Genomic DNA, 57,671 nt, shown 5'->3' on the forward strand with positions numbered 1-57,671 from the left:
GAACACCAAGACGCTCACGGCCCTGCCTCGTTCGCGGTGGTCGCCATTGCCTTTGGCTCGGCTCCCCTCTACACGACTTCCAAATGCTTTCCTATAAACCTTTTAACCAATTTCAACATTTCTATCAGTATAGACCTGATTCCAGGTTTTCAACATGACTAATTATCGGTCATTCCTTGCCGGTTCTTTACTCAACAAGAGAACGGCCAACTGGCCGTTCTCTTGTTGCATATCTATTTATCAATTTACTCCGCACGCAGCTCCAGCAACGCATCGCGAAGCTCGGCTGCACGCTCAAACTGCAGATTCTTCGCAGCATCCTTCATTTCTGCCTCAAGACGCTGAATAAGCGACTGACGCTCCTTCTTCGACATCTTCTCGGCAGCACCTGTAAGATACTCGTTCTTGGATTCAGCAACCTTGGTTGCCTCGATCACATCGCGCACTTTTTTGCGGATCGTTTGTGGAGTAATTCCATGCTTCTCGTTATATGCTATTTGAATTTCACGACGGCGTTCGGTCTCTTTTATTGCTTTATCCATCGAATCGGTCACTTTATCACCGTACAAAATAACCTTACCGTCGCTGTTCCGTGCCGCCCGGCCGATCGTTTGAATCAGGGAGCGTTCGGAACGAAGGAAACCTTCCTTGTCGGCATCCAGGATGGCAACAAGTGAAACTTCCGGCAAATCGAGTCCTTCTCTTAGCAGGTTGATCCCGATCAGCACATGGAATGTTCCCAGCCTCAGATCACGCAAGATTGCCATACGTTCCAATGTCTTGATCTCGGAGTGCAGATAGCGGACCTTGATACCAATTTCCTTCAGGTAATCCGTTAGATCCTCGGACATTTTCTTCGTCAGGGTTGTAATAAGCACACGTTCGTCCTTGGCAATCCGGTCATTAATCTCGCCAATCAAGTCATCGATCTGTCCCTTCGTTGGACGAAGTTCAATGACTGGATCAAGCAGACCGGTCGGACGAATGATCTGCTGCACCATTGTATCTGTATGCTCAATCTCGTACGGTCCTGGCGTTGCCGATACATAGATGATCTGGTTCATCTTCTCTTCGAACTCTTCGAATTTCAGCGGACGGTTATCCAGTGCTGACGGCAGGCGGAATCCATGATCGACCAGAACAGTCTTCCGTGCCTGGTCACCGTTGTACATGGCACGGATCTGCGGCAGGGTCACGTGGGACTCATCGACCACGATCAGCATGTCGTCCGGGAAGTAATCCAGCAGCGTGTAAGGCGTATCACCGCGTTCACGGAATGTCAGCGGGCCTGAATAGTTCTCGATCCCCGAACAGAATCCAACTTCCTTCATCATCTCAATATCATAACGTGTACGCTGCTCCAGTCGCTGCGCCTCCAGCAGTTTGCCTTGTTCGCGCAGTACTTCAAGCCGCTCTTCCAGTTCACGCTCAATGTTGACAAGTGCGACCCGCATCGTTTCTTCCTGGGTTACGAAGTGAGATGCCGGGAAGATGGCAATATGATCGCGCTCACCGATCAGTTCTCCGGTTAACACGTCAATTTCCGTAATTTTCTCAATCTCGTCTCCGAAGAGCTCTACCCGAATCGCATGTTCACCCTTGGATGCCGGGAAAATCTCTACGACGTCGCCACGCACACGGAATGTTCCCCGTACGAAGTTGATGTCATTCCGCTGATATTGAATCTCGACCAATCGGGACAAGATCTGGTTACGCGGCTTCTCCATCCCTACGCGCAGTGACAGCAGCATGCTAGAGTAGTCATGCGGCGATCCCAAACCGTAGATACAGGACACACTCGCTACAATAATGACATCACGGCGTTCAAACAGCGAACTGGTCGCCGCGTGACGCAGCTTGTCAATTTCCTCGTTGATGCTGGAGTCCTTCTCGATATACGTATCGGAAGACGGAATATATGCTTCTGGCTGATAGTAATCGTAGTAACTGACAAAATACTCAACCATGTTGTTTGGAAAGAATTCTTTGAATTCACTCGCAAGCTGTGCTGCCAGCGTTTTATTGTGGGCAATAATCAGCGTGGGACGTTGCAGCTTGGCAATCGTCTGCGCAATGGTGAAGGTTTTACCCGTTCCAGTTGCACCCAGCAGCGTCTGATATCTTTTCCCTTCCTGAACACCCTGCACCAGTTCTTCAATGGCAGCAGGCTGGTCACCTTGGGGAGAAAACTCGGACTCGATCTCGAACGTTTTGTCGCTCATTATAATATCGCTCATTGCCGTATCTCACCCTATCGTCTAAAATAATAGTCACTATATATTGTCGAAGTTCCCCGAATTTTCATATGGGAAAACTTATAGTAATAGGAATATTTGTTCCCGTATAATTATACCTCGTTCGTACATGTGATGCAAACGTGAAGTAAAGACAGGAGTGGGTTAATTTATGGATATTGCGACACTTATCGGCATTATAGCCGGGATTGCCGCAGTGATCAGCGGTTTTTTGTGGGAAGGCGGCCAATTGTCCGGCCTCGTGCAAAAAACGGCTGCTCTGATTGTATTCGGTGGAACAATTGCTGCAGTGGTTGCCAGCTTCCCGTCTCATCGGCTGCGTACCATTCCGGCAGCACTGCGCATGGCGTTTGGACGTAATGACAATGATCCGCGCAAGTGGATGGAAGAATTGGTGGACATGTCCTCAATCGCCCGCCGTTCAGGTGTGCTTGCACTGGAACGCCAGGTGATGGATCATCCGCATCCATTTCTGAAAGACGGTATCCAGATGGTTGTAGATGGCACCGATCAGGATGTGATCCGTCAGATCATGGAGCTGGAGATCGATTCGGTAGAACAGAAGCATGAGGGCTATGCCAAAATCTTCGAGTCCGCCGGAGGATACGCTCCAACCATGGGTATTATCGGTACGGTCATGGGACTGATTCAGGTTCTAGGCAGCCTGACGGATCCTACCGGACTGGGCCCGGCCATCGCTGTTGCCTTTACGGCAACCTTATACGGGGTAGCCAGTGCCAATCTTATCTTTTTGCCCATTGCCTCCAAAATTAAGTCCAGAGGTGCTGAAGATATCCAGATGATGGAGATGCTGCTTGAAGGTGTGCTCGCCATTCAGAATGGGGAGAATCCTCATCTTGTACGGAAACGGCTTGAGTCCTTCACACTCACACATCGTCAAATCTCACGTTCTGTAGTGAAGGAGGGATTGGATGAGTCGGCGCAGTAGAAGGCGCGGAAAACGTGAACCTGGTGACCATCGGGATCGATGGATGATTACCTATGCCGATCTCATTACGCTTCTGCTGATCTTTTTTGTCATCATGTACGCCATGAGCAATCTGGACTCCGGCAAATACGACGTGGTAACCCAATCACTGCAAAATACATTTAATCAATCCGATTCCATTCTTGACCTTGGCAATGGAGTCGATGAAACTGCAGGTCATACCATCACTGAAGTTCCTCCAACCGAGGTCCAAGGTGAAGATACAACATCTCCCGAAGAAGGTCAGCCACTGACCGAGCGGGAAGAACAGTTTCGATCCCAGGAAGAGGAGCTGCAGAATCTGTTCAATGTGATTACCCAGTATATCGAAGATAATAAACTGGAAAATCAGATTTTTGTGGCAGATAATCCGCAGGGGATCTCCATCACCCTGAGTGACCGCTTTCTGTTCGATCAGGGACAGGCTGCCCTCAAAAGTGACGCTGCACCTACACTCAGCAAGCTCGCAAGCCTGTTTCGTGACCTGAGCACTGTCGTCAGCATCGAGGGACACACCGACAACGTGCCTGTCGGCGCGAATTCCACATACAAAGACAACTGGGAACTTTCCGGTGAACGCGCACTATCTGTGCTACGGTTTTTCCTGGACAAAGAAAATCTGGACCCTGACGGATTTCAGTACGCAGGCTATGCAGACACACGTCCCACAGGTGATAATTCCACCGCAGCCGGTAGGCAAAAGAACCGCCGGGTCGAAATCACCGTACTGCGTCAGCTGCAACCCCAAACCTAAGTTCCAATTGGACGAGGCATCCCGTCACTTCACCAAAAAAGCACGTTCCTGCTGAACCGAATTCAGTAGAACGTGCTTTTGTGTTTCTATTTTACTATAGGGACATTTTACTATAGGGACATTTTACTGTAGGGACAAATTCAAATTCCAGTCCACTTTGTTATAAATGCTGTTCGATTGCACGAACAAATTCCGCACATAATTCACCTGACGCTGAACGAGCGGCTCGGCCGTTTGCTCCAACCAGTACAATCTGCCTGCCAGGAAAGCAACCGCGTACTCTTTCCACGAAGAATAAGCCGATTGCGCTTCAAGGGCCGCCTCCAAAATCAATTGTTCTGCCTCCACTTCAGTGATAAACCCGACATATGCACTCTTACGGCACAGGTTGGCGTATCTTCCCCAATCCCAAGCTGCAATGCCGGCAGGGGGCAGTTTGTACATATACGTTTTGACCACCAGGTATTCATGATATCGGCCCGTTTCCGGATTAAGGGAGTGAATGCACTTCCATTGATCGGCTTCCGATAATGCATTCATAAAAGTCCTCATTTGTTCAAACGCAACCCGATGCCCGCCTTCCCGGATCCATTCCAGACCCGACAGAAGCTCTTCCCTGTTATGAATACGCCACTCTTCTTCCAGAGAGGTACGGAATCGATCTTTTTCCTCTTCATTCTCATCATGTTCGTAATCGTTGCGTATATCCAGTCCATTCATCTCATCCATGATGGCGCTCATGCCCCGAAACCACAGCTGTTTATCCGTAACACCCTGCACAGCCTGAGCCGCTCCTCTGTCCTGTCCCATGATCCTTGTCCTCCTTCCTATGTAAAATGCAAGTCCATGACTTCATCTGGCTCCAGATGCTGAAGGGGTACAGCCGAAGGCCACAGTTCATACGCCGGCTTGGATTTGCGAAGCTTTTTCAAAAAGGAAAATCCCCGTTCTGCCGCACGAGCAGAAATAGCGTCACGACGCGTAACATAATCCGGGTGGTCTGGCTGACTGTGAATAGCCTCTTCGGCATAGGCGAGCGCCTGATCCCAATCATGTTTATCGTAATACACCATGCTCAGAACACTGCACACATCGCCCCGCAGACCTGCGCCGTAGGCTTTGCCCAGTTCAAGAATGGCTTGGTCCATATCCCCCGCATGATAGGCTGCAATCCCGGAATACAACCAGATATGAGGATCAATATCCTCCGGTTCTTCTCCGTCTATATAAGCTTCCACATAAGCGCGGACACTTGCCCAGTCTTGGACCTCTACCAGATATCGTGTAATGAACAGCAATCCCCACGTTTCGACGGTCTCCATGTTGGACATCATTTCCGCAAGTTTGTTCAAATGTGGATCCTTGTCCTGCATATCAGACTCCATCACGCAAACGACCGCCATTTTAGCAAGCTCATATACGTTCGGATGTTCATTTAACCCGTTGACGTATGTATCGTGTGCCGGCATAAGCTGCCCCTGTAAACGCAGGATATCTCCTTCAATCAGAGGGCCGTCCTGGTCCTCCGGATTCTCGCTCCGGAATTGCCGGATATCGTGCAGTGCCTGTTCCATCTCCCCCAGTTTCGTTCGCGCAATGGCCAGATAATAATAAATGACCGCTTCATGCTCATGGACCAAAGAAGTTTCAAGGCATTGTACGGCCTCGGCATACTGCCCCAGTTTCAGATGTGCGAACCCTTTCCGGTACCAGGCGTTTGCAAAATCATGCTCCTTAACCACAACAATCTCATAATCGGCAAGCGCTTCTTCATAACGTCCCATTCTAAAATAACAAAGCGCCCGCAGCGAATAATATTCATAGGGCTCGGGATTGAGCTCAATCGCCTGACCGGATAGTTCAATGGCAGGCTCAAGCTGATCTTCTCTCTGGTAAGCACTCGCAAGCAAATGCCTGACCTCCGCATGCGACGGATCCATCTCTGCTGCTCTGCCCAGATCCTCTATGGCAGCCGTATTATGGTCCATGCGCAGATGTAGTTGGCCCCGTTCGAGCAATATCGGAAAGCTGCTGATTCCTTCCCTGCTCGCAGCAGCTTCAGCATACTGAAGAGCTTCAATCCCTTCCTCGCCTTTGCCTATTCGAACAAAGCCCTGGGCCCAGAGCAGATATAATGCCGCATCCAACTCCTCGTTTACATTAATTTCACCGAGATACTGAACAAGCTGCTCATCGTTCCACAGTTCAGCATACCCCTCGGCAGCTTCACGCTGCAGCTTGCGACGAACGACCGCATCCGCTTCCTGCTCAGCCGCTCTGATCTTTTGCTCAACCCGTTTCCGTTTCAGCTCCAGCAGCGTAATCTGCATCTCCAGATCATGAGGATACTGAGTAACGATCTGCTCAACCATGTGGAGTGCTGTCTCCAATTCCCCCTGCTCCTGATGGAACAAGACCAATCCATTCAATGCATCCAGTTGGTGAGGTTCGCGTTCCAGCACCTTGCGATATAGCTGCTCAGCCTGTTCCTTCTGCCCGGCGGCATGCAGAAGTCTAGCGCTATGCAGCAGCCCGTCCACTGCATCTGGTTCGAGTGCAGCCAACCTTTCAAACAATACCAGAGCGGCGTCTTCCTCCTTGTTCCAGAGGCGGAATTTGGCGGCCAGCCGGATCAGGTCCGGGTCATCCGAATACAGTGCCATACCTGCATCAATGTGTGATGCGGCTTCTGCAATATCACCTCGAAGCATCAGTTGGAATGCAGTTTCACGCAGACGAATGAAGGTTTCATAGTCTACGTCTCTTCCCGGATCAAACGTGTCATAACGAAGCTCCCACGGACGCCCCAGTTCCACGCCCGGATAGTCTGAGATTTCCTCCGGAAGCACCTCTTTCAGCTCTTCCCGCTGTTCCGTCCAGCCGAAGAAGTCATCCAACCGTCCCCAGACGGCTTTCGGTAAAAAAGGACGTTCATACAGCATCCGCAGCAATTCCGTTCCCGTATAAAATTTCACGTCCAGCTGCCATAGTTCCTCGCTCTGCAGCCAGTCCTCCCATACGGCGGAATCTGCCCGTTTGAATACATCCTCTACAATAGAACGTGCTCGTTCAAGCAAGTGGACTGTGTCATCCACGGAAGCTGCATCTTGAAGCGAAGTGGCTGCTGTCTCAACAGGAGCATCCCAGTGATCCACGGTAAAGTAGACGGGACCCTCTTCGGATTCGGAAACAGCTTCCTGCAGAGAGCCTTCCGCCTGAACAGAGCGGAGCTCCATCTCAGACTGATTCTGTGCTTGCGGGCTGGCCTGCTCCGCAAGCAGCTCCTGATCCGGCATCGGTTCTTTCGCTGCCTTCAGGGCCTGCTCGTAAGCCGACCGCAATTCTTGGAACCCCTCCGGATCATCTTCCGGATGTGTACTTCGCAGCTGCTTCGCATACGCACGTCTTATGGCTACCGTATCCTGCGTAGGCTCAAGCCCCAATCTTGTCCAGATGTCCATTCACATATCACTCCCGCACTCTTTCAATTTGATCCAGTACTTCCTTCAACTTTTCTGCCTCTTTCCTGATTTCACGGTCGTCCTGGCGTTTGAGTGTCTCTTCGAACTGCAGCATGGCCTCGGCTATGATCGTGCGGTACTCGGCCAGTGATTCTTCATACATCCGTTCTCCGCGAGCCAGGAGCAATCGGTTCTCCATCCGGTCCCGCGGATGGATCTTGATCGCTTCCAGTGCTTTGAATCGCTCGGCGATTTCCTCTTTGGACAGGTCACTTTCTTTGCCCTGTATTATCGCTACCTTCTTCTCGCCTGTCTCCACCGAAGACACTTCCACTTCCAGGATGCCGTTAATATCATACGTGAAACGGATATCTACGGCCTGTTGCCCTGCAGGTGCAGGTGGTACTGAGATGGTCAGTTCCCCCAGCTTGACATTGTTCTTCGCCAGCCGGCTCTCTCCCTGATATATATCCGCAGTAATGGATGCCTGATTGTTGTGCATCGTATAGTACCGCTCCACCTTACTAACGGGGATGACTGTATTCCGTTCAATGATCGGCGCAAACATGCCTGATTCGAAACGTCCATTGCCAAGCGACATCGACACAGAGGTTCCCAGTGTATACGGGCATACGTCTGTCAGAATCACTTCTTCAAGATCGGCATGGCGTTCCTTCATTGCGGCCTGAATTCCCACACCGAGGGCTACAGCCTCATCCGGATGCAGATGGTTCGCAGGCAGTCTGCCGAATAATTTACCTGTAAACGAATAAATAAGCGGCATACGCGTAGCCCCGCCTACCAGGATTACGGCATCCAGCTCATTGAGTTTGACTGAAGCATCACGCAATGCGCGCTCGACCGGTTTTTGTAATCGTGCCAATAACGGTTTAGCCGCCTGATCAAATCTTGCACGGTCAACACGAAGTTCCCTTACTCCCTCTTCCAGCGTTAAGGACATCGTACCTTCTCGTCCATCAACAAGCGCACGTTTGCAAGATTCGGCCTGCTTCCAAAGGGCTGACTGTGCCTTGCCTGACAACGTATCCTGCTCAATCTGATGCTGCTCGGCAAACATGTCCGCCAGTAGTCTTGTGAAATCCTCGCCCCCCAGGAAGTTATCTCCGGCAACCGACTTCACTTCCATGATCTGATCAAACAGTTCCAGGACCGATACATCAAATGTACCGCCGCCCAGATCAAATACCAGAAATTTCGTCTCTGGCTGCTGCTGATGCAAACCGTATGCTATAGCTGCGGCTGTAGGCTCACTGAGCAAGCGCTCCACCTTGAGGCCAGCCAGTTCTCCTGCTCGCTGTGTAGCCTTGCGCTGGGCATCATTGAAATACGCGGGCACGCTAATAACCGCTTCGGTCACGGACTCCCCCAGATAGGCTTCAGCATCCGCCTTCAGCGATTTCAATATAAAAGCCGATAATTCTTCCGGCAAAAAATGATATGTACCCAAATGGAACGTTCGCCCGGTCCCCATATACCTCTTGAAGACAGAAGCTGTCCGCTCGGGGTGTGTGATCAGCCGCTCTTTGGCCACTTCACCGACGAGCATCTCCCCGTTGTCGTCGACACTAACGACGGAAGGCGTCAGGCGGTTGCCGAGTGCATTTGGAATAATAACGGGTTCTCCGCCAGCCCAGCAGGATACCAGGCTGTTCGTTGTTCCCAGATCAATACCGATGATTGTCATGGAGTACTTACCCTCTTTCTGTTCAACATCTATAAAATGTACAGGACAATCCCACAGGCCTTGTTATATGCTGGCATATACAAGTCCGGCATACCGGATGGACCCTGTCTAATTCATTCCTTAACGAACAATTTATCATAGATTAACAACCTGAGGACATAGGTATAACTTCACTGATTTACCCAAAAGCAGGCACCACGAATCAGACCCTTGGCACCTTCCCTACCTGATTACAGCCCAAAAACCGGATACACAAATGTGCACCCGGCCGTTCGAATTTATGGAAGTCTTTCTAGTGATTAAATGAACCAATCCTGAATGGTCGCAGTAGATTTACATTGTTATGCGTCCACACCAGGCTGATTGGGACGGAGAATAACCGATCCGACCGTCAGCAATATGGCAGCCATGCCACACAGAATGAGCAGCGGCAGTTTGATGTCGGACAGCGTGCCGCCTGCAGAGATCGTCTCAACGGCTTGGATCGTCCATTTTTGCGGGACAAAGTTCGCCAGCTTTTGCATATAATCCGGCATAATTGACAGCGGCCAGAAGCACCCTCCGATCATGCAGGTTGGTGTGATAATAAGCGAATTCAGGACGTTTGCGTTTTTGGATTCGCGGATCAATCCGGCTACTGTACTCGCAATCCCCATGGATACCAGCATAAACGCAGCCAAGATGAGGAAATGTACGCCAAATGGAATACCTGCGTCATAGTGCAGCACCCACCTGCTGATCCCCAGCACCAGCACAATCTGAATCATGCCGATGGCAAAGCTGCCCATGAAATTGCCGAGAGCAATTTCATATGCACGGACAGGAGCGGTGTACACTCTGGCCATCGTCCGCTGCCTGCGGTCTTCCATAATGACAGCTACTGCGCTGGTCAGCAGCCCCATCATGAACATGATTGTAAATCCGGTCACATTGTTCAGTCCAGGTTTGGGATACATCTGCAGGTCGGTAGCTTCGCCGGAGATCTGATGTTCCGCCGTTTTCTGCAGCAGCTGTTCGAATGGCTCTTGAGTTGCTGTCAATTCTGCAATCTGTTCTTGACTTGAAGCTGCACTCGTTGCTGCCATCACAACCTGGGCCGACTGATGCAATCCGCTAGCCATCCCTTCTATTGCAGCCCGCAACGTGTAAGAACTCTCACTGACACGGAGTTCAACCAGCTCGATCGATACGTTCTTCCCTTGCAGCAAGTCATCCGTATAATGAGCAGGTATGATGATTCCCGCATTCCCCTTTTGCCGGGTAATGGCTTCTCGCAGTTCTGCCTCCGTGTTCATCGGCTTGAGCAGGTATTCTTCCTTGCCCCTAAGTTCATTCACAATCCATGTACCCGCTGCCCCTTGATCCTCGTTTACATAAGGAATAACCGCCCGCGTGGCTTGCTCACTCCCAAATAACGCAACTGCTCCTGTGACAACAAGGCACGGAAGCAGCAGGAAAGCCATAAATCCCCGTTTGCGTCCTATGGTGCGTTTGATCATTAACCAGGCAATATTCAGACTATTCATAGCGGTATCCCACCTTCCCGTAGATCACAGCTGCGATGGCAAGCAAGACGGCACTCACAATACCGAGCATGAGGATATTATGCATAATCTCGCTCATCGATGCGTTCAGCATCATGCGCAGGAAACTTTGCAGGGCCCAGTGATTTACCGTAAATTCACCAATCCGCTGCACAAAATCAATGGCAATCGGCGTGAACCCGCCGCTAATAAACGTCATGGCAATGATGATGCCCTGCATTAACGCACTTGCAGATGCCGCACTTTTGCTCACGAGTGCCACAATCACACCAATCATCATTGAAGATATGGTAATCAGAACGCAGATCAGAACAATCAGCCAAGGATGTGTCCCCCAATTTACGCCATATAGCCAATAGGTCATCAGAACAATAATCAGCGCCTGCATGAAGGCCAGGAGGCTGTTGCCTGCAATTTTCCCTGCAAAAATGACACCATTGCCTACGGGAGCAGCCTGCAGGCGGGTTAAGGTTTTCTTGTCGCGCTCACTAAAAAGGCTGCTGCTCGTTGTCATGCCTGCGTATAACATGAACATGGCCAGCATGGATGCAGCATAATATTGAGAGGCACTGTATGAGGTACCTGATGTTCCAGGGTTGCTGACGTTAACATAAGAGATATTGGCCGAACCCTCATCAATCATGGATGCCACGGCCATGCTTGCTTCCGGTCCCAACACTTCCACTGTTGCCATATGCCTGTTCAGTTCATCCGTGAAGCGGGTAAACAACGTCTCACCTACGATGTTCAGTGTGCCGTCTTTCCCCAGAATCCATTGCAGCTTGGCGTCTTCCCCATTCGCCATCCGTTCCTCCAGATCGGGCGGGATCAAGACTGCAAAATCGAGTTCACCTTGCCGGAGATCACGCTCTGCTTCCTCCTCAGTCGTAAAGTGCTGTACTTTCATCATTTCGGATACAGCCGGAGCCGCTACAAATGCGTTCAAGGCTTCTGTGACTGAACCTGAATTCGAACCTGTCTGAATCACTCCCACGCGTACCTGTCCAGGCACGTTGTCCTTCCCCGTATCCATCGTACTCGATAACGCAGCACCCAAAATAAAGATCAGCAGTAGCGGCAGAACAAACAGGTTCAAGAGAACAGATCGGATTCTCAGGATCCTCCTTATTTCAAACATGCAAATATGCCAAATGTTCATCCATGCCACCTCCTAATCCCGCAGCGTTCGACCGGTCAGATTGAGAAACAATGTCTCCAGATCGGGCTCTTCAACCTTGAGCGACTGAATGGCAATCTCGTGTTTGCTGCAGATGAAAAGGATATCCTGCAGGTCCTGCTGTGCCGAAGGCAGCGTAATGGTCAGGGTATCTCCTGCCACTTCTACCGCACGTACACGCGGATGAAGCCTCAGTTCCTCAACGGCACCGGGTCCTATCCCCGAAGCGATTAGCACGATTTTCTCCTCGGACGCCACCCGCTCTCTCAGTTCCGCTTCGGTGCCACAGGCAATGATGTGCCCCTGATCCATGATCGCCACCCGGTTACTGATCGCCGCGACTTCCTCCATGTAATGGCTTGTATAGATAATGGTTGACCCCATCTTGTTAAGCGTGCGCACAGATTCCAAAATATGATTTCTCGACTGGGGATCAATTCCTACCGTTGGCTCATCCATAATAATCAGATCCGGCCGGTGCATAATGGCACATGCGATGTTCAGCCTGCGTTTCATCCCGCCAGAGAAAGTGGATGGGGCATCCTTCGCTTTATCCTGCAGCCCGACAAATTCGAGCGATTCCTGCACCCTCTCCTTCAACAGTTTCCCGCGCAGTCCGTATAGCCTGGCAAAAAAATTGACATTCTCCGCAGCAGTCATCGCTTCATACAGCGCCAGATCCTGCGGCACAAGTCCAATCTTGCGTTTAACTTCAAGCGGTCGCTCCTTGACAGAGATGCCATTCAGCCGGATTTCGCCCTGATCGATGCTGAGCAGACCTGCAATCATACTGATGGTAGTACTTTTGCCGGCTCCGTTCGGCCCTAAGAGTCCAAATATCTCCCCCCGCTCCACACTAAGATTCAAGTGATCCACCGAAAGTTTGCTGCCGTACCGTTTGACCACATGTTCCATTTCAAGAATAGCCATCGCTCATACACTCCTCTTCCACTCCAGCATCCCGCCGCCAGATTTCATATCTGTATTGTATCGAATCCCATGGTCCCGCGAAGGTACGAAAGGTCATAAGATGAAGGTGACTTAAGTCACCTCCTGCATAAGAAGCAGGCTGTGCTATAATCAGGGGTGCAATACCCGTAATTTCCCATTCTATTTTAAAAGGATGTTTCTTACTTATGCCGATGCGTATTCTGCAATACGGTTTAATTCTCGTTCCTGCGGTCCTGTACCTTTTGATGCAGCCCTTGGACCAGGAAGATTTATATACGCTGTATATCATCATTGCCCTGGGACTCGCTGTCTGCAAGGACTTTGCCCGTTCTCGTACTCGGTATGTGCTGCTCATCCTGGCTGAAATGCTCTGGAGCTGCTGGCTGATTGCTGTATACGGACCCTTCATGTTGTTTTTGTCCTTATCCATACTCTATGTGTATATGTATCGACTTGAAGGGACATCCCGCTGGTTGATGTTGGGGGCTCAGCTGGTCGCCACAAATATAGCATTACATTGGCAATACGCTCCGCCTCAAGAGCTGCTTCCTTGGTTTGCCTCAGTTTCTACCGAACCTAAATTTCCCTTTCCGGAGGAGATAGCAGGAAGAATGGTGGGGAACCTGATCATTGTCCTTACCGCCGCACTCTCCTGGCAGGGTTCCAGAATGGCAAGCAGTCGCGGACAGCTGGAACAGGTATATGATGAGCTTCGCAGTAAACATTACGAGCTTCAAGACGCTCGAGCACAACTGCTGCTGTTCACGAAGCAGCTTGAGGGAGTGGCTCAGGAGGAAGAACGGACCCGGATTTCAAGGCAGCTTCATGACGATATCGGACACCGCCTCATTCGTACGAAAATGATGTCCGAGGCTGCCCTGTTAACCCTTCCTTTGGATACTGAACAGGGTACGGAAATGGTAAGGCAAATACGCGATCAATTGGCAGCAAGCATGGATGACATGCGTGCTACGCTTCACAAACTGCGTTCCCATTCGTATGTATCCGAAGCCTATGCACTGGATCTTCTTCTGGAAGAGGTAGGCAGGGAGACGGGGGTGAAGACGAGTTATGAAGTCCGCGGCTCATCCCGTGAGCTGTATCCGAGCATGCAGATCGTACTATATAAAAATGCCAAAGAAGCGCTAACCAATGCGTTGAGACATGGCAACGCCAGCACAATTACGGTGGAAGTGGAGTTCGGGGAACGTGAGGTCTGCATGTCCGTCAGCAATAATGGATTAACCGAAGCGGAGCAGTCTGCAAGAGCCCAGCCTCAGGGAACACAATCGAACCGCAGCACAGCAGCAGATTCGGGCCCATCGGGAATGGGGCATGAAGGTATGCGACTCCGCACAGAATCCATTGGAGGCCGGCTTGAGATCCGGCAGGCTTACCCTTACACCGTAACTACACGTTTGCCCATGATGAAGAAGGCTGATTTGATCTGAGAAAGGAAGTGATTTTGCTCATGTCTGAACGAATGGAAACAAGTAAACATAAAGAAGCTGATCAAATCCAGCCCATTCGGCTGATTCTCACGGACGATGACTCTTTTATTCGCGAGAGCCTGAAGGTCCTGCTCGGACTTGATCCTGGCATTATCGTCACGGGCACGGCATCCAATGGATGTGAGGCACTTGAACTGCTGGAGTCAGGAACCGCTGCCGACGTTGTATTAATGGATATCCGCATGCCGGACTGCAATGGCGTGGAGGGTACCCGTATCATCAAGTCCCGCTTCCCTGACATGCGTGTACTGATGCTGACGACATTTGACGACGATGAATACATTATCCAGGCTCTGCAGAACGGTGCTAGCGGTTATTTGCTCAAAAATGTACCCCCCGACCGAATTATTCAAGGCATCAAAACAGTACATAACGGTGATATGCTGATTCACCCCGATATTGCCCGCAAGCTTGCGGGGCTGCTTCGTCCGTCTGCGGCTCCCCAATCACATCCACAACCACCTCTTGATACTTACGGTCTGACACGAACGGAACTGGCCGTTGCAGAAGCGATATCTGAGGGGCTGTCCAACAAGGAAATTGCAGCTAAACTGTTCTTGAGTGAAGGTACGGTCAAAAATTATGTCACCGAAATTCTCGGAAAACTAAGCCTGCGTGATCGGACACAGATCGCCATCTTTATGTTGAAGAATTAGCTTCACATAGCAAAAAGGGTACTCCCTCGCTTTCCAAGCGGTGAAGTACCCTTTATTTATTACATTTCTACTGATCCTTGTTCATTCACGCTCGGAGCTGGCAGCGCCAGCGGAGCTTCATCATTATGATTATTTTTGCGACGGGCAAATAATTTGAGTGTGATGATATGGAACAACGTCAGCGGACGCAGCTGCACTGCCCAAGCTTCATGGTTGTCCGGAGCCATAAGCACACCTAGCTGATGATGTTCACCTTCATAGATGGCCCGCTGCATAAATTTGCTCTCCCCCTGATGGTTACGAACTTCCAATTTACAAAAGGCCGGATTCATCCTCAGTGCACGATGCAGTTCTTCCGGTGAGTCTACCATCACACCGTTCACCTTATAGAGTGTCTCTCCTGCTTCGATGCCCAGCTCTGCAGCAGGGCTATCCGGAATAATGCCAAGCACCTTCAAGCCATGGACCGGATGAACAAACACCGGACTGCGGTGCTGTTCCTCGAACCCACTGTACCACACCAGAAATTCATGGCCGATAAATGCTGCCAGAGCGGCAACCACCATAAGTGGTGACCACCACGCCGCCAAGAGACTGAGCACAAGCAGGCCTGTCCCGTAGAGCAAGAGCCGCTTGGCGGATATCTGTACCTTTTGCCCAGGAAGCATACTCTGCGTAACTTCGCCGAATCCAAGCAGGATCGGAAGTGCCATCAACATATAGCCATCTCCTGCATTCAAGAGAGGACTCCAGGCGAGTTCTGCTCCACTCCCCGTTACTGGTACCATGATCAGCATCGGAATCGGCCAAAAATGCTGCAGCTGGTATCCTCCAACCAGCTTGCCGCGCTTGCCTTCAAAGAGCAATGGCGAAGCCATGGATACCCCTTGCAAGCGAACAAGCATCGCTTCACCTAGATGCAGTAAGGCTGCCAGTACCAATAAGGCAGGCATGTCCAGCGCACGCAATGCCTCCGTGATACTGCCAAGCCATCCCTCCGGCTGCCAGCCTGAGGCCAGGTTCAGCCCAAACTGCACCACGCCAAGCAGCCCTGCCGCGTAGGCGAAACACAGATAGCGAATACGGAAAAATGCCAGAACTAACGTGGCGGCCCATATGCAAATGACACTGGCAAGTGTAAGGTGCGCCCCGAGGAAGATGGATATTACCGAGACGATGATACCAATGACGATACCTCCGAGTAAGGCACGGATCGTCTGGGTGATGGAACTTTGCAGACGAACATGAAACAACCTACGTTCCTGTAATAATTGACGATGATAGATCAGTGCGATCAAAATGATTGCAATATAATAAAACGGCTGAGTAAACAACTGCAGCACTGCTTCCCCTAATGTTGTTAACCATGGCCAAGCCCATTCCATGATGGCCCGTCACCCCTCTCTTTCAGCCGGTTCAGAAAAAAAGAAGGCTGATTATCAGCCTTCTTAATGGCTTCGACACGACGGTCTAAATATCCTTTGAGACATTTTCGATCGCGCGCTTCAGCTGTGCATCATATTGAGGATTGGCAATACGTTCAATCAGAGCCGCTTCCAGTGATTCAGCGGTTTTCTCGTCGATCTCGCCGGTAACCTCAATGCCTTTCTGTTTCTGGAATGCTTTGACCGCTTCTTGCGTCTTCTGGTCATAGTATCCATCTACACGATCCGGCTTGAAGTCGAGTCCTCTCAGCATCGTCTGCGCACTTTTCACATCCGTGCTATTGCTGTCATATTTCAAAGGTAATTTCTCTTTGTTAATCGGTGCCACCGAGAAGTAATCCGGCTGGTTCACCGCTATATCCGGTTTGATGCCTTTTTCATGAATCCAGTCTCCATTCGGAGTCAGCCATTTCGCAATGGTGATTTTCAGCAGGCTGCCATCACCCATTTGCTTGTCATAGCTCGTCTGTACCGTGCCTTTACCAAAGGAGTTTTCGCCAACCAGCGTTGCGCCTGCAGACTGCTGCAATGCACCGGCCAAAATTTCCGACGCACTTGCGCTTCCTTTGTTCATCAGTACCGTAATCGGGTACGACTTGCTGGAACCATTCGATTTGCTTTGCTCACGTTTGCCGTTTTTGTCCTCGACCTGCACGATCACTTTGCCTTTTGGAACAAACTGCTCGGCAATGTCGATAACGACTTGCAATACGCCGCCCGGATCATTACGAACGTCAATGACCAGACCCTTCATGTTCTGTTTCTCCAGATTGGCCAGCTCTTCCTTGAAGCGTTCTCCGGTATTCAGCGAGAATTGGGTGATGGTAATGACACCTACACCGTTATCCTCCATGTGGGCATATACCGTCTCGAGATCAATGTCATCACGCACAATGGTAAATTCAATCAATTCTGTAGAACCGGCGCGCTTCACTTGGACCTTGGCTTCACTGCCCTTTGGACCTCTGATTTTGTTAACAGCCTTGTTTAATTCAAGACCTTGCAGAGATTCACCATTCACAGACATGATCATATCTTTCGCCCGAATACCTGCTTTCTCGGCAGGTGATCCTTTGATCGGGGATACGACAACGACGTTTCCATCCTGCGAGGATACCTCGGCCCCGATCCCGGTAAAGGATCCTTCAATGGACTCCTCAAACTGGGCAGCCGTTTCCTGCCCCATGTAGTTGGAGTATGGATCGCCAAGGGATTCCATCATGCCGTTGATCGCACCATCGATCAGCTTGGTCTTATCGACATCTTTATAATAGTTGCTTGAGATCAAATCCATTGCGGTTTCAATCTTCTTCAAATCGTTCTTCTGCTGCGTATTGCCGGTTACACTGGCCAGCAGGCCTTCACCCGAAGTGGTCTGATTGGCCACGCCGGGATAACTCATCAGTACCAGCGTAAGCAGGCTCCCTCCAAGGAGGGCCACAATGGCAAGCAGCAGCGCCGATCTTTTCTTCATCATCCGTTTGCTCACCGCCTTTAGTTTTGAAGCGTGTCAGATTCCATATGCCCGAATCCATTCCCTGAACATGCCAGCTTAGTATATGTCTAGCTTGTACGGAATATGTCTTTTCCATTCCTTCAGAGTCAATCCATTACAGGTAATTCATTGGATTCACTGGCGTACCATTTTCACGAACTTCGAAGTGCAAGTGAGGTCCGGTTGAATTACCCGTGTTGCCTGACTCGGCAATAAGGTCGCCTTTGCTCACTGTATCTCCCTTGCTTACCTTAAATCCGCCTTCACGCAGGTGACCATACAATGTCCAGAGTCCGCCACCATGGTCTACGATAACGGTATAACCGTAACCACTGTACCACTCTGCCATGATAACGATACCGCCTGATGCCGCGTGAACTGAGGTTCCCACAGGTACAGCAAAATCAGTACCATTGTGCATCTTGCCTACTTCACCCGTAATAGGGTGTGTACGACGACCGAATGGCGAGGAAATGCGTCCGCCGGATACCGGTTTGGAGAAGATACCATTGCCCGCGGTATACACGGGTTCACTGCTGCCTGTGCTGACTTTCGTTGGCGCCTTCGCTGCTGCTGCAGCCCGAGCTGCTGCGGCTGCTTTTGCTTTGGCAGCGGCGGCTGCCTGCTGCTCACGAAGTTTGTTTTTTTCCTGAAGCAACGCTGAACGCTTGCTGGCGATCTGAATCAACACATCTTCCTGCTCCTGCGTCAGCTCTTCCGACTCTTCAATTTTAGCATCATAGGAAGCCAGAAGCACCTGCTTCTCCTGTTCCTTTTCATTTAACTGGGCTTTGCGTTGTTTCTTTTGTGCATATAGGCTTTTGGCTTCCGCATACTGCTTGTCCAGTTCAGCCTTTTTGTCGACAACGAGCTGCTTATCCTTTTTGTGCTCATCCAGCAGATGCTGATCCTGATCCACAATCGTTTTCAGCGAATCTGCACGTGTCAGGAAATCCGAGAAGCTTGTTGAAGACAGCAACACATCCAGATAGGATACGGCTCCATCGGTATACATCAGACGTACACGCGATTCCAGCAGTTTCTCCCTTGCGACAATGCGCTCCTCTGCAGCCTGGAGATCTTTTTTCGTCGTTCGAAGATCTTCTTCCGTGTTCTCAATTTCCAGGGAAACGTTCGCCAGTTCATCACTGACAACATTGATCTGCTCCATGACAACCTTCAGATAGGCGTTGGTTTTGTTCTTGTAATGCTGGGCTTCCTTCTTGTTGGAAGCAGCCTTTTTCTGTTCCTGTTTGGCCGCAGCTGCCTTGCTCTCCAGCTGGCTAATCTGTTGATCGATGTCGCTAATGCTACTCTTGGCATATCCGTCCGAAGGTTGAAGCGTCAATCCGGCCAATAACGTAAAGGCCAGCAGCGAAGCTGTTTTTTTCAAAATGGTGATCCCCCATCCTATGAATTCACAAGAAAGCAACCTACACAGGTGGTGAACATCATGTTCTTATGCTTTCTTCCATCTAATTAAGAGTGCGTCTTCCCTACATATCGTCAAACAGCGTCCAATTGTGAACCTGCTTTGTCATTCTTTTTCGACAATTTCTGCAATTTCAGTAATAAATATTAAACCTTAAGTGACTTGCGAATGGACAGTGTACTTCCCAAAATACCTACCAGCACACCGAGTCCGATCAAAAGGGTTCCAAACAGCAACCAAATGTCGCTGAGCGGGATCAGGTTAAGCATCTGCATGAATACATCCTGACCAATGGTAGCCAGCAGTCGGCTGTAACCGAAGAACAAAACTGCTACCGTAATCATGGAACCGATGAATCCAATCAGCGCACCCTCAATAAAGAAAGGCCAGCGAATGAATGTATTCGTTGCACCGACGAGCTTCATGATGCCGATCTCCCGGCGACGGGCAAGAATCGTTACGCGAATCGTATTCGAGATCAGGAACATGGACATCAGAGCCAGTCCCCCAACAAAAATAAATCCGATATTCCGGACAAGTCTTGTGAATTTAAACAGTACATCCACCGTTTCCTTGCCGTAGTTCACTTTCATGATCGGCTTCTCCGGGTGCTTTTCGTTCAAGGCTTCAATTTTTTGCGCCACAAAAGTGACGGTTTCCGGTTCAATGACCTCCACTTCAATCGTCTCCGGCAGCGGATTATTATCCACGTCAAAACCGTCCAGTACGTTATTCGCACTGTCGCCAAGACGTTCACGGAACTCCTTGAGTCCCTCTTCCTTGGAAACAAAGCGAATTTCACTCACTTCCGGCATTGCACTGATCTCCTGCTGCAGCGTATTGCGCAGGCCCTCATCCACATTCAGCTCCAGAAACGTACTGATCTCTACCTGACTGTCCACCTGGTTAGCCATGGAGTTCACATTCAGTACCAGCAGCATGAATACGCCAAGGATCAGCAGCGACACGATGATCGACATGATGGATGCCACGGACATCCAGCCATTGCGGAATACGTTTTTGAATCCCTCCCGCATATGGCGCAAGAGAGTACTAAAATTCATAACCGTATTCCCCTCTCATCTGATCCCGTACAATCTGGCCGCGCTCAATCGCGATAACCCGTTTACGCATCGTGTTCACGATATCCTTGTTATGGGTTGCCATGACAATCGTCGTTCCTCTGAAATTGATCTCATCCAGCAGCTGCATAATGCCCCATGACGTTTCCGGATCAAGGTTACCCGTAGGCTCGTCCGCGATAATCACTGACGGATTGTTTACAATCGCCCGTGCGATGGCAATACGCTGCTGTTCCCCTCCTGACAATTGCGAAGGTTCACGATTCGCCTTGCTGCGCAGTCCCACCAGATCGAGCACTTCCATGACCCGTTTCTTGATGTGACGCTTCGGTGCCTCAATAACCTCCATGGCAAAAGCCACGTTCTCAAACGCTGTCATCTTGGGCAAGAGACGGAAGTCCTGAAACACTACACCGATGTTGCGGCGCACATAAGGAATCTTGCGTGGTTTCAACTTACCGATATTAAATCCATTGATGGATATTTGTCCTTTGGTCGGAATTTCTTCTCTGTACATCAGTTTCATAAATGTTGATTTACCTGCGCCGGACGGACCGACGATATACACAAATTCATTGCGGTCGATCTTCACCGACACCCCTTGTAATGCGTGGGTCCCATTGGCGTAGGTCTTCCACACGTCCTGCATTTCTATCACATCATCACTTCCTGCTCACATAGTTAGCCATTATCATTTCGACACAATCCCGGCAATTCCTTTAAAAAGACCTGAAATTCATCAGGAGCAATCCATTTTACCCTTATTTCGATCCTCTGGATGGAAACATATAAAATATATTGTAACAAATTTGTTACCTATTGAGTACCCGAAAGTTTTCCTGCATTGGATCATATATATAGAAAGTGTTACGAAATGCGGAACATCAGAAGTATAAAGGAGCGTACGGATATGAAAAAAATACATTTCGCCGTCATTGTCGTGTTTTCCATTCTCTTTATCGGCTCCGCTTCCTACGGATTGTTGTATATGTATGTGAACCAGCCCGCTTTGCCGAGTAAGGTGCAGGTCGGCGGCTGGCAGGTCGGCGGCGTGAATCGGAGTGAGGCGCTTCTGGGACTGGACGAACGTTTGAAAAAGCTGGGGGACTGGCCTGTTACGCTGGAGGTGGATGAGCCCTCCCTGACGCTGAACATGACTGTGATCGAAGCCGGTGCGGAATACAGTGCGGACGCCTTTCGGGCGGCGGTACATGAGCTGGAGGAAGGGAATGTGTGGGAACGTGCGTATGCCCGTTATCATTTTGCGGAGGAATGGCCTCTCGAACAACGGTACAATAACCACTCCCTTAGAACACGTTTGAGCCCTGACTGGGAAAAGGAAACCTTCGGCACCCCCGCAGACGCTGTCCGGCGGATCACCGCAAACGACAAGGTCCAGTACATCCCGGAGAAGGGCGTCCGGCGGATCGCCTGGGATGAACTAGAGGCCAGGCTGCTGGCGAAGCTTCCCCACGATTTCACCGTGCTGGACAATGGGAACACACCCGCCGCACTGTTAATTCAGCTGCCCCTATACACCGAGCAGCCTGAAGTCACGGTGGAGTCTTTACGCAAGGAAGGCATTGAGCGGAAGATCATCCAGTTCTCCACAGGGCTGGGAAGCAGCACGGAAGGACGCATACATAATGTCAGTGCAGCAGCACAATCCGTGAACGGCATGATTTTGGAGCCTGGCGGCATGTTCGACTATGAAAAGATCATTCGACATGCCGAGAAGGAATACGGCTTCCGCGAAGCCCCGGTTATTGTTAGGGGGCGTCTCACCCCCGGGATTGGCGGAGGCATATGTCAGGTGTCCAGTACCGTATACAATGCAGCCTTGTTAACTGGACTTGATATTGTCGAGCGGCGCAACCATTCGATACCCGTCAAATATTTGCCAAAAGGACTGGACGCCACTTTTGCTTCTGGCGCTATCAATTTCCGTTTCAAGAACAATACGGGCAAATCCCTGTTGATCCTTGCTGAAGTGAAGAATCACCAATTAACCGTCAAATTTTTTGGTACTTTTCCCGAGAATGTCAGCTACGCACTCGAATCCCACACCATCGAAACGCTAAGCGCCCCTGTAAAGTATGTATCCAGCAATGTGCTGCCGGATGGTGCCCAGCAGGTTTTGCAAAACGGGCAGCCTGGCTACATTGTGGAAACCGTACGTATCAAGAAGGTGGATGGCAAAGTGGTGGAGTCCAAAACCATTTCGCGAGATACCTACAAAGCTCAGGATCGCCTTATCGCACGTTCAGGTCATAGCAGCCTGCCAGATCCGCAGGAGCCTTCTGTTGTAGAGGACGGTGTGAGTGATACCAAACAGCCATAAGAGTTGGACAAAGTAAAAGACACACCTCTCTATTGCTCCGCGTGGAGATAGAATGGTGTGTCTTTGTTGTTCAATTCATATTAATGCCCTGCTGTGTACTCTCCCTGTTCCTCGCCGATCACCATCTTTTCTTTTCCCATAAAGAAAGCAGCAATCAGAGCCAGTGCCGCCGGAATGGCCGCCCAGGCAAACAACTGCACGATCGAGGAGGATAACGCATGAGTGATCGCCTCCAGCACCTGAGGTGGAATGGCCTGTCTAAGCTCCGGAGAGAGCAAGGCGTGCGGGTCGCTCAGATTCAAGCCCTCCGGCATGCTGCCTGCTGGCACTCCGGCTCCTGCACCGCCCGCTTCTGCAGCCGAACCGGCTAGGGCATCGTTCATTTTGCGCGTAAATACCTGGCTCTGAACAATCCCAAAGATTGTAATCCCCATCGTCATCCCGAGGGACCGCAAAAAGTTAAGCGTAGAACTAGCGGCACCACGTCTCTGTGGTTCGAAAGCATTCATGGCCGCATTGCTGAGCACGGAGAACGAAGCTCCCACACCCAGACCAACGAGCACCATAAATACGCGGATCGTCCAGAGCGACGAGCTTTCGTCCAGTGTCGTCAGTAACCCAAGGCCGAGCACCAGCAGCGCCAGTGTCGGGATCATAATGTTCCGATACTTGATCTTGGTCATCAGCACCCCGCCCATCGAAGCGGTGATGACTGACCCAAGCATCATAGGCAGCAGCACAAGACCCGAATTGGTCGCTTTACCCCCGAGCACACCCTGTATGAAGATGGGAATGTACACCGACGCCGTGATAAATGCCGCACCACTGAACATGGCAATGACATTACTGGACCAGTACACGCGGTTGCGGAACATGTTAAAGGATATAATCGGTTCCTTCGCTCTTGATTCGGCAAATACGAACAGCAGCGCCAGCACTGCAAATCCGGCGAACAAACCGAGAATTTGCCACGAGTTCCATGCATACGTTTTGCCACCAAGTTCGAGGCCGAAGATCAGACATACTACAGCACCAATCAGTGTCACTGCACCCAGCCAGTCAATCTGCTGGGATTGATGCTGGTGAGATTCCTTGTAGAAAAACGCAATAAACACAAACGCAATCAGTCCGAGCGGCAGGTTAATATAAAATACCCATTCCCACGTGGCGTACTGTGTGATGTACGCACCCAGCAGCGGTCCGAATACGCTGGATAATCCAAAGACAGCTCCAAACAATCCGCCAAGCTTGCCCCGCGCTTCCGGTGCAACCACGTCAAACATGATGGTAAACGCAATCGGCACCAAGGCACCTGCACCAATCCCCTGAATGGCTCTGTACATGGTCAGCTCCACAATGGATGTTGCTGTTCCACATAACGCCGAACCAAGCATAAACACGATAATTCCGAATACAAAAAACTTCTTCCGTCCATACATGTCGGACAATTTACCGAAGATCGGCATCCCTGCCATCTCGGCGACCATGTAAGCTGAAGTCACCCAAACGAATTTGTCGAGGCCACCCAGCTTCCCGACGATATCCCCCATCGCCGTTGCCACGATGGTGTTATCCATCGAAGCCATCAGTATGCTGAGCAGCAGCCCTGCCAGCACCAATCCAATACTGTTTTTACGTGCAACCATTGTACTCAATCTCTCCATTCACGCTCTATTCATATGACTGAAATAGTATATCCGAAAAGCCGCCCCCAATAATCAGTCCACGGACCGATTGCGCTGAACCAAAACTTCGGATTGTGAATGGATCTGCAGAGATGAACGGTATTCAACTGTACCAATTCGGCAGCCTGGCCCAATTTTTATTTTATCTCCCCGGACAACCTCGGCTACCGTGTTCTCTAACTCAATGTCATCTCCTTCAATCATGTTTACCGTGAGAATCGATTGATTATTCGCAAATAAACCTTCGAGCAGCTTTCCCCGGCCACTCTTGACAGAGATGATTGAACCGCCAATCTCCCTCGCTTCAGACGGACCCATGATTTTAAGTGTCATTTCTTCTGCGGTAAGCATACCTCCGACCGTAAAACGACCATTGAGTTTGAGATTCTCCGCCTGACAGTCACCCGGTAGATGAAACTCACCTACCACTTTCATTTTTTCAGCTTTTGCATGTAAGCCGGATACGTCACTCCCACTCTCATCTTCAGGGCCGACAGCTCGTTCTGTTAGGGTTAGAGTTCCCGTAATTTTAATATCGTCTGATTCAAGAGATCCGTAGATGACCGACGTGCCCGTACATTTGAATTGATCACAATATAAGTCATTGTTAAAGGAGGAATCTCCTACAACCTTGACCTTGCCGTACACACCGCCAGCGGAGCTTCCTTCACCGATAATGCTGATGTCATTTCTCTTGTCTGATGGACTAACGTTATGGTTATTCAAGTCGCATCCCATTCCTTTCTCTATAAATCCCACTTAAATGCGCTGGCTGCTGCCCACCTTGGCATCAGGATCAATCTCAAGCTCGCCTGAGTATTCAACAAGTTTGATGCTGCAGCCACGGCCGATATACACTTTGCTGCCACGAACAATATCAGCCTCCGTATCTTCCAATATGATCTCATCCCCTTCAATTAAGGATGTTTTGAAGGAGGGTGTACCGCCCAGACCGATACTTTTCCAAAAGCCACTTTGTTCCTTCCGACGAATATCAATACGTTCTCCGCCAATCTCTTTGGCTGAAGAAGATGTATGCAGCTTGATCTCAACGGATCCTGCATTCAGAAAGCCACTGATTTTGATATTGCCCTGTACGTTCAGGGACTCACATTGCACATCACCATCAATAGTGATCATGCCGCCAATATCGATGCGTTCTCCATCCACTCGTCCACGTACGGTACACTTGCCGTTTACTTCAAGCTCAGGACTAATGAGATTTCCATGAATGGTTGTCAGGCCATCCACACGAACACGGGAGCTGTTCAAGGGGCCATTCAGCGTGCACATGCCGTTGATGGTTGCACTTTCCGCACTTAAGGCTCCGTGCATCTTCAACGTCCCATTCACACTCAAGGAGGTACAATCCAGATTGCCGTTTACTTTGGCCATGCCATCAATGGAAACCCGGTGAAAGGCTCCACCTGCTGTTTGACTCAAGCCTGATACATTCAGATCATTTCTCAAATGACGTTCTTCCATGTCCATTCTCCCCTTTATCCCAATTTGAGTTTCAGCTCTTCCATAAACGTGCCCAGCGGAAGTCTCAGTACCACTTTGACGCTCTGATCAAAATAAAGCTCTGATCCTGAACCAGTAAGCATGAATGTCGGTACGCCCATCTTGCGAATTAGCAGCAGCTCACTTGCTCTGTTTGCAAAACGGTAATAATGCTCAGACATGACATCTATCAGCAATGAGCCCTCCTGACGGGTAATATCCCCGCTAAGCAGCAGCTTCTCGAGGACATAGAGCATCATAATCTGCTCCAGAGCATACATGGGTTGTTCCCGTCCTGCCTCTTTTACCAATTCAAGCGAAGGTAATGAAACAATGTTTCGATCCATTAATTGCTCTGCAGACATTTCAACCTCACCCAGTGTGGGCGAAAACACATCTGCCAGCTCATCCAGTGATAATCCATCCTTCATATTGAGAATCTTATCGATACGTGTCAGAATCTGCTGTTTAGGAAAAAAAGTTTCCTGACCCGTGTATGAAGACTTCCGAATAAACCATTCTTCCGGAATCAGGTTTTTCCGCTTCCAGCGGTATAACTGACCATAGGAAATCCCCGTAAGGTCCAGCAAGTCTTTTTTGGAGATCAATTCATCCGTCATATATGGTCCCCCTTTGTGTTGATGTCAGTGTAACATAACATTGTTACGTTGTGAAGCATAGAAATCATTTTGCTCAACATGAACCTCAATTAACCGCTACCTACCTAACTTTTTATTGGACGCTACCTGAGCCCAGTTAATACATCACTTTCTTTAGCTATGAATGTTGTTGTTGCAATGGACGGGGTTTGGGTATAACCTGTGTGATAGAATCGAAGGAGCCATTAACTGTGACCGCATTCAACTCAGGCAGGACATTCAGTTAATGAATTCATGAAAGGGGTTACTTTGTAGAGATGGCACTCATTAAATGTGATTTTTACTCCGACACGCTAGGACTCAGCACGAGCATGCATGTTATTCTGCCACAGCAGACCCATAATCAGATTGGAATGGATAACGTTTCGGGCAAAGGACTTCATCCTACGCTGTATTTGCTGCATGGCCTATCGGATGATGATTCCATCTGGCTGCGCCGGACATCCATTGAACGTTATGTGGCAAACCTCGGAATCGCTGTTGTCATGCCGCAAGTGCATCGCAGCTTCTATACGGATATGGCCGAAGGTGGACGTTACTGGACGTTCATCAGCGAAGAGCTGCCTGCCCTGGCACGCTCCTTCTTCCCGCTGTCTTCCAAACGGGAAGACAACTACGTTGCCGGCTTGTCCATGGGTGGTTACGGGGCATTCAAACTGGCCCTGCGCAAACCGGAGCAATATGCCGCCGCAGCAAGCTTATCAGGGGCTCTGGATATGGCTGCACATATGGATAACAAAATTCTCTCCGCATTGCAGCAGACCGAAATGGAGCGCATCTTCGGACCAGAGATCAAGGGCTCGGAGAATGATCTGCTTCATTTGCTAAAAGAAAGTCAGGCAAGCCAGGGGCCACGTCCACTTCTATATCAATGCTGCGGAACGGAAGATTTCCTGTATGAGGAGAACCAATCTTTCCGTGAGGCTTGTGCACAGACCGATTTTCAGTTGACCTATGAAGAAGGACCTGGCGGACATGACTGGGCATACTGGGATGAGAAGATTCAGAATGTGCTTCGATGGCTGCCACTGCCTGAACGGAACTAAAGGGGAGCGCGCCTCGTAGCAATGAAAGAAAGTAAGAGGATTTACTGCTTACATGTAATCATATTCTCTTTTATTTCCACTAAACAAAAATGTTTGTTCTAGATTTAATAATCTTAATTTGCGTACCCGCTTTTCTTACTAAAGAAAGCGGGTATTTGGCTTGAAATATACAAGACACTAGAACTACACGTCACTAACCCATCCTTCTAACGTCTCATATATTTGGTTTAATTGAGTAATTAGTATCAATTGATTCTCGTTGTTAAATGTACCGAAAGTACCATAACATAAAAATGTGATTATGACGAAGATATAAGATGAGCCATATTAACTAATAAAATTAAACCGAATAAAGTTACTGCATACTCTATATTTAAGTTATTTAGCATCTCTTTCTTTTCTATAGATGAGAGAAGCACATACATATAATACATAAAAATCGGGGGAAGTCTACATGGAGTTTAAGGATTACGATGACTTAGTAGGGAAACATTTGAAACAAAATATTACCGATGTTAGAGGTGTTCTTCTCATAGCAAAGGGTACCCTTCTGCTTCCTGAACATATAGACAAACTAAAAAAATTCAACATTCATATTCTGGATGTAGAGTCGGCATTGGAAGTTAACGAAGTGGATGAAGAAACGAATGATCAGATACATATGCACAACCAAGACAATATCAATCAGCCACGTATTCATTTCCCTTCTATCCCAACCAAAGAGCTTATTCAGCAAACGGAGTCCTATCTTAAAGGGATGAAAGACAGCCTTGAACTAACCGGAACAGTGGATATTGAAGAAGTTGAAGATAAACTAACTTCGGTTATCATGGACACATCGAATTCAGCGAGTTTGTTTCGACTCCTTTCAGAGCTAAAGGGAACACGGGATTTTCGCTACACCCACAACATGGGGGTTGCATTCATTGCAACCAAGCTGGGAAAACAACTTCGCTTGGATGAACAGGAATTAAAAACATTGACTACTGCAGCAACTCTATATGATATCGGTTCAACCAAACTTCCTTCGGATTTAGTGAACAAAACGTCCAGATTCAACGCAAACGAGTATGAAATCATGAAACAGCATACGATCTGGGGACATGATATGTTGAAGAACTCTATGGCAAGTCCTCGCGTAGCACTGGTTGCACTTGAGCATCACGAGAGAGAAGATGGCAGTGGTTATCCACATCGTTTAAAAGGAGATCAGATCGACCCTCTGAGCAAAATAGTCGCTATTGCTGATATTTATATGGCCATGATATCCCCTCGTCCATACAGAGAAGCCCACCCCTTCTTCAATGTAGTCCATATGATTCACGAAGAAATTATGGATAATCGTCTGGAATCCCAGATCGGGCTAACCTTTTTGGAATCATTAATGGCATCCCAACTTGGTTGTGAAGTTTTGTTATCTGATGGGAGACAAGGTAAAATCGTTCTCGTCGATAGAAATTACCCAACTCGCCCTTTAATCGCACTAGATAATCAGGATTTCCTTGATCTGACTAAAACAACGACCATAACTGTAAAGGAAATCATCGGGTGATGAAAATGGTGACATTAGGAGATCGATTATCGTTAGATGACAGAACCCTATCCAGGGATATTTCATGTCTGTTGGAAGTTGCTGATGCTGAATTATTTCCTGAAAACACAATAAAAAAGTTAATCAACATTCTGCGAAGGAACGGTTATGATTGCATTGAAGACATTGTTAACGCAAGTGAGAAGGAGATACGGCTTCTGAAGTACATTGGACTTCAAACGTTTAACACGCTGAAAACCTTGTTAATGGAGCTATCTGAGTCTGAAAGATCCAAGAATTCGGAAAGGAATATAACACACAGCTCCAAAGTCACTAAAGGACTTAGCACAAATTCTAAATATTCATTATCCTGGAATGACAGATCCTAGCCCACTCTTCCCTTCCTAACCATACATAGATGAATGCACCTTTCTGCTGGAACTTCAGTTTAAACACGGGTGTATAATCTCCTGAAATGAAAAAAAAAGCCCCTCAGGTCTTGCAGTAAGAGTTCATGTAACAGAATCTCTTACCCACTCCAGCCTGAGGGGTTTTAAGAAGGCGTTCCTTCCTTATAAACAATGCATAGCAGCCGTGGCGTTAGCCGCGGCTTGTGATCCATTGCGCCGTAATTTCCAGCACCTTTTCACTGCGTCCGATGGCTTCAGCCACTTGTCCAGAAGCTGTGCCACCATAGACGTTACGTGCGTTAACCACCGCTTCCGGTTGGAGCACATCGTAGATGCGGTCGTCGAACAGCGGGGAGAACTGACGGAACTCATCAATGCTCAGATCCAGCAAATACTTGCCGTTCTGGATGCAGTACAGCACCGTTTTACCGATGACTTCATGCGCCTGACGGAAAGGCAAGCCTTCGCCCACGAGGAAGTCTGCAATATCCGTTGCGTTGGAGAAGTCCTGGTTCACCGCTTGGCGCATCCGGTCCTTGTTCACTTTCATCGTTGCAATCATCGGTGCGAACAATTGCAGCGCGCCTTCCAGTGTAGCGACCGTATCGAACATGCCTTCCTTGTCTTCCTGCATGTCTTTGTTGTAGGCCAGAGGAAGAGATTTCAAGACGGTCAGCAATCCGATCAGGTTGCCGTATACACGTCCGGTTTTACCACGAACAAGCTCCGGTACATCCGGATTCTTTTTCTGCGGCATAATGCTGCTGCCTGTGCAGAATGCATCGTCCAGTTCAACAAAACCAAATTCGGTACTGCTCCACAGCACCAGTTCTTCACTCAGACGGGACAGGTGAGTCATGATCAGGGAAGCAGCTGCCAGGAACTCCACGATAAAGTCACGATCACTAACCGCGTCCAGACTGTTCTCGTACACACCGTCGAAGCCGAGCTGCTCAGCCACGAAGTGGCGGTCAATCGGGAATGTTGTTCCTGCAAGTGCACCTGCACCCAGCGGCAGAACGTTAATCCGTTTGTAGCTGTCCATCAGACGCTCTGCATCCCGTTGGAACATGGAGACATACGCCATCAGGTGATGTGCGAACAGAATGGGTTGTGCACGTTGAAGATGGGTATAGCCCGGTACGATTGTATCCAAGTTGTCCTTGGCCTGTCCGATCAACGCCTCCTGCAGCGCATGCAGCATACCGACAAAACCAACTACACGCTCACGCAGGTACAAGTGCATGTCTGTTGCCACCTGGTCATTCCGACTGCGACCTGTGTGCAATTTGCCACCGACAGGGCCAATGGTTTCGATCAGGTTTTTCTCAATATTCATGTGGATGTCTTCATCTGAAACAGAGAATTCCACTTCGCCTGCACGAATTTTGTGCAGTACTGTAATCAGACCTTCCTTGATCGTTTCCACATCTTCCGCAGGCAAAATGCCGCATTTGCCCAGCATGGTTACATGGGCGAGACTTCCTTGGATATCTTCCTCAGCCAAAGCTTTGTCAAAGTTGATTGATGCCGTGTATTCCTCAACCAGATGATTGGTTTGTTTGGTAAAACGTCCTCCCCACAGCTTGCTCACGGTGAGTTCTCCCCTTTCGTTCATGGACAAAGCCGCCCCTGCCCGATGTGCAAGAACGGCCTGCCCTGTAAAGTGATATTGGTCATGATATGACGCTATTTAAAAGAATTATTTCTTGTTTTGTTCAACGCCGGAATTAACTTTCAGACGCAGGGCGTTCAGGCGGATAAAGCCGGTTGCATCCCCTTGATCATATGCTTGTGTTGGATCAGCTTCCATCGTAGCGATGTCCGGGTTGTACAGGCTGACAGGGCTTTTCACGCCTGCGCCAATGATGTTGCCTTTGTACAGTTTTACACGCACGGTGCCTGTTACGTTCTTCTGGCTTTCGCTTACCAGAGCTTGCAGTGCCAGACGTTCCGGTGCGAACCAGAAGCCATTGTACACGAGTGTGCTGTAACGGGTGATCAGACTATCACGTAGGTTCATGACTTCACGGTCCATCGTGATGGATTCCATTTTACGATGTGCTGTAAACAGGATCGTTCCACCTGGTGTCTCATACACGCCGCGGCTCTTCATGCCGACAAAACGGTTCTCAACCATATCGACACGGCCAATTCCGTGTTTGCCACCCAGCTCGTTCAATTGCTCCATCACTTGCAGCGGGCTCAGACGTTCACCATTCAGTGCTACGCAGTTGCCTTGTTCGAATTCCAGTTCAACGTATTCCGCTTGATCTGGTGCATCTTCCGGTGCGTTGCTGAGCAGGAACATGTCTTTGTTCTCGTCCGTGCTTGGGTCAAACCAAGGATCTTCAAGCACACCGCTCTCATAGCTGATATGCAGCAGGTTACGGTCTGTGGAGTAAGGCTTAGCAGCAGATGCCGTTACCGGAATACCGTGTTTCTCTGCATAAGCAATCATCTCGGCACGTCCCGGGAACTGGTTGCGGAATTCTTCCAAACGCCATGGCGCAATGACTTGAACGTCTGGTGTCAGCGCAGCCGCGTTCAACTCGAAACGAACTTGGTCATTTCCTTTGCCCGTAGCGCCGTGAGCGATCGCAGTAGCACCTTCTGCACGAGCGATGTCAACCATACGTTTAGCAATCAGCGGACGAGCGATACTTGTGCCGAGCAGGTATTGTCCTTCATACAAAGCACCCGCTTGGAACATCGGGTAGATGAAATCTTTCGCGAACTCGTCGCGCAGATCGTCGATATATACTTTGGAAGCGCCGGTAGCGAGTGCTTTTTCTTCCAGGCCGTCCAGCTCATCCTTTTGTCCGATATCTGCAGTAAATGCGATAATCTCTGCATCATAGGTTTCTTTCAACCATTTCAAAATTACAGATGTGTCCAACCCGCCGGAGTAGGCGAGTACGATTTTTTCCTTAGCCATGTTCGTTGGTCCTCCCCAAATTCAATTACTATAAACTTTTATCTATCATCGCTAACCCTGCGCCTAAAATCAACTCATTTAGGCAAACAGCGGCTATTCGCTCATTAACGCGGCCATCAAGGCCTTTTGTGCATGCAGCCGGTTCTCTGCCTGATCAAAGATCAGGGAGTTAGGCCCATCAATTACACCCGCGCTTACTTCTTCTCCGCGGTGTGCCGGCAAACAATGCAGGAACATGTAATCTGGCTTCGCGCCTTTCATCAGTTCCTCATCAACCTGGTACGCAGCAAAAGCCTGCTCACGAACCTTTTGCTCCTCTTCAAAGCCCATGCTTGCCCAGACATCGGTATAAACGATATCCGCATCCTTCACAGCTTCCTGAGCACTGTACGTCACAGTCACTTCAGAACCACTTTCCTTCGCAATGCTGCGCGCTTGCTCTACCACTGCGCTATCCGGCTCATACCCTTTTGGCGTCGCTACAGCAACATGCATTCCCATCTTCGCTGCACCCAGCATGAGAGAGTGAGCCATGTTGTTACCATCACCGACATAAGCCATTTTCAGGCCAGCCAGTTTGCCTTTGTGCTCCAATACCGTTTGGAAGTCCGCCAGTACTTGGCACGGATGAGCGGCATCGCTCAGGCCGTTAATGACCGGGATATCGGCATGCTCCGCCAATTCAGTTACATTATGGTGTCCAAAGGTACGAATCATGATGCCATCCAGGTAGCGGGACAATACTTTAGCCGTATCATGGGTTGTCTCTCCGCGACCGAGCTGGATATCGTTTTTGCTCAAGAAGAGCGCGTGTCCACCCAGCTGGAACATGCCTACTTCGAAGGATACACGCGTACGTGTGGATGATTTTTCAAAAATAAGTCCAATCGTTTTACCTTTCAGCGGCTGATAGGCTACACCGTTTTTTTGCTTGCCTTTGATCTCAATGGCCAAGTCCAGCAAGTAGCGGATCTCTTCGGCTGTGTAATCCGTAAACTCAATAAAGTCACGGCCTCTAAGATCAATCTTCTGGATTTTCTCCGTTTGTTGTGCTGTCATGTGAATGTTGTCCTCCTTATATCCGGTTCCCTGCACCCGCTCGGGCAGAAGAGAGCAGCCGTGGCAGCGCACGTTCAGGTAGCCTATGGCTTACTTTATCTTCCGCAGGTTCTCCGCGCGGCTACAGGGATTCATCATCTAGTTCTGCGCCAGGGCCATGAAAGGCCCCGGTACAGCAAGCTTTCATTTTGTCAAAATGGATTAGGCCTTCTTCGTTGCTGCGTGCTCTTCAATCAACGTTGCTACCAGGGATACCGCTTCATCAATCTCTTCCTTGCTGACATATAGATTCGGAAGCAGACGAATGACATTCGGCCCTGCGTTGACGAACAGGATGCCGCGTTTCTGTCCGGCCAAAACAATATCGCCTACCGGTTCTGCACATTCGATTCCGACCAGAAGCCCCAATCCGCGAACTTCCTTCACAAATGAATTGCCTGCCAAACGGTTCCGCAGGGAGCTCATCAGATAGTCACCCATCTCAGCAGCGCGCTCAGGCAAGCGATCTTCCAGCATCGTTTCAATCGTGGCAATCACCACGGACGAAGCTAGTGGCGTACCCCCGAATGTCGTCGCATGGCTGCCTGGCGTAAATGCATCCCGCAGGAAACCTTTACCCAGCATCGCGCCCACTGGGAAACCGCTGCCGATCCCTTTGGCTACCGTAAACACATCTGGCTCAATGCCATAGTGTTCATGTGCAAACAGCTTGCCTGTACGTCCCATTCCGGTCTGTACTTCGTCTACGATTAACAAGAGGCCATGCTCGTCACACAATTTCCGTACATGCTTGACGAATTCCGGTTCAACCGGATATACACCGCCCTCGGCTTGAACCATTTCCAGCATAATCGCTGCTGTTTTAGGGCCAATCGCCGCTTCCAGTGCTGCAATATCATGCAAAGGGACAGTAACGAATCCGGCTGGCAATGGCAAAAATCCTTCTTTCACCTTATCCTGCCCTGTTGCAGTCAGTGTTGCGAGTGTCCGTCCGTGGAAGGACTGGGCAAACGTAATCACTTCATAACGGTCGTTCCCTTTCACCTTCTGGTGATAACGACGTGCGACCTTGATCGCTGCCTCATTGGCTTCCGCGCCACTGTTGCAGAAGAACACCGCATCGGCACATGTATTGGCTGTCAGCAACGCGGCTGCTTTCTCCTGGCCCGGAATTTGGAACAGGTTGGAGACATGCCACAGCTCATCGATCTGAGCTTTCAGCTTGGCTCCCACTTTCTCCGGTGCATGGCCAAGGCTCGTTACAGCGAGTCCGCACATGAAGTCGAGATAACGGTTGCCCTGATCATCCCATAACCAGCTGCCTTTACCCTTGACCAGACTGATTGGATAACGCGCATACGTTTGGAAAAGAGAGCTTTCCGTCTGTGCCGCTGCACCTGTTGCTGCTGCTCCCGCTACTGCTGTGCCAGAACCTGGCTGTTCATTGCCTTTTGCCATCACCTTTCACACTCCTATTCCTTTTTGTAAGTATACCGGTACTCCATATAAGACAAACCAACCTACACAGAGCCACTCCGATTGCAGCACCATCTTCCGATCGCTGTTATCTCAGGATCTTTTTGATCTAATTTTTTTAGTGGTTAACATCCGGGGATAAACGCGAACGCGCTGCTTCTCCAGATTGGTTCTGCACTCTACGTTCTTGTGTAACGTTGCTATTCAACTTATATAAATCCGTACAGAATATTAATCTATCTGTTTTGAAATTCCCCTTATTGCATGCGGATAATTCGGGTTCCGATCGTTTCGCCCTTCAGCACGCGGCTCAGGATCTGTGGCTCGCTTCCGTCCACGATGATCACTTCACGTACTTTGCCATGAATGCAAGCAATCGCTGCGCGCACCTTAGGGATCATGCCGCCGTAGATTTCTCCGGTTTGAATCATGTCTTCGATTTCTTGTACAGAGACCGATGGCAGTACTTTTTTCTCCCCGTTGATGGTCTTCATAATACCAGGTACATCCGTCACAACGATCATCCGGCTTACACCGAGGTGGGAAGCTACCGCACCTGCTGCTGTGTCCGCATTGATATTATACCGTTGTCCGGTTGCATCCACGCCCACTGGCGCAATCACAGGCATGTATCCCATGTTCACAATGCCTTGAATGATTTCTGCTTGAACGCCAGTTACGTCTCCAACCCAGCCGATCTCTGCATGATTTGCCACAGGTTTAGCTTGGATTAAACCACCGTCTACGCCGGACAAGCCCAGCGCATGTCCTCCGACGCGCTCTATCAGGCGCACGATCTGTTTGTTAATGCTCCCGGCCAGCACCATCTCCACGACATCCAGCACGGGTTCCGTTGTTTTGCGGAGTCCATTCACGAACTCGGTTTCAATGCCCAGCTTCGCCAGATTCTCCGATATTGCCGGGCCTCCACCATGCACGATGACGGGCTGGGTTCCCTGGGACTGCAAGTCACGCAAATCCGCAAAAAAGGATTCTGGCAAAGCTGCGAGCGTGCTGCCTCCGCATTTCATGACAAACGTCTGCTTTTCCGTACCCTTTTCCACTCCGGCACTCTCATTTTGCAATGTTGAATTCATGAGGAGCACTCCTTTCGTGTTTTTGTTCTATATAAAAACAAACCTTTACATTTGCCACTCCGATTGCAGCACCATCTTCCGATCGCTGTTATCCCCAGATTTTTTGATCCCTTTTCTAAGGGTAAAATCTGGGGATAAAGGCGAGCGCTTCGCTTCTTCAGATTGGTCCCGCTCTCTCCGTTATCGTGTAAATGTAGTTATATTTCGTATAAGATGAAAGGCGTATTAAGTGCGGTATGCCGCGTTGATTCGTACATAGTCATAGGTCAGGTCGCAGCCCCATGCTGTAGCCGTTCCTTCGCCGTGGTGCAGATCCACCACAATGCGAACCGTATCAGTTTGCAAGTAGGCTAGTGCTGCCTCTTCGTCAAACACAACTGGGCGGGACTGCTCAAGTACCGAGATATCTCCCAAACGGATATCTACGGTGTCCGGGTTCACCGGCTGTCCTGCACGCCCTACGGCTGCAATAATCCGTCCCCAGTTCGCATCCGCACCGAACATCGCTGACTTCACTAGGCTGGAGCCGATAACCGTTTTGGCAATGGCCTGTGCCGATTCATCACTCACTCCACCCGTAACCTGCACCTCGACCAGCTTCGTTGCCCCTTCACCATCACGTGCAATCGCTTTGGCCAGCACTTCACACACATAAGTGAATCCTGCAGCAAAAGCTTCCCAGTCCGGATGGTCCGTGGTCAATTCTTCGTTCCCCGCCATCCCACTGGACATTGCAACCAGCATGTCGTTCGTGCTCGTATCTCCATCTACGGTGATCATGTTAAACGTATGGTTTGTCGCCTGACGCAGCAAACTGTGCAGTGCTTCTGCTCCAATAACCGCATCACTCGTCATAAATGCGAGCATCGTCGCCATGTTGGGATGAATCATGCCTGATCCCTTGGCTGCACCTGCAATCGTAACATTCTTGCCGTTTACAACGACAGATACGCAGGCTTCCTTTTTCACCAAATCGGTCGTCAGGATCGCTTGAGAAAATTGTTCCGCTTCATGTGCATTCTGCCCCAAACTTGCCGGCAATGCGCTGATGCCCGAATGTACTGCGTCCATTTTCAACAACTCACCGATCACACCAGTCGATGCCACTGCAACATCCTCTTCAGCTACGCCAAGTTCACGTGCTGCTGCCGAACGCATCGCATACGCATCCTTTTCTCCCTGCTGCCCAGTACATGCATTGGCATTACCACTGTTAACAACCACGGCCTGAAGGCGTCCATTGCTCAAGCTCTCGCGGGTTACCTTCAGCGGCGCAGCCTGGAATACGTTCGTCGTATACACGGCCGCTGCCGTGGCTGGCACTTCACAACGGATCGCTCCGATATCGTTGCGTGATGTTTTTTTCAATCCGCAATGAAGTCCGCCAGCAGCGAACCCGCGCGGGGTTACAATCGTTCCGTTTTCCACTACGGTGTAAGCCTGTTGCTTCACATTTGTTCCCATATGTTATCCCTCGTGTGCGTTCGGCCGCATGCCGATTAACCGCTTGCTAATCCCGATTCCGATGGTCTCCTGAATGGTTCCGGAAGTGCAGCAGTCTGCTCTCCCGATCCCCTTCCTTACGGATATACCGGCGTCATGTTCAGCCCGAGGTTTTCCTCCCATCCCATCATCAGGTTCATATTTTGAATTGCTTGCCCGGAAGCACCTTTCACCAGGTTGTCGATGACCGATATGATTGTTAAACGTCCGGTTCTTGGATCAACTGCAAATCCGATATCACAGTAGTTCGATCCTTGCACTTCTTTGGTCGAAGGCCAGATTCCGGGTTCACGTACCCTCACAAAAGGTCGATTCTCATAATACTTACGGTATAGGTCCACCAAGTCCCGATCACTGTGATCCCCCACCAGGCTTGCGTACATCGTACTCATGATCCCACGTGTCATTGGCACCAGCTGCGTCGTAAACGTCACCGTTACCGGACTTCCGGTAATGTTACCGAGCACTTGCTCAATCTCAGGTATATGTTGATGCTTGTTGAGTTTATAGGCTTTAAAATTCTCGTTCATCTCTGCATAATGGTTCGTCAGACTCGTTCCCCGTCCAGCACCGGATACGCCGGATTTGGCATCAATGATAATCGTGGATGGATCGATCCATCCTGCTTCCACTGCAGGAACAAGTCCAAGAAGGGTAGCTGTAGGATAACAGCCCGGGTTGGAAATAAAGTTTTTGCCTTTTACTTCGTCCCCGTACACTTCGGCCATCCCGTATACAGCCTGTTCCAGCAGATCACTCGGCGGAGCCGGGTGTTTATACCACTGTTCATACACGGTTCCATCCTTCAATCTGAAGTCCCCAGACAGATCGATCACCTTCAGCCCTGCTTCGAGCAGGCTTGGAACGAGCTTTGCGCTTACTCCGGATGGGGTAGCTGTGAATACCAGATCTGCACGTTCTGCAATCTCAGCTGGAACTACGCCATCCAGTGGCCTGCGAATCACATCCGTCAAATGCGGAAATCCGTCTGCAATAGACTCGCCGCTGCTGGATGAAGAGATCACCGAAGTGATTTCAACCTGTGGATGGTTCTGAAAAAAACGAATCAGCTCCACCCCGCCGTAGCCGGTGGAACCGACAATTGCCACTCTCAATTTGTTACTCACTCTCGCTCCCCCAATCCTGTTGTATGCGATACTTATACGATGCTCACGCCCTCAAACGGCCCTCACACGGTAATTCCGTCGCTTCTATGCATATTTGTGTATTATTATACGACTCTAGTTATATAAATACAACACTCTACCATCAATTTCACATGGATTCTTATCAAATCCGAACATATCTTTCCAATATCTGCGGACGAACCCGAATACTTCTGCTAAAATACGTTTTATAGGAAACATTACATACCAAGGTCTTATTCATAACAAATTCTACACGAGGAAGGGTTTATGAATGGATTCACGTTGGTCATTACGAGACATGGGGGACTACAGTGCATATCGAATCCATTTTACTTATGGTACTCCTGGGCCTGAATATTATCTTCGCTGCAGCAGTCGTGTTCTTCGAACGCAAGGATGCCAGTGCATCCTGGGCTTGGCTGCTCGTCCTGAACTTTATTCCTGTGCTTGGGTTTGTACTTTATCTACTAACAGGTCAGAATCTGACCCGCTACCGGCTGTTCCAATGGAAAGAGAGAAAGAAGCTTGGTCTGGAGGAACGCATCGCCGCACAACTCGAACAGCTGCATGACAATCGGACGCCATTCAACAACAGAGCCACCGAAAGCAGCCAGGACATGATCTATATGAATCTGAAACAGAACGGCGCTCTCCTTACGGAAGACAATGCTGTAGAGATCATCACGGATGGAACGGACAAATTCCAGCGTTTACTCGATGATATTGAAGCAGCGCAGGATCATGTTCACGTGCAATATTACATTTACCGGGGCGACCGGCTGGGTAAACGCATTCGGGATGCCCTGATCCGCAAAGCGCGGGAAGGCATCAAGGTTCGTCTGCTGTATGACGCGCTTGGATCGCGGCGGGTGTCAAATCGCTTTTTCAAAGAATTGCGCGAAGCAGGCGGTTTGGTGGAAGTCTTTTTCCCATCGAAATTCAGTCTGATCAACCTGCGCATGAACTACCGCAACCACCGTAAAATCGTCATCATTGACGGTAACCTCGGCTATACTGGCGGATTTAATGTGGGTGATGAGTATCTTGGATTGAATTCCAAGTTTGGTTATTGGCGTGACACCCATCTGCGGATTCAGGGAAATGCCGTTCATGCGCTTCAGACGCGCTTCCTTCTCGATTGGAACGAGGCATCCAAGCAGCATGACACCCCCTATGTTCCTGAACATTTCCCGCATATTGAGGGTACAGGAACGACGGCGATGCAGATTGTGTCCAGCGGACCGGATGCAGAGACGGAGCACATCAAGAATAGTTATCTGAAGATGATTAATGGAGCCAAGCATTCGATCATGATTCAGACGCCTTACTTTATCCCGGATGCCAGTGTATTCGAAGCTATACGTCTTGCGTGCCTGTCAGGTATTGATGTGCGCATTATGATTCCCAATAAACCGGATCACGCCTTCGTATATTGGGCAACGCTGTCTTACATTGGTGAGCTGTTAAAAGTCGGAGCAAAAGTATTTATATACGATAATGGCTTTATCCATGCCAAAACGCTCATTATTGACAGCATGGTCGCATCGGTGGGTACGGCCAATATTGATTATCGCAGTTTCAGGTTGAACTTTGAGGTGAATGCCTTTATGTATGATGAGGTCATCGCCACTGCACTGGTCGACACCTTCGAACATGACCTTAAGGTATCCCGCGAAATGACGCAGGAGGAGTACAACAAGCGCAGCCTGAAGATTCGTTTTAAAGAAGCGATCTCCCGCTTACTGTCTCCAATTTTGTAACAGGGTAATTCAAAACGTAAAAAGCAGGGACATCCTCCGCCATATTGGCTGGAATGGACATCCCTGCTTTTTATTTTATATTTTGCTCTTTAATAAGCGCTGAAATTATGCCTCGTCTCGCTTAAAGCCTTCGCCGAGTACTTCGTGCGCATTACTGATAATAACAAAAGCCTGCGGGTCCACGGACCGGATCAGTGCTTTGAGTCTCGGCACCTCATTTTGCCCAACCACGACCATCAATACGGTACGCTGGTCGTCCGTGTAGCCACCCTTTGCCTCCAGCTTCGTTAATCCACGATCCAGATCGGCAAGGATGACTTTGGTGATTGGTTCCGTTGTGTTGGAGATAATGTATGCAACCTTCGAGTAGCCAAGTCCCATCTCCACGGCATCAATGACTTTTCCGGTAACGTATAGCCCAATCAGTGCATAAAGTGACTGTTCCAACGACAATACAAACGCAGCCATAATAATAACGGTAGCATCCATGATCACAACGCAAAGAGAGTAACTAAGTCCACTGTATTTCTGTACGATTCTGGCGAGGATACTCATCCCACCTGTTGAACCTCTTCCCCGATATACAATACCGATGCCGAGCCCCACACCAATACCTCCATACAGAGATCCGAGCAAAGGATTCGTCGTGGGAATGGCCCAGTCTTTCGTCAGATAAACAAACAGTGGCAGCACAATACTGCCGAGTACCGAACGGATCCCGTACTGTTTACCAATAAGCAGAAAACCTGCGATGAGAAGTGGAATATTGATGGCCCACTGCGTGTATGCGGGTTCGAGCCCCAGCCATTCCTTTCCGAGAATAGACAGCCCGGATACTCCACCTGAAGCGATCTGATTAGGTAATAAAAATAAGTTAAAGGCTACCGCAATGAGAAACGAACCAATAATAATGGATGCCGTATCCACTACGTTTCTCCAGGGTCCATTCAGAGGGATAAGGGTGGCTAACCTCTTTTTGCGGTTTGGAACGAAATGCTGATGCTCTTGCATGGTTGTCGTGTTCTCCTTTTATATGACTGATAAGTTGCTGTGTTCTCTTCCCTATTTGGGCTCAAAAAAAAGCCCCTGTATACACCAGCATACGCCTACACGTATCCGGTCCATACAGGAACTTTGATTACTCGGTTTCTACTTTAATCTGGCTGCGCAAATAACCGTCGATGAATGCATCGAGGTCGCCGTCCATGACTGCACCTGTATTCCCTGTCTCTACGCTCGTACGGTGATCCTTTACCATACTATAGGGATGGAATACATAGGAGCGAATCTGGCTTCCCCATGAAATATCCGACTGATCTCCTCGGATTTCATCCAGCTGTTGTTTTTGTTCTTCAATTTTACGCTCATACAATTTGGAACGAAGCATCGTCATCGCGCGCTCACGGTTCTTGATCTGTGAACGTTCGTTCTGACACGTTACTACGACTCCGGTAGGAATGTGTGTGATCCGTACGGCAGAGTCGGTGGTATTGATGTGCTGTCCACCCGCACCACTCGCACGGTACGTATCAATCTTCAGATCCTCTGTCCGGATGTCTACTTCCACCGTATCGTCGATCTCTGGAACAACGTCACAGGATACGAAGGATGTGTGTCTGCGGCCCGAAGAGTCAAAAGGAGAGATCCGCACCAATCGATGGACACCCTTCTCTGCTTTCAGATAACCATAAGCATTGTGTCCCTTGATGGACAACGTAACACTTTTAATCCCTGCTTCATCACCTGGCAGATAATCGAGCACCTCTACCTTGAAGCCGCGTTTCTCGGCCCAGCGAGTGTACATCCGGAGCAGCATTTGGCCCCAGTCCTGCGACTCCGTACCGCCTGCACCCGGATGAAGCTCGAGAATGGCATTCATTTTATCGTAAGGTTGATTCAGCAGAAGCTGAAGTTCAAACTCTTCCAGCTTGCCTACGATGGCTGTAACGCTGCTGGCAACCTCGGCAGCCAGGTCTTCGTCGCCTTCTTCATCCGCCAGCTCAACCATCATTAGGGCATCGTCATAGTCCTGTTGGAGTTTGGCATATTGATCAACCGATCCCTTCACCGCGTTCATCTCGGCAATAACCGATTGTGCCTTCTCATTATCATCCCAGAAATCGGGAGCAGACATCTTCTCTTCAAAGTTTTCAATCATTTCCTGTTTGAGATCTAAGTCAAAGAGACCCCCTAAGGTTTGTTAGTTTCTTGCCTATTTCACGCAGGTCCTGCTTCACGCTTGGATCAATCATGTGCAATTCCTCTTTTCATTAAGATAAGCTCCCCGCAAACCGGGCACTTCTCCAGATCGGGTGTCAGATGCTTCACCTCGGTGTCCAGATTACCATTATAGCAGCAATCCTCTTCACCTGGATCATGACTGCATAGTTATAACTATGCACTAATCACCGGTTATGCATCCTTCATTTGATCATTTGAAATGCCCGGCTGCAAGGAGCCGTTCATGTATTCTATAGGGTGTAAACGAATATCGTTTAACTATTCTTGGCCGTGGCAGTGTTTATACTTTTTGCCGCTGCCGCATGGACAAGGATCGTTGCGGCCGATTTGGTCGGAGACTTTTACCGGACGCTTCTCAGCAGGTTCTCCGCTAGTCGAGATTTGGCTCTCTTCCACTACCGCTTGACGTTCCTGATTGCTCTCAATTTGAGCTCTCATCACATAAGTTGCTACCTCTTCCTGAATCGAAGCAATCATCTGATGGAACATTTCGAAGCCTTCAAATTGGTACTCACGCAGTGGATCTGTACCGCCGTATGCACGAAGGTGGATACCTTGACGCAGTTGATCCATCGCATCGATGTGGTCCATCCATTTGCTGTCGACTGCACGAAGCACAACGACTTTCTCAAACTCACGAACCATCTCTTCACCGATACGCTCTTCACGTGCATTGTACTTCTTCTGCACTTTATCAAACAGGTACTCGATGATCTCTTCGGCTTCCTTGCCCCACAGATCGTCTTTGGTGATCGCACCATCGTCCAGCAATTTGCTGTTCATGTAGTCAGCCACTTCCTGCAGTTCCCAGTTCTCTGGAATATCGTCACTGCAGTGTGCTTCAACGATGCGTTCAATGGAAGGTTTGATCATATCCATAACGATCTGTTTGATATTTTCGGATTCAAGCACTTCGCGGCGCTGTTTATAAATAATTTCACGCTGTTGGTTCATGACATCATCATATTGAAGAACGACTTTACGTACGTCAAAGTTGTTTCCTTCAACACGCTTCTGTGCGGACTCAACTGCACGGGTGATCATCCGGCTCTCAATCGGTTGGTCCTCTTCAAAGCCAAGACGCTCCATCATGTTAAGGACATTGTCTGCACCGAAACGTCTCATCAGCTCATCACCAAGTGACAGATAGAACTGTGTAGAACCCGGGTCACCCTGACGTCCTGCACGTCCACGCAGCTGGTTATCGATCCGGCGTGATTCGTGACGCTCTGTACCGATGATATGAAGACCGCCCACTTCGGCTACGCCCTCACCCAAGATAATATCCGTACCCCGTCCAGCCATGTTGGTTGCGATCGTAACCGCACCTGCTTGACCAGCTCCAGAGATAATTTCTGCTTCTTCGGCATGGTACTTGGCATTCAGTACCTGATGTTTCACACCACGGCGTTTCAGCATATCGGAGAGACGCTCGGAGTTCTCGATCGATACTGTACCGACCAAAACCGGCTGGTTTTTGCTGTGGCGTTCTACGATCTCTTCAACTACAGCTTTGAACTTGCCATCGATGCTCTTATATACGACATCTGCCATGTCATTCCGTTTGTTCGGACGGTTGGTAGGAATCTGCAATACTTCGAGGCCGTAGATTTTCTTAAACTCTTCTTCCTCGGTTTTCGCGGTACCCGTCATCCCCGCAAGCTTGCGGTACATCCGGAAGTAGTTCTGGAATGTAATTGTAGCGAGCGTCATGCTCTCGTTCTGTACCTCGATGCCTTCCTTCGCTTCAATCGCCTGGTGCAACCCGTCACTATAACGACGACCAGCCATCAGACGGCCTGTGAACTCATCGACGATCATGACTTCTTCTTCGCTGACTACGTAGTCGACGTCACGACGCATGATTACATTCGCCTTCAGTGCCTGTACGATGTGATGGTTAAGCGTAACATTGGCGTGATCATACAAGTTCTCAATGCCAAATGCCTTTTCCGCCTTAGCCACACCGCCTTCAGTCAAGGCTACGGATTTCACTTTGATATCAACTGTAAAGTCTTCTTCCGGCGTCAGACGTTTCACGAAACGGTCTGCTGCATAATACATATCCGTAGACTTCTGTGCTTGTCCAGAAATGATCAGAGGCGTACGCGCCTCATCGACCAAGATGGAATCCACCTCGTCAATGATACAGAAGAACAGCGGACGTTGTACCATTTGCTCTTTGTAGAGCACCATGTTGTCACGCAGATAGTCAAACCCGAATTCATTGTTCGTTCCGTACGTAATATCACAAGCATATGCATGCTGTTTCAGCGCATGGTCCATGCCGCTCAGGTTAACCCCTACCGTCATGCCCAGGAATTCGTAGATCTGTCCCATTTCCTGACTGTCACGCTGTGCCAAATAGTCATTGACGGTAACGACGTGTACCCCTTTGGACATCAATGCATTCAGGTAAACCGGGAGAGTTCCCACGAGGGTTTTACCTTCACCCGTTTTCATCTCGGAGATGCGACCCTCATGCAAAGCAATACCACCAAGCATCTGTACGTCATAATGACGTTTGCCCAGAACACGGCGGGATGCTTCACGTACCGTTGCAAATGCTTCCGGTAGAAGCTCGTCCGTTGTTTCCCCTTTTTCGATACGGGCACGGAATTCCTCGGTTTTGGATTTCAGTTGCTCATCAGACAATGCCTGAAATTGTGGTTCCAGTTTATTGATCACATCGACCGTCTTCATCAGACGTTTAACATCACGTTCGTTCATGTCGCCGAAGATCTTTTTGACAAGTCCTAGCATGGTATACCCCTTTCGTGCAAAACAGAATAGACCCCCTGCTGCCGCCATGCGACACCATCGGATGGATATGTGCATCCACTTGCCCGGGGGTGACAAACGATATAAAACATTAATATGGATGAATCAACTCCAGGCTTGACCAGGGTTACTCATGAAGCTGATTCGATATTCACGGACTCGCTCCTTGCATAATAAGGGCAATTCCAAACCTTACGAATCATGTTCATGGTGCTGTGCCTGTCATTGATTATGATTAGCGATCATTCGTTGACAATTCCTCATCAGGACAATGATTCTCTTGCATAAATTGTAACAGTTTGTAAGGGTCGCCGCAACACGCCGAGGCATACTTCTTGGAACTTCTGGAGCCTCTTCGTACACGTTTAAGTGCAAAAAATCATAGCCGTTAGCGGAAGCCTTTCTTTTCGCTGCTATATTTTCAGATCATATGGTTAGTTCAAGAAAATGTTCGTGGTAAAATTGGAACCTTTTCTCAGTTTACTGAGTCTATCATAAAACTCCATTATTTACACATTAAGAGTGTAAAAGTTCAACTTTTTAGTGGGCAGCACTCCTGCTTCCTACTCTCTATTAGACGCAGCTGCATGGGAAATAGTTTCATAAACTTAATTGCACAATTTTCCCGGCTGCGTCCATGCAGAAAAGAGCCCCATCCCGTATGGGACAGAGGCTCTTGTTAGTTTGTTCATTTAATCATACAGGATACTAAGATGTCCTCCTGTAGTCCAATTTTCGTAAGTACTCATTTTAACCTTTAATGGGTCATTCAGCGTCATCGTACATAGGTGATTAACCTTGCTCGATTAAACCATATTTCCCATCGTTCCGTTTGTACACGACGCTGACCTCTTCATTCTCAATGTTGGAGAATACGAAGAAATTGTGGCCGACCATGTTCATTTGGAGGATTGCCTCTTCCACGTCCATCGGTTTCAACATAAACCGCTTGGTCCGTACCACTTCCAGATCATCGTCCTCTGTATCCATATCCAGTTCAGCAGTAGCTACTGTACCTGTCGGATCTTCAACGAAGAGGGTTTTCAAGCTGCCTTCCTGGCGGAACTTCCGGTTAACTTTCGTTTTGTGTTTACGGATCTGACGTTCCAACTTGTCCACCACAGCATCAATGGAAGCGTACATATCGTCGCTCTCATCTTCAGCGCGGAGCACAATGCCTTTCAAAGGGATCGTCACCTCAACCGTATGCAAGCCTCTCGTCGTGCTCAATGTAACAGCACCGTCAGAGTTAAGGGGTGCATCGAAATACTTCTCGAGTCTACTCAACTTTTTGTCGACATAATCTTTCAAAGCATCGGTAACCTCGATTTGTTGACCTCGAATACTTAAATTCATAGGGCACTCCTCCTTTTCCTTTGCCACTTCATTATAACACGAATGTAAGCGCCATGTAAAAACTCCCGGTGACCGAATCATGACATCTGTTCAAGTCACATCTGCCCACCTACGTGTAACGCCATATTTCGCGATATTTCATCATATTTAGGCGAAATCTCGTATTTACAAGATTTTAATATTAGGCGCTTGATGATGTAATTAACCGTTTTCCTCATTCCTCAATCTATTATGTAATATCTTAAAATGAATCTATTAGAAAAACAAAAAAAGACCCCGGAAAACCGGAGTCTATTGCTAGCGATAATTCAATTGGTAACCATCTAACCATATATGTAGGTCGGATTGTCCGGATGATTATAATTTGATTACGTTAGCGGCTTGAGGTCCACGTGCGCCTTCGACGATGTCGAATTCTACGGATTGACCTTCTTCCAAAGTTTTGAAGCCTTCGGATTGAATTGCGGAGAAGTGTACGAATACGTCGCCGCCATCTTCAGTCTCGATGAAACCGTAACCTTTTTCTGCGTTGAACCATTTTACTTTACCTTGCATGCACTAACATTCCCTTCGTCATCAAATGAAGTGAAGCTCTGGCCAAGACCTTAGCCCACAATTCAGACTATACCATCCAGACTTATCCATTGTCAATTGGTAAAGAAAATGTTTTATTGGTATTATTTTGTAGATAATTGTTGAATAATCTCTTAATCTTTGCAGCTTTTATTATATTGTGCTCACTCAAAACCATAAATTATCCACCTTTTCAGACATTCACTTATAGAAAGAGGGGTTAATCAATTCTTGATCAGTAAACTTAAATGGCCCATAGAGGAATATTGCTTCTCTGTAAGGAACTCAATAATATTTTTCACATATACATTTGTGTGTTCAGATGTCTTAGTAAACGACTGAATTAACTTTAAAACTATATCTGTGGTCAAACCTTTATGTTTTATCGACATGCCGATAAGAAGAAGCTTTAGCAGTACATAATGACTTACCAATATAATATAGACCTTAAAGATGTCTCTACTTTCACTTTTAGGGAACAAATGTGAATAAATAAAGTTAACAGCGTAATTTTCAAAAATATACTCATGTTCATCCATGAAGGGTTTATAATAGGATGAATAACCATCTTGATAAAAATCAATCAGATCTTTTTTCTCAGTTGCAGCCTTGTGCTCTTCTAATCCGTCCAAATAATCTTGCACACAAGACGCAAATCTTGCATTAGAGCCTATGTTCCCAAGATTTTTAGAAATAATATTGTTTAGCGTAATAAATTGAAATTCATGATCTTGTGGAAAAGTCCCATAGTCTTGTAACTCTGCATTATTATTGATCATCTCTTTGAAATTTTCAATCAAACCTTTAATATCACTTTCACTTTCTAGCTTTTGATTGATCAACCGTTGCAGTTGTTCACAGAACAAACCCATTATGATTAGCCTATGTGGGAAACTGTAATTCCGATTTTGAATGATTTCAATAGCAAAAATTCGGATATCCCAGAAAAAATTCATGAATGTGGGATTTGGCTGATCAGTAATAACCTTACCCTTTGATTGAGCATTTTTTTGCAGCATGGCCTCAGTATGTGTAAACTCCATTTTTTCAGGATTTAACAATGCTAATCTGGCCGCTTCCGGACATGACATCACCGCCGAGATTTCCTGTTCATTATTTACCCAAAATATATTTCGGGGATACGTGGCACAAATAGGAGCCAAATATCTCTCTCCAAGTGTTGCTTGTATGGTACATAGCTTTTGTTCGTCTAACATGGAACAACATCCGGTGGTACCATCCATTTTCATTCTTGCAAACTGTTCATTGGTTCTTGAAGGGGTATCAACCTTTTCAATACCTGTTCTAAAGCTTTCTCTTAACGCTTTCTGGGGAACATTAGTAAGATTAGTGTAGGTTGTTTTATCAATTTGCACCTTCCATCCTATACAGCAACTATCCTCACATTCAGTTCCAATACATTTAAAATCTAACATATATTTCGGTACAAGCGCTGATGAATTATTCATAATTATCCCACTCCTCAATCACGATTTTGTTTGCTAATTATTTTATATTAATAAAATAAATTGAGATTTAATGTTTTTAAGACTTCTCTTCTATAAAAATGATTAACTTATCAAAGCATCTAAAGATTTATTCATAGTTTAATATCGGCATCCACGACTCAGATAATTAACTCAGTTAAAGAGTAAAAAACAAAAAAACCGAATTTTCAAAGAAAATTCGGTTAACTTTATCACTTTCTATCATCGATGAATAAGCTGTCTGGAATGTAAGTTGTCTGATATGCAACCTGCTGAGCTTTGATTGCACCCTGCTTCTCCAGGAAATCAGAAGCTTCATTTTTAAAGAATTCCATCCGAGATTTTATTAGAGAATCGTAGCTAAGAATAGACACAATCTGTTCTTTTTCTTCTTCAGTAGGCTTCTCTTGGAGGAACAGAAGTTGCTGAACAAGTAACTCCCTCTCCCCCGTAAAGCTCTCCAACTCTTCATACGTCACTTCACTTAACCTATCTACCATTTGAACAGTTAATAAGGCTAATTTAATTAGGACTTCCTGAAAATTCATGTTTAGCCCTCCGCTATCATCCCAGGTGATCTGGCCACCTCTACCCATGCTTCTCTCAGTTCAGAAAGGTGCTCCAATACTTCCATAGCTATATCCTTATTCTTTTTAATATTAGCTTCTACGAGCCGATTCAACATATACTCATATATGGACAACAAGTCAGTAGAAATGGCGTAATTAAAGTTTAAAGATGCAATTAATTCATTAATAATGGCTTGAGCCTTACAGAAGTTATTGTTAGCCTTCTCTATATTCTGCTCATCCACACCATCAATCCCTATATTGACAAAACGAATGGCTCCATCATATAACATAATCAGTAATTTAGGTTTAGAGGCAGTCTGCGCTTGCGTCTGTTGATACTTTTGATACGGTGAAGTAATCAATTATATTGCCCTCCTTATAATCAAGACAAGAAGCTGGTAAGTGATCCAGAGATACTATTATACTTGTTAATTGCCACTTCCATGGCGGTGAACTGCTTATAGTACTGTGATTCCTTCCTTGTCATGAGACTGTTCATAGTCGTAATTCGATTGTCAATATTTCTAAGTTCTACTCCCATTAAGCTGGTAGCCAGAAATGATGCATTCAAGTCACTATTTGTTTTCGAAGTTCCCGCTTTTTGGGCCATGCTTTCTAGCGAAGTTGAGGAAATCTTCCGCAACCTTGTATAAATGCCGTCCGTGGCATCATATCTTTGGCTTGTTCCGGATGAGCCAATTTTGCCCGAACTAAATGCATTAGCAACAACATCCGGGTCTGAAGCAATAGCCTGTTTTAATTTATCTTCATCCAAATACAGCTTCCCTTTTTCAGACCATGTTCCTGTAGTAATACCAAGATCGGCAAGATTTATTTTTTTTCCATTACCAAGATCAATATCCTCGATAATTGCTGATCTCATGTCTGAAATTGCTTGTCTTAATATACTATCGTTTTTCAACATCCCGCTCTTGGCTTTATCTTCCCAGAGCTTGATCTCATCTTCTTTCATATCCTCTTTTTGTTCCGAAGTTAGCGGTGTATATTTCAAATACCTTTCTTCATCACTCTTGCTATTGAGTGCTGCCAATATTTCATTATATGCAGTCACAAATTGTTTAACGTTATCTACAATTTTATCAGTATCCTGTACCACTTCAATTTTGGAAGATTGCCCAGTAGAATGGACTCCTGTCAAGTTAATTTCTACACCATTCAATGTAAAACGGTTAGATGTTTGCTGCATGGAAATTCCATTAACTGTTAATTTAGCATTCTGTCCACCTGTTGGTGGTGCCAAATTGAATTGATCAATAATATCACCACTAAAACTGAGTTGTGCATCAGCTCCTGTGGCTTTGTTTGTTAATGAAAGCTTACCCAATGTTGGGTCATATACAGCTGTCACTCCAGCATCCTTATTGTTGTTGATTTTAGCGACCATGGAATCAATTGTATCTGCAGCATCAATGTTTATATCAACATCGTTTATCGTAATCTTCGTTTCGGTTGAAATGTCGGAAATGAGAGTAGATCCTGATTTATTACCAATACCAGTAGTACTTACAGTACTCGCCGCCTTAGCTAGTTGTTGTACACTAATATCAAGCGAACCCGTACTCGCGGATCCTGTAGCTGAAGCAGATAATACACCAGCTGTTCCACTAACTTCAGCCTTTTTTGTTTGTGTAGAACTGCTAAGACTCAAATTCATTAAGTTTGTATTCGAGAATGTAATTAGCTTTGAACTAATTTCTCTATAACCGTCACGTTTCCATTCAACCAATTGCTTTTGTTGATTAAGCTTGTCTAATGGTAACCTTTGGGCTTTCATTAGTTTAGCTACCATTGAATCAATATCCATACCTGAAGCAAGACCTGTGAGTCTCATAGTTTGATATCCTCCTTAAATTTTTTCATCAATAATCAATCCCGTAATTTCCATCATTCGTGCTGCTAGATCCAAAATTTTTTCCGGAGGAACTTCACGAATCAAATCCCCACTTTCCTTATCTAACACTTTGATCATAATTGTATGAGTTTGTTCATGCATAGAAATCTCAAATGCCTTCTGAGGCCCTTGAATTGCACGAATCGCTTTCTGAAGATCAGCAATTATTTTTTCTTGGTCCATAGGAGCATTGCCTGTTGTAGGGGTTCTAATCTTCTGGTTTTCCTTTAAATCAGAAGAAGATCCAGTTGATAAAGCGGACGAGTGGCCAGTTGAGAGTATAGAATTTAATGAAGATTGTGTTGATAATTTCGTATCCATATTTCATCCTCCTATTATCATCCAAATTGATTTAAAAATGCCGGTATGTAGTTTCAATTACTATATATATCGGTTAAATCTTGACTTAATTTAGGCTAATATAGAGAAATCCCAAAATTCATCCTCAAAACGCAACAAAAAAGAGGCCTTGAAAATCAAGACCTCTGAGTTGATTGTATATCTTAACGAAGCAAGGAAAGAACGCCTTGTGGTGCAGAGTTTGCTTGTGCCAACATGGATTGGGAAGCTTGCAACAAGATGTTATTCTTGGACAGAGCAACCATTTCCTTAGCCATATCTGTATCACGGATACGGGATTCAGCTGCAGTCAAGTTCTCAACAGTAGTACCCAAGTTGTTGGAAGTGTACTCCAGACGGTTTTGAACAGCACCAAGTTTCGCACGTTCAGTGGATACAGATTTGATAGCCGTTTCAATATCAGTAGTAGTTTTTGAATTATCTAGACCTGCGAAATCAGTAGTATCAATTGTACCAATAGCAATGTTTGTAGTACCGTTGTCGCTAACGATGATATTAGCACCACCAGTGATACTCATGCCATTGAATTTCGTAGTAGTCATGATTTGGTCGATTTGACCTCCCAGTTCATCCAACTCTGCATCAATGTTAGCTTTATCTTCTGCTCCATAAGTTCCGCTCGCTTTTTGAACATTCAGTTCTTTCATACGAGTCAACATGGAGGATACTTCGTTCATCGCACCCTCAGCTGTTTGTACAAAAGAAATTCCGTCTTGAGCATTACGTTGTGCTTGCTCCAGACCACGAATTTGGCCACGCATGGACTCGGAGATGGACAAACCAGCAGCATCGTCAGCAGCACGGTTGATGCGCAAACCAGAAGCCAGTTTCTCCATGTTTTTGCTTGCAGCTGTGTTATTCAAAGTCATGTTACGGTGAGTGTTCAAAGCTGGTACGTTGTGATTGATAATCATTGTTTATTTCCTCCCTGAAATGGTTATATGCCCACATCCATGTGGTATTAGCGTCTTCACAGGTCGGCCGCCCTGAGGATTACCGCCTTAATATATATATCGACGGCATGACATAATTTGTTTATAGTAATCTCAACTTTTTTTCTAATTTCTATCTCACATTTTAGGATTGAAGTAACTTTTGAGTAGAATCATTTGTTTTTCCCAAACTCTTCTATCGATTTTTGCAGTGTTTCCAGATGCATCGCCGCATCTTGATTGTTTTGTTCAATCGCGTCAAGAACTTCCTTACGATAGATATCAATATCTCTTGGAGCTGCTATACCAATTTTCACATTCTCTCCATCTACGGATAGCACCGTCAGCACGATATCTTCTGAAATGACAATGGATTCACCCTTTTTCCGTGTAAGTACCAGCACTAGATGTCACCATCCTTGCTAAGAGAATCTTCATCTTTCCATAATGCATGTTTAGTTGTGTATTCTGTATCTTGCAGCACAATCTGTTTGCCTATCTTTTTTTGTTTATTGAAAACAATTGGAGCCAGCAAGTTTGCGGTTGCGTTTCGAATCTCATCGTGTAGTGTGACAATACATCGAACTCCTACGTCATCTGGATCTGTTACACCCAAATCTTCTACGTTTTCAGGTGAAAGTTCAAACTCATATTCCGGATGAAAATCAAATGGATTAACGGTTACAAAGGCTACTGCCGGTTCTTTAACTGAACTGAAGAGACTGAACACTTCGTCATGCTGCTGCAAATCAAACGTTTTTAGTTCTTCAAATCCTGGAATTCCTTTAACAAAAGTATATGTTTCTTTTAAGGTCTGCTTTTCAGTTGTACCAGCTTTATTGTCCTGATTCATTTTGTTCACCCTCCTAATTAGTAAAAAAAGCTACGGACTGTTCTCTGTCCATAGCTTACGGTGTATCTATGATTAAAATCAAATATTACCTCATAAAGTCCATTAGTGTGGGTTGCATGATTTGAGCAGAAGATTTAAGAGCTGCTTCATAAATCGTCTGTGCGGACGAAGCCTGAATCATCAAGCTTGCAACATCAGCGTCCTCAATTTTGGATTGAAGAGTTGTGAAGTTCAAGCTTTCATCGCTTAAACGATTCTGCACTAATTGAACTCGGTTACTACGAGCACCTACTTCTGATAAGCTGGATTGCATTTTTACTGACCTAGATTCTATATTCTGTAACTCTTGCTGTGCAGCAGCCTGATCACCACTTGCCAATGCGGTCGAAAGATTATCAATAACTTTAAATATGTTGTCAGCTTCACCTTTACCCCCGAAAAAATCTGAGCCGGAAGTGTTAATTTGAAAACTGACCTGCTCACTGATCGAATACATAACGGCTTGGTTATCGGTCTCAACATCATAATACTCTGTTACACTAGAGGATAGTTCGTAAGGCTGTTTATCATAAGTTTGTCCGTTAAAGATATACTTTCCGCGAATTTGGGAGTTTCCAATTTCCGCAAGGTGCTTCTTCAGTTCTTCTACTTCAAGATTAACCGCTTCGAGTCCGTTATCCGGAAGGGTACCATTAGAACCTTGAACAGCCAGCTCCTTTAACCTTTTCACTACATCCAAAGCTTGCTGCATATTTGAATCCGTCGCATCCAGCCAGCTAACAGCTGCATCCGTATTGGATTGATACTGCTCATTAGCCGCGAGCTCTGCACGGTAACGGAGCGCGTAAGTCACTCCGACTGGATCGTCAGAAGGTTTATTGATTTTGCGCCCAGTGGAAATCTGGTTGGACATGTTATCCATTCGGTTCAGGTTGCGGTTCAGGTTACTGAGCATCTGAGTGCTCATCATCCCTGAGGTTACGCGAATAGCCATTATTGGTTACTCCTCTCTATTTCTTAGCGACCGACTACACCAGTGCTGTTAATCAGTTTATTTAGCAATTCATCATAGGCAGTCATGAATCGGGCAGCTGCACTATACGCGTGCTGGAATTTGATTAGGTTACTCATCTCTTCATCGAGTGATACGCCACTTACGGATTGGCGATTCAAGTCAACCTGCTCCGTGAGGAGTTGAGCATTTTGTGCCTGACGGTTAGCTTCTTGGGTCTGGACACCAAGTTGTCCTACAATTGCGCCAAAAAAATCATCTACCGTAGTCGGTTTGGACAGTCCAGTACCAAAATCGAATTTTATATCTTTTAATCCAGCCATGGCCAGTGCCAAGCTGTTATTCCCCAGAACTACACTCTCACCTGTACCTGTTCCCGTTGTACGCATCGAAGTTGCAATGTTATTTGGATCATTCTGAATATCCGTACTTAAGGTAATGTTCCCAGCCGTGATCGTTCCTGAGCCATCTTTGGTTGTAAAGAAGTCTCCACCTGCTGTTGGTGTGTTACCACTAAGCGTATAACCCAGTTTGTGTAGTCCATTAATCCCTTGAACCGTCACTTTCAAATCAGATGTTAGCGTTCTATTGTTATTGGCATCGGAATAAGTCACGTTGTTGAAAACCGTACCGCTAGGCAATACGGATCCAGCAGGAATGGTAATCTCAATATCCCCGGTTGCGAGCGTATTCGCCAGCTGATCGATCTGGTTGCGATAGTCTGCCACATATTGATCACGGGAGTGAATCATTCCGTAAACTTCGCCACCCGTTAGCGTTCCCGCTTGATAGGCGTTCTCCAAAATATCAGCTGTTACAGGAACAACTGCTGCTCCGGTAACGGCTACTTGGCCTGCAATCGTTACCTGGTAGCCGCTATCCAGTTCTGTTATCTGAACGCCAGCAATCTTGGACAGCTGGTCTACTGCATAATCGCGTTGGTCACGTAAGTCATTGGCATTGTCCCCAAGCTGCTCCACTTTTACAATGTTGTTATTCAGATCCGCGATGGACTGCAGATATGAGTTAATTTCGGTTGTTTTTAATGAAACGTTGTTGGTCAGATCGTTAGTCAGTGCATCCAATTGGAGACTGATCTGATTCAAACCATCTGTTAGCGCTAACGTTGTTTCCTTCACGATCTTGCGGTTAGTAACATCCTGCGGGTCTTGGCTAAGATCGGACCAGGAGTTCCAAAAGTTATTCAGAACGGTACGAATCCCCGTATCCGAAGGCTCATTCATAATCGTCTCGAGCTTTTCCAGTGTGCTGTTCCGGATTGTCCAGCCTCCAAGTGATGTATTTTCATTACGGAACTGGCCATCCAGAAAAGATTCACGCACACGCATAATGGAGTTAAACTCAACCCCTGTTCCAAGCTGACCTGGAGATGTCGTGCGATAAAAGGCCACAGCGTCAATCGGATCTGCCGCAGTCATGTTAACGACTTGACGCGAATAACCCGGTGTATTTGCATTGGCAACGTTATGTCCTGTAGTGTTCAAAGCGGCGGTTTGCGTAATTAAACTGCGTTTGGCCGTTTCAATTGAATGGAATGTTGAAGCCATGTTGTTTTTCCCCCATTATTAAGCCCGAGTATCAAAGAGTCCGGAGCGAGCCATACCGTAAGGCTTCTCTGAAGGATTCTGATAAGTGGCCTCTGATTCAGAATGAAATGACATTGTCTCAATAAAGAAGTCGATGTACGATAGTGACTGTTTGATCAGCTGTTGGTTGGCTTCATTCAGAAACTTCACCTTTTGCAGCACATCCGTTAATGAGGTTTGAGCCTGGAGAAGCTTCTTCTTCTCAGCCGCATCAAAAACGAGTCTCATTAGCTCACTAATCGTTAGATTCAGTTTCGACTTGATGCCACGTTCCTCCAGGAACTGATGGACGGCCTGAAGTCTCTGCTGCTCGATCAATTCAATTTTTTTAGCCAATTTGGATTCTTGATTGATCAGAGCGATCAGTGTCTCGACTTTGTTGGCCACAACCGCTTCCTTCTTTTGTTCTCCCAATACCAGCATATCCTCATGTGCGGCTTGCAGCTGTTCAAGTACATCGATTATTGATTCAATTGCCATGTGTCCTCCTATTGATTAGGGAAGTTCTTAAAGTATGGAGCGAGCTTCTCAGCGAGCTTCTGGCTGTCTACTTGATACGTTCCCGAATTTACCTGTTCCTTCAATTCCTGAATGCGCTGCGTACGTGCTGCATCCTGTGTACGACTTTGATCTTCAAGCATCTTCATCGCCTCCGGAGAAATGGATACTTCGTCCTTACGGCGGCTTTTCTTAGCGTCAGCCTGCTGATTGGATTCAATGTTCCTTTGGTAGGAGTTAATAGCACCAATTCTATTCGGTTCATTGATTTTCATACGAACTACACTTCCTTCGCCTTTGGATTTTTACATTATCTTTATCATAGCGAACAATTCGGATAATAAAAAAAACCGATAATCTTTAATAAGTTTATCGGTACGTTCTAAAACATTTGTTATAGCAGGAACTGCATTTAAGCCCTCGTTCCTATGAATCCCGCAGTTTGTCGACAGCATTGTAGGCTCGTCCGCCTATATTGCCATTATCCTTCTGACCTACCTCACGTGCTGCCCCAGCCAAGTCTTTCGTTAAGCGATTACGGCATGAGTCACACATATGCCCTTCCCGGATTAGCGTTCCACATACCTCACAAGGATACATCATATTCGGGGCGTTTTCGATGGAAATCCGTCCCTCCCGGATGAACTTGGTGATCTGCTTGATGGAAATCTCCGTTGCATCCGATAGTTCCTGTATGTTAGTGCCTTTATTTTCCCGCAAATAATCTACGCAAGTCTGATATTCCTGTTCTATTTCCTTAATGCAATTCGAGCAAACATCCCGAAAATTCAATGCATATAATCTACCACAGCGAGGACAATTACCCAGATTCATCGCTCAAACGCCCCTCTCAAACTTCCTCATTCCGATGGATA

General features: G+C 47.5%; 49 protein-coding genes. 8 read left to right on the top strand and 41 right to left on the bottom strand.

Annotated features, from left to right (window positions below):
- Nucleotides 1-245: 245 nt before the first annotated feature.
- Nucleotides 246-2,237, bottom strand: a complete 1,992-nt coding sequence (gene uvrB / locus PIL01S_RS27930) for an excinuclease ABC subunit UvrB (protein WP_095291456.1) — start codon at nt 2,235-2,237, stop codon at nt 246-248.
- Between the two features lie 169 nt (nt 2,238-2,406).
- Here uvrB and PIL01S_RS27935 point away from each other — a divergent pair, with 169 nt between their 5' ends.
- Entirely contained in the window at nt 2,407-3,204 is a 798-nt protein-coding gene (locus tag PIL01S_RS27935; RefSeq protein WP_127540963.1) for a flagellar motor protein, read from the top strand.
- Nucleotides 3,188-3,997, top strand: coding sequence for a flagellar motor protein MotB (locus PIL01S_RS27940; RefSeq protein ID WP_127540965.1), 810 nt, complete (start codon nt 3,188-3,190; stop codon nt 3,995-3,997). Before PIL01S_RS27935 ends, PIL01S_RS27940 begins: the two co-directional genes overlap by 17 nt.
- 123 nt (nt 3,998-4,120) lie before the next feature.
- Here PIL01S_RS27940 and PIL01S_RS27945 read toward each other — a convergent pair whose 3' ends face one another.
- From PIL01S_RS27945 to PIL01S_RS27970, 6 genes are all read right to left on the bottom strand, one after another.
- Nucleotides 4,121-4,807 carry a DUF1266 domain-containing protein gene (locus tag PIL01S_RS27945; protein WP_127540967.1) on the bottom strand — a complete coding sequence of 229 codons (687 nt, stop codon included), beginning with the start codon at nt 4,805-4,807 and terminating at the stop codon, nt 4,121-4,123.
- Between the two features lie 17 nt (nt 4,808-4,824).
- Nucleotides 4,825-7,458 (bottom strand): tetratricopeptide repeat protein, encoded by a 2,634-nt coding sequence (locus PIL01S_RS27950; RefSeq protein ID WP_127540969.1) that lies wholly within the window; start codon nt 7,456-7,458, stop codon nt 4,825-4,827.
- A 7-nt stretch (nt 7,459-7,465) separates the two neighbouring features.
- Entirely contained in the window at nt 7,466-9,163 is a 1,698-nt protein-coding gene (locus PIL01S_RS27955; RefSeq protein WP_095359889.1) for a molecular chaperone HscC, read from the bottom strand.
- Between the two features lie 341 nt (nt 9,164-9,504).
- Nucleotides 9,505-10,689, bottom strand: coding sequence for an ABC transporter permease (locus PIL01S_RS27960; protein ID WP_127540971.1), 1,185 nt, complete (start codon nt 10,687-10,689; stop codon nt 9,505-9,507).
- Nucleotides 10,682-11,866 carry an ABC transporter permease gene (locus tag PIL01S_RS27965; protein WP_127540973.1) on the bottom strand — a complete coding sequence of 395 codons (1,185 nt, stop codon included), beginning with the start codon at nt 11,864-11,866 and terminating at the stop codon, nt 10,682-10,684. Before PIL01S_RS27965 ends, PIL01S_RS27960 begins: the two co-directional genes overlap by 8 nt.
- Before the next feature lie 12 nt (nt 11,867-11,878).
- Nucleotides 11,879-12,814 (bottom strand): ABC transporter ATP-binding protein, encoded by a 936-nt coding sequence (locus PIL01S_RS27970; RefSeq protein WP_127540975.1) that lies wholly within the window; start codon nt 12,812-12,814, stop codon nt 11,879-11,881.
- A gap of 206 nt (nt 12,815-13,020) precedes the next feature.
- Between PIL01S_RS27970 and PIL01S_RS27975 the strand changes: the two genes are divergently transcribed.
- Nucleotides 13,021-14,286 (top strand): sensor histidine kinase, encoded by a 1,266-nt coding sequence (locus PIL01S_RS27975; RefSeq protein ID WP_127540977.1) that lies wholly within the window; start codon nt 13,021-13,023, stop codon nt 14,284-14,286.
- A 20-nt stretch (nt 14,287-14,306) separates the two neighbouring features.
- On the top strand, nt 14,307-15,002 hold the full coding sequence (locus PIL01S_RS27980) for a response regulator (protein WP_127540979.1): 696 nt from the start codon (nt 14,307-14,309) through the stop codon (nt 15,000-15,002).
- Nucleotides 15,003-15,061: 59 nt separating this feature from the next.
- Here the strand turns inward: PIL01S_RS27980 and PIL01S_RS27985 are convergent, their stop codons facing one another.
- The 5 genes from PIL01S_RS27985 to ftsE all read right to left on the bottom strand — a co-directional run bounded on the left by PIL01S_RS27985 (nt 15,062) and on the right by ftsE (nt 21,114).
- On the bottom strand, nt 15,062-16,387 hold the full coding sequence (locus tag PIL01S_RS27985) for a PDZ domain-containing protein (RefSeq protein WP_127540981.1): 1,326 nt from the start codon (nt 16,385-16,387) through the stop codon (nt 15,062-15,064).
- 85 nt (nt 16,388-16,472) lie between these two features.
- Nucleotides 16,473-17,924 (bottom strand): S41 family peptidase, encoded by a 1,452-nt coding sequence (locus PIL01S_RS27990; RefSeq protein WP_127540983.1) that lies wholly within the window; start codon nt 17,922-17,924, stop codon nt 16,473-16,475.
- 133 nt (nt 17,925-18,057) lie between these two features.
- A complete protein-coding gene (locus PIL01S_RS27995; RefSeq protein WP_127540985.1) occupies nt 18,058-19,335 on the bottom strand; it encodes a murein hydrolase activator EnvC family protein in 1,278 nt (425 codons plus the stop codon).
- A gap of 185 nt (nt 19,336-19,520) precedes the next feature.
- Nucleotides 19,521-20,438: a permease-like cell division protein FtsX gene (gene ftsX, locus PIL01S_RS28000; protein WP_127540987.1), complete on the bottom strand. Its 918-nt coding sequence runs from the start codon at nt 20,436-20,438 to the stop codon at nt 19,521-19,523.
- Nucleotides 20,428-21,114, bottom strand: a complete 687-nt coding sequence (gene ftsE, locus PIL01S_RS28005) for a cell division ATP-binding protein FtsE (RefSeq protein WP_095291427.1) — start codon at nt 21,112-21,114, stop codon at nt 20,428-20,430. Before ftsE ends, ftsX begins: the two co-directional genes overlap by 11 nt.
- A 252-nt stretch (nt 21,115-21,366) precedes the next feature.
- Between ftsE and PIL01S_RS28010 the strand changes: the two genes are divergently transcribed.
- Nucleotides 21,367-22,797, top strand: a complete 1,431-nt coding sequence (locus PIL01S_RS28010) for a VanW family protein (RefSeq protein ID WP_127540989.1) — start codon at nt 21,367-21,369, stop codon at nt 22,795-22,797.
- 80 nt (nt 22,798-22,877) lie between these two features.
- Here PIL01S_RS28010 and PIL01S_RS28015 read toward each other — a convergent pair whose 3' ends face one another.
- The 4 genes from PIL01S_RS28015 to PIL01S_RS28030 all read right to left on the bottom strand — a co-directional run bounded on the left by PIL01S_RS28015 (nt 22,878) and on the right by PIL01S_RS28030 (nt 26,605).
- The gene (locus tag PIL01S_RS28015) at nt 22,878-24,443 is read right to left on the bottom strand and encodes an MDR family MFS transporter (protein WP_127540991.1); all 1,566 of its coding nucleotides are present in this window, start codon (nt 24,441-24,443) and stop codon (nt 22,878-22,880) included.
- A gap of 72 nt (nt 24,444-24,515) precedes the next feature.
- A complete protein-coding gene (locus PIL01S_RS28020) occupies nt 24,516-25,208 on the bottom strand; it encodes a hypothetical protein (protein ID WP_127540993.1) in 693 nt (230 codons plus the stop codon).
- 33 nt (nt 25,209-25,241) lie between these two features.
- Entirely contained in the window at nt 25,242-25,967 is a 726-nt protein-coding gene (locus PIL01S_RS28025) for a polymer-forming cytoskeletal protein (protein ID WP_164764366.1), read from the bottom strand.
- Between the two features lie 14 nt (nt 25,968-25,981).
- A complete protein-coding gene (locus PIL01S_RS28030) occupies nt 25,982-26,605 on the bottom strand; it encodes a YhbD family protein (protein ID WP_127540997.1) in 624 nt (207 codons plus the stop codon).
- Nucleotides 26,606-26,901: 296 nt separating this feature from the next.
- Between PIL01S_RS28030 and PIL01S_RS28035 the strand changes: the two genes are divergently transcribed.
- Together PIL01S_RS28035 and PIL01S_RS28040 are read left to right on the top strand one after the other, a co-directional pair.
- Entirely contained in the window at nt 26,902-27,690 is a 789-nt protein-coding gene (locus tag PIL01S_RS28035) for an alpha/beta hydrolase (protein WP_127540999.1), read from the top strand.
- A 454-nt stretch (nt 27,691-28,144) separates the two neighbouring features.
- Nucleotides 28,145-29,242 carry an HD-GYP domain-containing protein gene (locus PIL01S_RS28040; RefSeq protein ID WP_127541001.1) on the top strand — a complete coding sequence of 366 codons (1,098 nt, stop codon included), beginning with the start codon at nt 28,145-28,147 and terminating at the stop codon, nt 29,240-29,242.
- A 579-nt stretch (nt 29,243-29,821) separates the two neighbouring features.
- On the opposite strand, the gene argH is transcribed toward PIL01S_RS28040, so the two are convergent.
- From argH to argC, 7 genes are all read right to left on the bottom strand, one after another.
- Entirely contained in the window at nt 29,822-31,225 is a 1,404-nt protein-coding gene (argH, locus tag PIL01S_RS28045) for an argininosuccinate lyase (RefSeq protein ID WP_127541049.1), read from the bottom strand.
- 108 nt (nt 31,226-31,333) lie between these two features.
- The gene (locus PIL01S_RS28050) at nt 31,334-32,569 is read right to left on the bottom strand and encodes an argininosuccinate synthase (protein WP_095291411.1); all 1,236 of its coding nucleotides are present in this window, start codon (nt 32,567-32,569) and stop codon (nt 31,334-31,336) included.
- 93 nt (nt 32,570-32,662) lie between these two features.
- Nucleotides 32,663-33,628 (bottom strand): ornithine carbamoyltransferase, encoded by a 966-nt coding sequence (gene argF / locus PIL01S_RS28055; protein ID WP_095359908.1) that lies wholly within the window; start codon nt 33,626-33,628, stop codon nt 32,663-32,665.
- A gap of 201 nt (nt 33,629-33,829) precedes the next feature.
- Complete coding sequence (locus PIL01S_RS28060; RefSeq protein WP_127541003.1) at nt 33,830-35,086, bottom strand: aspartate aminotransferase family protein; 1,257 nt, start codon at nt 35,084-35,086, stop codon at nt 33,830-33,832.
- A gap of 275 nt (nt 35,087-35,361) precedes the next feature.
- The gene (gene argB / locus PIL01S_RS28065; protein WP_127541005.1) at nt 35,362-36,201 is read right to left on the bottom strand and encodes an acetylglutamate kinase; all 840 of its coding nucleotides are present in this window, start codon (nt 36,199-36,201) and stop codon (nt 35,362-35,364) included.
- A 225-nt stretch (nt 36,202-36,426) separates the two neighbouring features.
- Nucleotides 36,427-37,665: a bifunctional glutamate N-acetyltransferase/amino-acid acetyltransferase ArgJ gene (gene argJ, locus PIL01S_RS28070; protein ID WP_127541008.1), complete on the bottom strand. Its 1,239-nt coding sequence runs from the start codon at nt 37,663-37,665 to the stop codon at nt 36,427-36,429.
- A gap of 116 nt (nt 37,666-37,781) precedes the next feature.
- Nucleotides 37,782-38,831 (bottom strand): N-acetyl-gamma-glutamyl-phosphate reductase, encoded by a 1,050-nt coding sequence (gene argC / locus PIL01S_RS28075; RefSeq protein ID WP_127541010.1) that lies wholly within the window; start codon nt 38,829-38,831, stop codon nt 37,782-37,784.
- 332 nt (nt 38,832-39,163) lie between these two features.
- On the opposite strand from argC, the gene cls reads away from it, so the two are divergent.
- Nucleotides 39,164-40,612, top strand: a complete 1,449-nt coding sequence (gene cls, locus PIL01S_RS28080) for a cardiolipin synthase (RefSeq protein ID WP_127541012.1) — start codon at nt 39,164-39,166, stop codon at nt 40,610-40,612.
- A gap of 105 nt (nt 40,613-40,717) precedes the next feature.
- On the opposite strand, the gene PIL01S_RS28085 is transcribed toward cls, so the two are convergent.
- From PIL01S_RS28085 to PIL01S_RS28170, 18 genes are all read right to left on the bottom strand, one after another.
- Nucleotides 40,718-41,623, bottom strand: a complete 906-nt coding sequence (locus PIL01S_RS28085) for a YitT family protein (RefSeq protein WP_127541014.1) — start codon at nt 41,621-41,623, stop codon at nt 40,718-40,720.
- A gap of 127 nt (nt 41,624-41,750) precedes the next feature.
- A protein-coding gene (gene prfB, locus PIL01S_RS28090) for a peptide chain release factor 2 (RefSeq protein ID WP_127541016.1) occupies nt 41,751-42,864 on the bottom strand; the annotation gives its coding sequence in 2 pieces (ribosomal slippage) (nt 41,751-42,791 and nt 42,793-42,864; 1,113 coding nt in all).
- 247 nt (nt 42,865-43,111) lie between these two features.
- Nucleotides 43,112-45,616, bottom strand: a complete 2,505-nt coding sequence (secA, locus tag PIL01S_RS28095) for a preprotein translocase subunit SecA (RefSeq protein ID WP_127541018.1) — start codon at nt 45,614-45,616, stop codon at nt 43,112-43,114.
- A gap of 810 nt (nt 45,617-46,426) precedes the next feature.
- A complete protein-coding gene (gene hpf, locus PIL01S_RS28100; RefSeq protein ID WP_127541020.1) occupies nt 46,427-46,990 on the bottom strand; it encodes a ribosome hibernation-promoting factor, HPF/YfiA family in 564 nt (187 codons plus the stop codon).
- Between the two features lie 357 nt (nt 46,991-47,347).
- Nucleotides 47,348-47,545 carry a cold shock domain-containing protein gene (locus tag PIL01S_RS28105; protein WP_024631599.1) on the bottom strand — a complete coding sequence of 66 codons (198 nt, stop codon included), beginning with the start codon at nt 47,543-47,545 and terminating at the stop codon, nt 47,348-47,350.
- Nucleotides 47,546-47,787: 242 nt separating this feature from the next.
- Nucleotides 47,788-49,032, bottom strand: a complete 1,245-nt coding sequence (fliB, locus tag PIL01S_RS28110) for a flagellin lysine-N-methylase (RefSeq protein ID WP_127541023.1) — start codon at nt 49,030-49,032, stop codon at nt 47,788-47,790.
- Between the two features lie 230 nt (nt 49,033-49,262).
- On the bottom strand, nt 49,263-49,598 hold the full coding sequence (locus tag PIL01S_RS28115; RefSeq protein ID WP_127541025.1) for a hypothetical protein: 336 nt from the start codon (nt 49,596-49,598) through the stop codon (nt 49,263-49,265).
- Nucleotides 49,599-49,600: 2 nt separating this feature from the next.
- Nucleotides 49,601-49,984 (bottom strand): flagellar export chaperone FliS, encoded by a 384-nt coding sequence (gene fliS / locus PIL01S_RS28120; protein WP_127541027.1) that lies wholly within the window; start codon nt 49,982-49,984, stop codon nt 49,601-49,603.
- Between the two features lie 20 nt (nt 49,985-50,004).
- Complete coding sequence (gene fliD / locus PIL01S_RS28125) at nt 50,005-51,474, bottom strand: flagellar filament capping protein FliD (protein ID WP_127541029.1); 1,470 nt, start codon at nt 51,472-51,474, stop codon at nt 50,005-50,007.
- Between the two features lie 15 nt (nt 51,475-51,489).
- The gene (locus PIL01S_RS28130; RefSeq protein ID WP_127541031.1) at nt 51,490-51,855 is read right to left on the bottom strand and encodes a flagellar protein FlaG; all 366 of its coding nucleotides are present in this window, start codon (nt 51,853-51,855) and stop codon (nt 51,490-51,492) included.
- 182 nt (nt 51,856-52,037) lie between these two features.
- Nucleotides 52,038-52,808 carry a flagellin N-terminal helical domain-containing protein gene (locus PIL01S_RS28135; RefSeq protein ID WP_127541033.1) on the bottom strand — a complete coding sequence of 257 codons (771 nt, stop codon included), beginning with the start codon at nt 52,806-52,808 and terminating at the stop codon, nt 52,038-52,040.
- A gap of 191 nt (nt 52,809-52,999) precedes the next feature.
- The gene (gene csrA / locus PIL01S_RS28140; RefSeq protein ID WP_076287620.1) at nt 53,000-53,230 is read right to left on the bottom strand and encodes a carbon storage regulator CsrA; all 231 of its coding nucleotides are present in this window, start codon (nt 53,228-53,230) and stop codon (nt 53,000-53,002) included.
- A complete protein-coding gene (gene fliW, locus PIL01S_RS28145) occupies nt 53,230-53,679 on the bottom strand; it encodes a flagellar assembly protein FliW (RefSeq protein ID WP_127541035.1) in 450 nt (149 codons plus the stop codon). Before fliW ends, csrA begins: the two co-directional genes overlap by 1 nt.
- An 85-nt stretch (nt 53,680-53,764) precedes the next feature.
- Nucleotides 53,765-54,673, bottom strand: coding sequence for a flagellar hook-associated protein FlgL (flgL, locus tag PIL01S_RS28150; RefSeq protein ID WP_127541037.1), 909 nt, complete (start codon nt 54,671-54,673; stop codon nt 53,765-53,767).
- A gap of 23 nt (nt 54,674-54,696) precedes the next feature.
- Nucleotides 54,697-56,259: a flagellar hook-associated protein FlgK gene (gene flgK / locus PIL01S_RS28155; RefSeq protein WP_127541039.1), complete on the bottom strand. Its 1,563-nt coding sequence runs from the start codon at nt 56,257-56,259 to the stop codon at nt 54,697-54,699.
- Nucleotides 56,260-56,277: 18 nt separating this feature from the next.
- A complete protein-coding gene (locus tag PIL01S_RS28160) occupies nt 56,278-56,778 on the bottom strand; it encodes a flagellar protein FlgN (protein ID WP_127541041.1) in 501 nt (166 codons plus the stop codon).
- An 8-nt stretch (nt 56,779-56,786) separates the two neighbouring features.
- Nucleotides 56,787-57,071 (bottom strand): flagellar biosynthesis anti-sigma factor FlgM, encoded by a 285-nt coding sequence (gene flgM, locus PIL01S_RS28165; protein WP_076287615.1) that lies wholly within the window; start codon nt 57,069-57,071, stop codon nt 56,787-56,789.
- 151 nt (nt 57,072-57,222) lie between these two features.
- Nucleotides 57,223-57,630, bottom strand: coding sequence for a TIGR03826 family flagellar region protein (locus PIL01S_RS28170; protein WP_095291363.1), 408 nt, complete (start codon nt 57,628-57,630; stop codon nt 57,223-57,225).
- Nucleotides 57,631-57,671 lie beyond the last annotated feature (41 nt).

Source organism: Paenibacillus illinoisensis NBRC 15959 (assembly GCF_004000925.1).
In the GTDB taxonomy this organism is placed as follows: Bacteria; Bacillota; Bacilli; order Paenibacillales; family Paenibacillaceae; genus Paenibacillus; species Paenibacillus illinoisensis.

What these genes read in the sequence shown, in the direction of transcription:
- uvrB (WP_095291456.1), bottom strand. Translation starts at nt 2,237, where the DNA reads ATGAGCGATATTATAATGAGCGACAAAACGTTCGAGATCGAGTCCGAG.
- PIL01S_RS27935 (WP_127540963.1), top strand. Translation starts at nt 2,407, where the DNA reads ATGGATATTGCGACACTTATCGGCATTATAGCCGGGATTGCCGCAGTG.
- PIL01S_RS27940 (WP_127540965.1), top strand. Translation starts at nt 3,188, where the DNA reads ATGAGTCGGCGCAGTAGAAGGCGCGGAAAACGTGAACCTGGTGACCAT.
- PIL01S_RS27945 (WP_127540967.1), bottom strand. Translation starts at nt 4,807, where the DNA reads ATGGGACAGGACAGAGGAGCGGCTCAGGCTGTGCAGGGTGTTACGGAT.
- PIL01S_RS27950 (WP_127540969.1), bottom strand. Translation starts at nt 7,458, where the DNA reads ATGGACATCTGGACAAGATTGGGGCTTGAGCCTACGCAGGATACGGTA.
- PIL01S_RS27955 (WP_095359889.1), bottom strand. Translation starts at nt 9,163, where the DNA reads ATGACAATCATCGGTATTGATCTGGGAACAACGAACAGCCTGGTATCC.
- PIL01S_RS27960 (WP_127540971.1), bottom strand. Translation starts at nt 10,689, where the DNA reads ATGAATAGTCTGAATATTGCCTGGTTAATGATCAAACGCACCATAGGA.
- PIL01S_RS27965 (WP_127540973.1), bottom strand. Translation starts at nt 11,866, where the DNA reads ATGAACATTTGGCATATTTGCATGTTTGAAATAAGGAGGATCCTGAGA.
- PIL01S_RS27970 (WP_127540975.1), bottom strand. Translation starts at nt 12,814, where the DNA reads ATGGCTATTCTTGAAATGGAACATGTGGTCAAACGGTACGGCAGCAAA.
- PIL01S_RS27975 (WP_127540977.1), top strand. Translation starts at nt 13,021, where the DNA reads ATGCCGATGCGTATTCTGCAATACGGTTTAATTCTCGTTCCTGCGGTC.
- PIL01S_RS27980 (WP_127540979.1), top strand. Translation starts at nt 14,307, where the DNA reads ATGTCTGAACGAATGGAAACAAGTAAACATAAAGAAGCTGATCAAATC.
- PIL01S_RS27985 (WP_127540981.1), bottom strand. Translation starts at nt 16,387, where the DNA reads ATGGAATGGGCTTGGCCATGGTTAACAACATTAGGGGAAGCAGTGCTG.
- PIL01S_RS27990 (WP_127540983.1), bottom strand. Translation starts at nt 17,924, where the DNA reads ATGATGAAGAAAAGATCGGCGCTGCTGCTTGCCATTGTGGCCCTCCTT.
- ftsX (WP_127540987.1), bottom strand. Translation starts at nt 20,438, where the DNA reads ATGAATTTTAGTACTCTCTTGCGCCATATGCGGGAGGGATTCAAAAAC.
- PIL01S_RS28010 (WP_127540989.1), top strand. Translation starts at nt 21,367, where the DNA reads ATGAAAAAAATACATTTCGCCGTCATTGTCGTGTTTTCCATTCTCTTT.
- PIL01S_RS28015 (WP_127540991.1), bottom strand. Translation starts at nt 24,443, where the DNA reads ATGGTTGCACGTAAAAACAGTATTGGATTGGTGCTGGCAGGGCTGCTG.
- PIL01S_RS28025 (WP_164764366.1), bottom strand. Translation starts at nt 25,967, where the DNA reads ATGGAAGAACGTCATTTGAGAAATGATCTGAATGTATCAGGCTTGAGT.
- PIL01S_RS28030 (WP_127540997.1), bottom strand. Translation starts at nt 26,605, where the DNA reads ATGACGGATGAATTGATCTCCAAAAAAGACTTGCTGGACCTTACGGGG.
- PIL01S_RS28035 (WP_127540999.1), top strand. Translation starts at nt 26,902, where the DNA reads ATGGCACTCATTAAATGTGATTTTTACTCCGACACGCTAGGACTCAGC.
- PIL01S_RS28040 (WP_127541001.1), top strand. Translation starts at nt 28,145, where the DNA reads ATGGAGTTTAAGGATTACGATGACTTAGTAGGGAAACATTTGAAACAA.
- PIL01S_RS28050 (WP_095291411.1), bottom strand. Translation starts at nt 32,569, where the DNA reads ATGGCTAAGGAAAAAATCGTACTCGCCTACTCCGGCGGGTTGGACACA.
- argF (WP_095359908.1), bottom strand. Translation starts at nt 33,628, where the DNA reads ATGACAGCACAACAAACGGAGAAAATCCAGAAGATTGATCTTAGAGGC.
- PIL01S_RS28060 (WP_127541003.1), bottom strand. Translation starts at nt 35,086, where the DNA reads ATGGCAAAAGGCAATGAACAGCCAGGTTCTGGCACAGCAGTAGCGGGA.
- argB (WP_127541005.1), bottom strand. Translation starts at nt 36,201, where the DNA reads ATGAATTCAACATTGCAAAATGAGAGTGCCGGAGTGGAAAAGGGTACG.
- argJ (WP_127541008.1), bottom strand. Translation starts at nt 37,665, where the DNA reads ATGGGAACAAATGTGAAGCAACAGGCTTACACCGTAGTGGAAAACGGA.
- PIL01S_RS28085 (WP_127541014.1), bottom strand. Translation starts at nt 41,623, where the DNA reads ATGCAAGAGCATCAGCATTTCGTTCCAAACCGCAAAAAGAGGTTAGCC.
- secA (WP_127541018.1), bottom strand. Translation starts at nt 45,616, where the DNA reads ATGCTAGGACTTGTCAAAAAGATCTTCGGCGACATGAACGAACGTGAT.
- hpf (WP_127541020.1), bottom strand. Translation starts at nt 46,990, where the DNA reads ATGAATTTAAGTATTCGAGGTCAACAAATCGAGGTTACCGATGCTTTG.
- PIL01S_RS28105 (WP_024631599.1), bottom strand. Translation starts at nt 47,545, where the DNA reads ATGCAAGGTAAAGTAAAATGGTTCAACGCAGAAAAAGGTTACGGTTTC.
- fliB (WP_127541023.1), bottom strand. Translation starts at nt 49,032, where the DNA reads ATGAATAATTCATCAGCGCTTGTACCGAAATATATGTTAGATTTTAAA.
- PIL01S_RS28115 (WP_127541025.1), bottom strand. Translation starts at nt 49,598, where the DNA reads ATGAATTTTCAGGAAGTCCTAATTAAATTAGCCTTATTAACTGTTCAA.
- fliD (WP_127541029.1), bottom strand. Translation starts at nt 51,474, where the DNA reads ATGAGACTCACAGGTCTTGCTTCAGGTATGGATATTGATTCAATGGTA.
- PIL01S_RS28130 (WP_127541031.1), bottom strand. Translation starts at nt 51,855, where the DNA reads ATGGATACGAAATTATCAACACAATCTTCATTAAATTCTATACTCTCA.
- PIL01S_RS28135 (WP_127541033.1), bottom strand. Translation starts at nt 52,808, where the DNA reads ATGATTATCAATCACAACGTACCAGCTTTGAACACTCACCGTAACATG.
- fliW (WP_127541035.1), bottom strand. Translation starts at nt 53,679, where the DNA reads ATGAATCAGGACAATAAAGCTGGTACAACTGAAAAGCAGACCTTAAAA.
- flgL (WP_127541037.1), bottom strand. Translation starts at nt 54,673, where the DNA reads ATGGCTATTCGCGTAACCTCAGGGATGATGAGCACTCAGATGCTCAGT.
- flgK (WP_127541039.1), bottom strand. Translation starts at nt 56,259, where the DNA reads ATGGCTTCAACATTCCATTCAATTGAAACGGCCAAACGCAGTTTAATT.
- PIL01S_RS28160 (WP_127541041.1), bottom strand. Translation starts at nt 56,778, where the DNA reads ATGGCAATTGAATCAATAATCGATGTACTTGAACAGCTGCAAGCCGCA.
- flgM (WP_076287615.1), bottom strand. Translation starts at nt 57,071, where the DNA reads ATGAAAATCAATGAACCGAATAGAATTGGTGCTATTAACTCCTACCAA.
- PIL01S_RS28170 (WP_095291363.1), bottom strand. Translation starts at nt 57,630, where the DNA reads ATGAATCTGGGTAATTGTCCTCGCTGTGGTAGATTATATGCATTGAAT.